At 58.6% G+C, this 42414-nt stretch carries 39 protein-coding genes (1 of these 39 cut by a window edge); 14 read left to right on the top strand and 25 right to left on the bottom strand.

All coding sequences use genetic code 11. The annotated features are described in order from the left end of the window. The 3 genes from ACQQ92_RS02555 to ACQQ92_RS02545 all read left to right on the top strand — a co-directional run. Window positions 1–2093: helicase-related protein (locus ACQQ92_RS02555; protein ID WP_427795697.1), on the top strand; the 2093-nt coding region annotated here is incomplete at its 5' end. Beyond that, window positions 2090–2674 carry a hypothetical protein gene (locus ACQQ92_RS02550; protein ID WP_154516409.1) on the top strand — a complete coding sequence of 195 codons (585 nt, stop codon included), beginning with the start codon at window positions 2090–2092 and terminating at the stop codon, window positions 2672–2674. The genes ACQQ92_RS02555 and ACQQ92_RS02550, both read left to right, overlap by 4 nt. Window positions 2675–2703: 29 nt before the next feature. After that, a complete protein-coding gene (locus tag ACQQ92_RS02545) occupies window positions 2704–4194 on the top strand; it encodes a MutH/Sau3AI family endonuclease (protein ID WP_427795696.1) in 1491 nt (496 codons plus the stop codon). A gap of 3 nt (window positions 4195–4197) precedes the next feature. Here the strand turns inward: ACQQ92_RS02545 and ACQQ92_RS02540 are convergent, their stop codons facing one another. Beyond that, a complete protein-coding gene (locus tag ACQQ92_RS02540; protein ID WP_154516403.1) occupies window positions 4198–4665 on the bottom strand; it encodes a DUF5067 domain-containing protein in 468 nt (155 codons plus the stop codon). Window positions 4666–4837: 172 nt separating this feature from the next. Between ACQQ92_RS02540 and dcm the strand changes: the two genes are divergently transcribed. Next, window positions 4838–6100 (top strand): DNA (cytosine-5-)-methyltransferase, encoded by a 1263-nt coding sequence (gene dcm, locus ACQQ92_RS02535; RefSeq protein ID WP_427795694.1) that lies wholly within the window; start codon window positions 4838–4840, stop codon window positions 6098–6100. 32 nt (window positions 6101–6132) lie between these two features. Here the strand turns inward: dcm and ACQQ92_RS02530 are convergent, their stop codons facing one another. After that, window positions 6133–6765: a zinc-ribbon domain-containing protein gene (locus ACQQ92_RS02530; RefSeq protein WP_154516400.1), complete on the bottom strand. Its 633-nt coding sequence runs from the start codon at window positions 6763–6765 to the stop codon at window positions 6133–6135. 84 nt (window positions 6766–6849) lie between these two features. On the opposite strand from ACQQ92_RS02530, the gene ACQQ92_RS02525 reads away from it, so the two are divergent. Beyond that, complete coding sequence (locus ACQQ92_RS02525) at window positions 6850–7539, top strand: hypothetical protein (protein ID WP_154516397.1); 690 nt, start codon at window positions 6850–6852, stop codon at window positions 7537–7539. Window positions 7540–7843: 304 nt separating this feature from the next. On the opposite strand, the gene ACQQ92_RS02520 is transcribed toward ACQQ92_RS02525, so the two are convergent. Continuing rightward, window positions 7844–8809, bottom strand: a complete 966-nt coding sequence (locus ACQQ92_RS02520; protein WP_427795693.1) for a hypothetical protein — start codon at window positions 8807–8809, stop codon at window positions 7844–7846. 686 nt (window positions 8810–9495) lie between these two features. Next, window positions 9496–10287 carry a 7beta-hydroxysteroid dehydrogenase gene (locus ACQQ92_RS02515; protein WP_154516391.1) on the bottom strand — a complete coding sequence of 264 codons (792 nt, stop codon included), beginning with the start codon at window positions 10285–10287 and terminating at the stop codon, window positions 9496–9498. A gap of 665 nt (window positions 10288–10952) precedes the next feature. Between ACQQ92_RS02515 and ACQQ92_RS02510 the strand changes: the two genes are divergently transcribed. The 6 genes from ACQQ92_RS02510 to ACQQ92_RS02485 all read left to right on the top strand — a co-directional run bounded on the left by ACQQ92_RS02510 (window position 10953) and on the right by ACQQ92_RS02485 (window position 15814). Further along, on the top strand, window positions 10953–11657 hold the full coding sequence (locus tag ACQQ92_RS02510) for a CDP-alcohol phosphatidyltransferase family protein (RefSeq protein WP_427748042.1): 705 nt from the start codon (window positions 10953–10955) through the stop codon (window positions 11655–11657). Between the two features lie 66 nt (window positions 11658–11723). Beyond that, window positions 11724–12158: an FHA domain-containing protein gene (locus ACQQ92_RS02505; protein WP_195838557.1), complete on the top strand. Its 435-nt coding sequence runs from the start codon at window positions 11724–11726 to the stop codon at window positions 12156–12158. A gap of 3 nt (window positions 12159–12161) precedes the next feature. Continuing rightward, on the top strand, window positions 12162–13046 hold the full coding sequence (locus tag ACQQ92_RS02500; protein WP_154516382.1) for a MerR family transcriptional regulator: 885 nt from the start codon (window positions 12162–12164) through the stop codon (window positions 13044–13046). A 23-nt stretch (window positions 13047–13069) separates the two neighbouring features. Next, a complete protein-coding gene (locus ACQQ92_RS02495) occupies window positions 13070–13615 on the top strand; it encodes an adenine phosphoribosyltransferase (protein ID WP_427795692.1) in 546 nt (181 codons plus the stop codon). Between the two features lie 32 nt (window positions 13616–13647). Further along, window positions 13648–14769 carry a coiled-coil domain-containing protein gene (locus ACQQ92_RS02490; RefSeq protein ID WP_154516376.1) on the top strand — a complete coding sequence of 374 codons (1122 nt, stop codon included), beginning with the start codon at window positions 13648–13650 and terminating at the stop codon, window positions 14767–14769. 178 nt (window positions 14770–14947) lie between these two features. Next, on the top strand, window positions 14948–15814 hold the full coding sequence (locus ACQQ92_RS02485; RefSeq protein ID WP_427795691.1) for a DegV family protein: 867 nt from the start codon (window positions 14948–14950) through the stop codon (window positions 15812–15814). A gap of 73 nt (window positions 15815–15887) precedes the next feature. Here the strand turns inward: ACQQ92_RS02485 and ACQQ92_RS02480 are convergent, their stop codons facing one another. Then, window positions 15888–16499, bottom strand: a complete 612-nt coding sequence (locus ACQQ92_RS02480; protein ID WP_427795690.1) for a DUF1836 domain-containing protein — start codon at window positions 16497–16499, stop codon at window positions 15888–15890. Between the two features lie 154 nt (window positions 16500–16653). Further along, a complete protein-coding gene (locus ACQQ92_RS02475) occupies window positions 16654–17592 on the bottom strand; it encodes an NAD(P)/FAD-dependent oxidoreductase (RefSeq protein ID WP_427795689.1) in 939 nt (312 codons plus the stop codon). 213 nt (window positions 17593–17805) lie between these two features. Here ACQQ92_RS02475 and ACQQ92_RS02470 point away from each other — a divergent pair, with 213 nt between their 5' ends. Further along, entirely contained in the window at window positions 17806–19011 is a 1206-nt protein-coding gene (locus ACQQ92_RS02470; RefSeq protein WP_427795688.1) for an MGDG synthase family glycosyltransferase, read from the top strand. A gap of 473 nt (window positions 19012–19484) precedes the next feature. Here the strand turns inward: ACQQ92_RS02470 and dut are convergent, their stop codons facing one another. From dut to ACQQ92_RS02455, 3 genes are read right to left on the bottom strand one after another with little or no spacing between them, the layout of a single operon-like run. Beyond that, window positions 19485–19928: a dUTP diphosphatase gene (gene dut / locus ACQQ92_RS02465; protein WP_427795687.1), complete on the bottom strand. Its 444-nt coding sequence runs from the start codon at window positions 19926–19928 to the stop codon at window positions 19485–19487. Window positions 19929–19932: 4 nt separating this feature from the next. Further along, the gene (gene nrdR, locus ACQQ92_RS02460; RefSeq protein ID WP_427717459.1) at window positions 19933–20376 is read right to left on the bottom strand and encodes a transcriptional regulator NrdR; all 444 of its coding nucleotides are present in this window, start codon (window positions 20374–20376) and stop codon (window positions 19933–19935) included. A 51-nt stretch (window positions 20377–20427) separates the two neighbouring features. Then, window positions 20428–20877 (bottom strand): LysM peptidoglycan-binding domain-containing protein, encoded by a 450-nt coding sequence (locus ACQQ92_RS02455; RefSeq protein ID WP_427795686.1) that lies wholly within the window; start codon window positions 20875–20877, stop codon window positions 20428–20430. A gap of 162 nt (window positions 20878–21039) precedes the next feature. On the opposite strand from ACQQ92_RS02455, the gene lexA reads away from it, so the two are divergent. Continuing rightward, on the top strand, window positions 21040–21684 hold the full coding sequence (gene lexA / locus ACQQ92_RS02450) for a transcriptional repressor LexA (protein WP_427717464.1): 645 nt from the start codon (window positions 21040–21042) through the stop codon (window positions 21682–21684). Continuing rightward, the gene (locus ACQQ92_RS02445) at window positions 21684–22388 is read left to right on the top strand and encodes a heparan-alpha-glucosaminide N-acetyltransferase (protein WP_427795685.1); all 705 of its coding nucleotides are present in this window, start codon (window positions 21684–21686) and stop codon (window positions 22386–22388) included. The genes lexA and ACQQ92_RS02445 overlap by 1 nt, the downstream gene beginning before the upstream one ends. On the opposite strand, the gene hflX is transcribed toward ACQQ92_RS02445, so the two are convergent. From hflX to ACQQ92_RS02365, 16 genes are all read right to left on the bottom strand, one after another. Further along, window positions 22373–23662 carry a GTPase HflX gene (hflX, locus tag ACQQ92_RS02440; RefSeq protein WP_427717469.1) on the bottom strand — a complete coding sequence of 430 codons (1290 nt, stop codon included), beginning with the start codon at window positions 23660–23662 and terminating at the stop codon, window positions 22373–22375. The two genes, ACQQ92_RS02445 and hflX, sit on opposite strands and share 16 nt — an antisense overlap. After that, window positions 23662–24600, bottom strand: coding sequence for a tRNA (adenosine(37)-N6)-dimethylallyltransferase MiaA (miaA, locus tag ACQQ92_RS02435; RefSeq protein ID WP_427794761.1), 939 nt, complete (start codon window positions 24598–24600; stop codon window positions 23662–23664). The genes hflX and miaA overlap by 1 nt, the downstream gene beginning before the upstream one ends. Then, complete coding sequence (gene miaB, locus ACQQ92_RS02430) at window positions 24600–25970, bottom strand: tRNA (N6-isopentenyl adenosine(37)-C2)-methylthiotransferase MiaB (protein WP_427795684.1); 1371 nt, start codon at window positions 25968–25970, stop codon at window positions 24600–24602. The genes miaA and miaB overlap by 1 nt, the downstream gene beginning before the upstream one ends. 64 nt (window positions 25971–26034) lie before the next feature. Beyond that, window positions 26035–26352, bottom strand: a complete 318-nt coding sequence (locus ACQQ92_RS02425; RefSeq protein ID WP_118079896.1) for a stage V sporulation protein S — start codon at window positions 26350–26352, stop codon at window positions 26035–26037. A 74-nt stretch (window positions 26353–26426) separates the two neighbouring features. Continuing rightward, a complete protein-coding gene (locus ACQQ92_RS02420; protein ID WP_427795683.1) occupies window positions 26427–27512 on the bottom strand; it encodes an ATP-binding protein in 1086 nt (361 codons plus the stop codon). Window position 27513: 1 nt separating this feature from the next. Next, window positions 27514–29067, bottom strand: coding sequence for a ribonuclease Y (rny, locus tag ACQQ92_RS02415; RefSeq protein ID WP_427795682.1), 1554 nt, complete (start codon window positions 29065–29067; stop codon window positions 27514–27516). A 257-nt stretch (window positions 29068–29324) separates the two neighbouring features. Continuing rightward, window positions 29325–30017, bottom strand: coding sequence for a regulatory protein RecX (locus ACQQ92_RS02410; protein ID WP_154516334.1), 693 nt, complete (start codon window positions 30015–30017; stop codon window positions 29325–29327). Window positions 30018–30028: 11 nt separating this feature from the next. Next, window positions 30029–31177, bottom strand: coding sequence for a recombinase RecA (gene recA / locus ACQQ92_RS02405; RefSeq protein ID WP_154516331.1), 1149 nt, complete (start codon window positions 31175–31177; stop codon window positions 30029–30031). Between the two features lie 257 nt (window positions 31178–31434). Continuing rightward, on the bottom strand, window positions 31435–31965 hold the full coding sequence (locus tag ACQQ92_RS02400) for a CinA family protein (protein WP_427795681.1): 531 nt from the start codon (window positions 31963–31965) through the stop codon (window positions 31435–31437). Window positions 31966–31977: 12 nt separating this feature from the next. Then, the gene (gene pgsA, locus ACQQ92_RS02395) at window positions 31978–32526 is read right to left on the bottom strand and encodes a CDP-diacylglycerol--glycerol-3-phosphate 3-phosphatidyltransferase (RefSeq protein WP_427795700.1); all 549 of its coding nucleotides are present in this window, start codon (window positions 32524–32526) and stop codon (window positions 31978–31980) included. Between the two features lie 99 nt (window positions 32527–32625). Continuing rightward, on the bottom strand, window positions 32626–33975 hold the full coding sequence (rimO, locus tag ACQQ92_RS02390) for a 30S ribosomal protein S12 methylthiotransferase RimO (RefSeq protein WP_154516325.1): 1350 nt from the start codon (window positions 33973–33975) through the stop codon (window positions 32626–32628). A 26-nt stretch (window positions 33976–34001) separates the two neighbouring features. Then, a complete protein-coding gene (locus tag ACQQ92_RS02385) occupies window positions 34002–34499 on the bottom strand; it encodes a YajQ family cyclic di-GMP-binding protein (protein ID WP_154516322.1) in 498 nt (165 codons plus the stop codon). Window positions 34500–34525: 26 nt separating this feature from the next. Then, complete coding sequence (locus tag ACQQ92_RS02380; protein WP_427795680.1) at window positions 34526–36016, bottom strand: RodZ domain-containing protein; 1491 nt, start codon at window positions 36014–36016, stop codon at window positions 34526–34528. After that, window positions 36016–38796 carry a DNA translocase FtsK 4TM domain-containing protein gene (locus ACQQ92_RS02375; RefSeq protein WP_427795678.1) on the bottom strand — a complete coding sequence of 927 codons (2781 nt, stop codon included), beginning with the start codon at window positions 38794–38796 and terminating at the stop codon, window positions 36016–36018. The genes ACQQ92_RS02380 and ACQQ92_RS02375 overlap by 1 nt, the downstream gene beginning before the upstream one ends. A 1-nt stretch (window position 38797) precedes the next feature. Next, the gene (locus tag ACQQ92_RS02370) at window positions 38798–40468 is read right to left on the bottom strand and encodes a ribonuclease J (protein WP_117654800.1); all 1671 of its coding nucleotides are present in this window, start codon (window positions 40466–40468) and stop codon (window positions 38798–38800) included. 653 nt (window positions 40469–41121) lie between these two features. Next, window positions 41122–42414, bottom strand: partial view of a polyribonucleotide nucleotidyltransferase gene (locus ACQQ92_RS02365; RefSeq protein WP_154516316.1) — the 3' portion only. The gene runs 954 nt beyond the window's last position; the window shows 1293 of its 2247 coding nt (coding positions 955–2247); its start codon lies off the right edge, out of view — the gene reads right to left on this strand; its stop codon occupies window positions 41122–41124.

Genomic DNA, 42414 nt, shown 5'->3' with positions numbered 1-42414 from the left:
TTCCTGACCTGCTCGTCGTGGACGAGGCCCACGCCGCCCGCGTCAGCACGCAGGCGGGCGGGCGCAAGAAGACGACGAGGCTCTACGCCATGCTCGAGTCCGTCTGCGCCCAGATACCGCACGTGATCCTCGCAACCGCCACGCCGATGCAGAAGGAAGCATCCGAGTACCACGCGCTCCTGCGGCTTCTCGGGCTGCCGAAAAGATGGGGGAAGGAGAGCCGCTTCCTCGGCTCCCTCGAAACGATAGCGTCGAGCGCGGCACCCGACCTCACATCCGCAGCAGAATCCGCGAAGCTGCTCCTGTCGACCCTCGACGAGATGCGCCCCGACCTCTCCGAGCTCGGTCCCGCGTCAAGGGCGTCGGTGGCGTCGCTCGCCGGCATCGACCGCGCCGACTCCATCGCGCTCGCCGACTACGTCCAGAGGAACTGGGGCGCGGTGCGCGAGGCACTCACCATGCTCCACCCCGCGCACCTGCTCACCGTCAGGAACACCAGGCGCTCCCTGGAGGGGGTCGGCTACCGCTTCCCGAGGCGCAACCTGCATGCCGTGTCGCTCGACGGCCAGCGCGAGGTCATGTCGTTCTACGGCAGGGTCGACGCTTACATCTCGAACGAGTACTTCTCGATTGAGGAGGCGATGCGCCCCGGCAGGAGGAACTCGACCGGGTTCACGAGGGTGGGTTACCAGCAGAGGATCTCGTCCTCGCTCTGGTCGTGCTACAGGAGCCTGCAGCGCCGGCTCGCCAAGCTGAATTCCATCAGGGCCGACCTTTCCGGAACGGCGGCCCCCGACTGGGGAATCCTCGCCGACCTCGGGCTCGACCTCGACCCGGATGACGACTCCGACCTGTTCGAGGACGGGGATGCCGCCTCGGCGGACATCCCCGGCGACCTCGACGGCCTGAGCGCGGCGAACGTCGCCGCCACCGCGTCCATCGAGGCTGCGGCCATCAGGCCGCTGATCGAGGAGGCCGAGGGCCTCATCGAGCGCGGGCTCGACATGAAGGTCAAGAAATCGGTGGACATCGCCCTCGAGAGCCTGGCGGCCGGGGACAGGGTGCTCCTCTTCTCGCGCTACACCGACACCGTGGACGCGCTGGCGGGGGAGTTCCGCGGCCGCGAGGACTCGGACGCCTACACGTACGGCATCTACAGCGGCTCGGTATCCGAGATCCACCGCGGGGACGACGTCCGCGCATGCGCGAAGACCGAGATAACCGACGCCCTCAGGCGCGGCGACCTCAGGCTGCTCATCTGCTCCGACGCGGCATCCGAAGGCCTCAACCTCCAGGCGGCACGCGTGCTCGTCAACGTCGACGTCCCGTGGACGCCCTCGGTCCTCGAGCAGAGGATCGGACGCGTCGCGCGACTCGGCCAGAGGGCGGCCGAGGTGGATATCTACAACGTGTGGTACCCCCGCAGCGTCGAGCAGCGGATGTACACGAGGATCCAGGAGAGGTTCCATACCGCCAACCTCGCGGTGGGCGAGTTCCCCGACGTCGTGGCCACGGAGATCCGCGACGCCATCCTCTCCGGCTCGCCCTCCATCGATGAGGGGATGGAGTCGCTGCTCGAGCTCAGGAACTCCGCGCAGACGAGGGCACTCGAGAGGCTCTTCGCCGGCGGCGGGAAACCGGGCGAGACGGCATCGGACTCCATCCGCTCCGCCCTCATGGACGCGGCGGAATCGTCCTTCGCCCACACCGACCTCGGCGCGGGCCGCATGAGCTTCTCGCTCGCGGGCGGCGGTGAGGTCGAGCTCACCGCGGAGGTGGGATGCGACCAGACGGTCTCGCTCTCGTCCGCGCCATGGCGGGAGAGGGACTTCGGAACCGACGGCCTAGCGGTCATCGAGGACCCCGACGGCCGCCCCGCCGCCTTCTCCTCGGCCGGCGACCCGTCGCGCCCGCTGGACAACGCGGTCCTTACCGATATCCTTGTGGGCAGGGATTTGGTGGCGCGGGCCGGTGACGGCAAAAGGCCCGAGACCCTGCCGAACCCCTCCGCGCTGTCGATGGCGTTCGCGTGCGGCGAATGCCCGACGAGGCCCGAATTCTGGAATCACGAAGCAAGGGAAGGGGAGAGATGAGACTTCGCTACACCGCCGCGCCCTGGGCCGCGCCCGAGTTGACCCCCGAGGCGGCAGAGCTCGCCGACATCCTCGCGGACGACGTCTGGTCCGAGTCGTCCGTCGAGTTCTACGCCGAGCGCGACGCCAAGATACGCCTCGGGAAGAGGGCCCCCAAGGGGATGCAGAAGACCCTCAACGCCGTCATCGACCGCAAGCTCACCGAGGCGGGCTGGCTTGGCGACTCGGGATACTACGTGAAGGGCTCCACATGGGCCCGGATAACCTTCAGGCACCAGATGAGCATCGGCTCCGATTTCCTCGATGCCCTGAAGGTCTGCAAGAAGCAGGGGATGGAGCTCGCCGTCATCATCGCGGCGAACCGTGAGACGCTTGACGTGATAACGCCCAACGACGCCGCAGCGCTCGTCTCGTTCGAGAAGCTGCGCTCGCTGGCGCTCGACCTGGACGGCGCCATGGACATCCCCCTGCTGATAGGCGAGCTGACCCCGATGACCTTCGCGCCCTCGGACATCGATGCCGAGATACGGAAATACCGCCCGCGCGACACGACGGTGTCCTCGGAGTCGCTTCCCTCGTAGACGCCCCGATAGGCGAAAGATCGCTATCCTTGGGCGAAAGGGATACGGAGGGGGAGAACATGGCCAAGGGCAACCACAGCTTCAGCGAGCGGGACATTCACAGCCGCTTCGGCGCTATCGTCGGCCGCACCGTGGCCGAGGTCGATACCGCCGGAGTCCTCGCCGCATCATCTGCATCCCGCAACAAGGGCAGGATCGGTGCCATCATCGAGCAGTCTGTGCTGGGCTACCCCGCAGATTCAGATCGCCGCCCCGATATCCTCATCGACGGGCAGCCGTGGGAGGTCAAGGCGACAGGTCTCGTCGAGGGCGCCCGCGGCGGGTGGCGTGCGAAGGAACCGATGTCCATCACCGCCGTGGCGCCCGAGGGCATCGTGGCGGAAAGCTTCTCCACCTCGGCCTTCTGGCACAAGGCCGAGCGCCTGCTGGTCGTCTACTACCTCTACGTGCGCCCCGGCAGGGGAGTGACGGTCGAGTACGCCGGCTTCGAGTTCAAGGGCTACGATCTCCACACGTGGCACGAGGTCGACCGATTCCGCCTGGAGGCGGACTGGACGGTCGTGAGGGAGTTCGTCCGCACCGCCCTCGAGGGCGATGTCGATACCGAGATGCCGAACCTCTCCACGCTCATCAATCCCCAGCTGCTCTACCTCGACACCTCGCCGAAGTGGCCCAACAGGCCGAGGTTCCGCCTGAAGGCATCCCTCGTCACCCAAATGGCGCGCGAGCGGCTGGATGACGATATGGGGATGATTCCCGACCAGGGCTGGCTGTCCTCGATGGGGTCGCTCAGGGCGCACCTGCACGGTATCTCCGATTCCTGCGCCGGCAAGACGCTCGAGGACCTTGCCGCACAGTTCGACCTGCCGATTAAGACGAAATCCGGACGCGAGAATAAGTCCCTCGCCGAGCAGGTCGTGGTCAGGCTCTTCACGGGGCATGCCGGCAAGATCTCGCAGGTGCCGCTCTTCGCCAAGGCCGGACTCGTCTTCAAGACGATGACGCTGACTCCCACTGGCGGCAGGACCGAGGACATGAAGCTGAACCCATCGATCGACTTCGACGAGCTGTGCGACCCCTCGGTCGAGTTCGAGGACTCCGCTTTCGCGGCGCCCTTCATCGACTCCACCATGGTCGTGGCGGTGCTCGAGGAACGATACCGCGACTGCCCGCTGCGCCAGTGCCGCTTCATGGGTTTCAAGACCCTTTGGCTCGGGACCTACCTCGATGCCGCCAGGGCGCTCTGGGACGGCATGCGCGACCTTATCTTCAGCGATTCACTTATAGATGCTCCCGTCCTGAAGAAGGACGGCACGCCGCGCGTGACGCCCAAGACGGGGATACCCATGACGGCGCCCAACTGGCCGAAGAGCCGTGACGGCGTCCTGTTCGTCCGCGGCACTGGTACCGATGCGAACGACAAGCCTGTAGAGGTCAACGGTGTGAGGATGTACCGCCAGAACGTATGGGTCAAGGGTAAGGAATTGGCCGAACGACTCGACGTGACGCCTTGTATCTGAGTTCTATCGCTCCAGATAGAAACTTTCATTTAACTCATTTGATTCGCCATGGGGGTCGCTGATTTTTACCGTGATCGGAGACATATCGTTAATCCTGTAGATTGAAGACCCAAAGGCCTGCCCGCCCGGCGCAAGCTCCGTTTTTTCGGATAAAAAGATCCTATTGCCCGCGGCACCTGGATGGAGTACCTGCTTGTTTTGGTAAACCTTGAGGTGAGGGACGGCGTAAATGTCTTCAACGCTGTTGTTGATGGCATGCCATCGAATGACGGCGACTTTGCCGAAACCAGGACCAGGAACAGCATCAAGTACCTCGATACCGGTGATTGAGTAGTTCATCTTGCCGGCGGTCGAATCTGAACCGCTGTCGGTCCCATTCATAGCATGATTGCGTCCTAAAGCTCCGACCACGGCCACCGCGAACAGGCTAGCAAGTCCGAGCGCCCGAGCGGCAGTACACATCTTTGGCATAAAGCATTCCTTTCAGAAGTGTTTACCAGCTCATTCAACTTATCGAACGTCGATTGCGCTCCAACTGTTTTGCCGCTGCGGCAATCGCCCTCTAGCCGCTCCCCTTGATCTTGTCCGCGAGATCGGTTATCATCGATCTCACAAGAACGGACACAGCAGCGATTGGAGAAACGTGTCTGAAATCAAGATCGCCGAGCTCTTCGCGGGCGTCGGCGGGTTCCGCCTTGGCCTAGAGGGCTATGCAGACCCCAACCATCCCGAGTTCTATATGAAGCCGTCAGGCCCCTTCACCACCGTCTGGGCGAACCAGTGGGAGCCGCCAGGAACCGAGTCTAGGCAGTTCGCCGCCCGATGCTACGCCGAGCGCTTCGGCGAGAGCTCCGTGGTGAATGAGGACATCAACAGGGTACTGGACAAGGCTGAGGCGGGGGAGACCCAGATCCCCGACGTCGACATGGTCGTCGGCGGCTTTCCATGCCAAGACTACTCCGTTGCGCGTCCCCTCAACCAGGCACACGGCATCGAGGGCAAGAAGGGCGTCCTTTGGTGGGACATCTACCGCTTCCTCGAGATGAAGAAACCCCGATTCGGCCTGTTCGAGAACGTCGACCGCTTGCTCAAGTCCCCCGCGTCCCAGCGCGGGCGCGACTTCGCCATCATCCTGAGCTGCCTCGCCGACCTCGGCTACACAGTCGAGTGGCGCGTGGTCAACTCCGCCGAATACGGCTTCCCGCAGCGCCGCAAGCGCGTCTACATCTTCTGCGAGAAGGACGCGGGCGATACCGACCTGGCCGACCGCATGCGCCGCGGCGTCATGGCCAAGGCGTTCCCCGCCGTCTACCCTGACGAGATGGCAGAACTCGATGTCCTGCCCGACCCCTACGAGAACTCGACCCGCTTCGGCGTCGGCCAGAAGGTCTCGCAGTTCAAGAACGCCGGCGTGATGCAGGGCTGCCATGTCCTCACCTGCGACTTCGCCGAGGACTACCGCGGCGAGCGCCGCGTGCTGCGAGACGTGCTGATAGACGAATCGGACGTCCCCGAGCAGTTCTACATCGCCGACGAGAAGCTGCCCGACTGGCGATACCTCAAGGGCGCCAAACGCGAGGAACGCACCAACAAGAAGACGGGCTTCACCTACACCTACTCCGAGGGCGCCATGAGCTTCCCCGATTCCATCGAGAAGCCGAGCCGCACGATCCTCACCGGCGAGGGCGGCACCGGCGCGAGCCGCTTCAAGCACGTCATAGAGTGCCCCGACGGACGCTTCCGCCGCCTGGTGCCCGACGAGCTCGACCAGTTGCAGGGATTCCCCAAGGGCTGGACCGACACGGGCATGACCGACGGTCACCGGGCCTTCTGCATGGGCAACGCCCTCGTCACGGGCGTCCCGCACCGCATCGGCGAGGCGATGGTCGAGGTCTACGACCTATAGCTAAAGATAGGGGAGGGCTTGGACCCTCCCCCTTACTTTCCACAGACGGGACAGCTGCCGCCGCCCGCCTTCCTCCTGTATACGATGGCCTGCCACTCATGACCCTCGGGGCATCGCCACCAGACCCTTTTGGAGGAGCCCGCCACGACGTCGGTGGGCCTCAGCTCCCCGTTGCGTTCGCAATCCCACTCCGCCGCGATTTTCGGATGCGTGGTCGCGAGGTCGTTGATTCCCTTCACTGCGACGCGGTTGGAGCAGCAGGGACAGGAACAAGAGCGCAGGATCGTGGCCGGAAATGCATCCCAAGAGTATCCGCAGGTACGGCAGCGGACGGTCAGTCTCGTGTTGGCGCCCATATATTTACCGACGATTTCGATATCCGGGCAGGCATCGGCCGCACGGCCGACGAACGCCTCATGCGTCAACGTCCTCGATTTCCCCGAGGATTTGCCAGCCGCCACCCGGGCGCATTTGGGGCATCGCGAGTTCCGGCGCAGCATCGAGTCGGGGTTGCCGACCCAGACGTTACCGCATACCAGGCAGCGACACCGAAGGGGAGCACTGATGCCGGCGTATTCGCCGAGCACGTCGAACTCGCCGTCGGCGTAGTGCGAGTTGTGATAGCGCAGCCGCGCAAGGAACTCATCATGGCTCAGTTTTCCCATCTTTCCCTCCCCGAGATCTAGACGACCGGTTCGGACAGCGATAGACTCTTAACCGACGAAACTATCGAGAAAAGGGTAATCTAAATGAAGCAAAACGAGAATACCGACGAATCCGCCATCGTCATCTGGGTGACAGCCGCCGAGGGCGCGTCTTTCGAGACCTACCGAAACGACCCGAGCGTCGGCGCCGAGATCCACCTGCCTCTGGAACCCGCCGCGCTGGCGGACGCGCTCGCAAGCGAGGCCGGGCGCGAGGGAGTCGAGACGGAGTCCCTCCGACTCCGCGCATGGGAGTACATCGGCCGATTCGTGCCGTTCGAGTGGCTCCCCCTCGGCGAGGCCTACACCATCGAGGAAGCCAATCTGCTCGCCGCGGCGGTCATGAACAATCCCGAAATCGACTGCGACGTCCTCTTCCAGTACTGCGACCTCCGCGAGGTCTATGACCCGATCGAGGTCTTAAACTTCATTCTCCAGTACGGGTCGATCCCGTACCGCAAGTGGTCGTCCCCGCTCGACCTCGGGGAGATCGGGATGGATGACCTCAGCCTGCACGAGAAGTGCGCCCTGCAGCTCGGCTGGGAGCTCGCGGGCAAGGATGCTAAGCGCGACCGTGCCGACATGTCCGTCGAAGAGCTGATTGAGCTCGGCGAGAGCAAAGCCGAGGACCGCGAGCTGGAAATCTGGCTCCACGGCTACATGGACCCCTATGAGGGCGAGATCGACACCGGGAAGTATTCCAAAGAGCAAATCATCAAGATGCTCTTCTCCTGATTCAGACATAATCTTATCTACAAAAAGAAAGGGGTCCTCTCGATAAGCGGGGACCCCTTTACCATGTGTCTGTTGTTGGGTCCAGAGGCAGAACTATAATTGCCTGACCTCGGATGTTAGTCGCATTAGGAGCAACGATACTCGTTTTTCTAAACGCAACTTTTCGTGTGCTCGTAAAAAATCGAAACGATAAAAACTAGTACAACCCTTCTGAATGGGTGGGCGGCTGTTTTGCTTGTAAGCAAACATGAAATCGGCCGCAGCAGCACCGCCTGGGAGGGCGGGCGAGGGGCTTGGCCGCAACTTAATTCCCGGATGCGGCCACCACGCTAAATACTTGAGAATCGTCGACCGCCCAGTATCTGCCATCCAAAAGTTTAAACACGATATAGCTGCCGTCTTTGCTTATTTCGGCGGCGTTTACGCATTTCTGAAGATCGGCGTGGTGCGCGAAGCAGCCGACGAGCACATCTCCATTTACAAGCCCGACTTTAAGATTGAGACCCATCTTCTCATACATAACGATACGATCCGAATCGTCCACGCCCTTGCTTGAGTCGAAGTCGGGCCTTAGCCCAGCGAGGCGAACCCCTCGCTTATCCAACGCTTTGTCGATTCCGCCCTTGGCGTAGTCGCTCAGCTGGTAATAGATTCTGCGCGCGAGATCATCTGCCACGACGCGCTCTGGGTCCCCGCCTGACCGTTCCGCTCGAAACTCGCCTAATGCCGACAGCATCAGGTACACCTCATGCAATCGCAGCGGCAGGAAGATCGGGTGAGCCGTCGACTTCAGGCCGCCGCGGCTTGTCGGCTCGGCCTTGATGTAGGAGTCGCCAAAACGCACGCCGCCTGCCAGGGCGCTCAGGCGTTTTTGCACCGCCGTGCGCGAGCAGCCCAGGTACGCGGCGATCGCTTGCTGGGTCATTCCCTTATGCGCCGCTTTGAGCAGCATGAGATTTGCCTCGTCCGTGCCTATGAACGATTTGTCCAAGTTGTAGTGGCGCTTTTTTGGGGCGCCGCCAATCTCGTTGCCCTTTTCGAACAGCTCGTGCACGCTCAGGAACAATTCATGGCGGCCGTTGCTTTGGGGGCCTTCCTCTGAGTTGGCATAATCTGCCAGTGCCTTGCAAAACGAGCGATAGTTTTCGTCGGTGACGAAAATGGGCCACTGCATGTTGTGAAAGCGTGTGCCTTCACGTGTGTCGGCGAATTTCGCATACGCAGACTCAGGATCGCAACCGACCCTTTCCGCAATTTCCGCAACTCTCATGCCAATCCCTTCCGCAACCCAATCACACGCACGAAAAACCTATCAAGCCAGAAGATTGATGTGGCAAAAAAGAAGAAGAGGCATTACACCCCTCCTTCTGGACAGTCTGCGCCCCGGTTCCCTGCCTGCCAGTTCGCCCCCCGAAACCCTCGGGGCGCTGTGGGGTCGAACCCCTCCGCATGGAAAATTCTATCGCGGCCATGCCCGCTATGCGTGTCACGCACACCACGCCAAACGTCAGGTTTACCAGCCGGGACTGAGCCCTCTTTCGAGAGCAGGGTTATATTAGCATCTACAAACTCGAAAAACCCTGCCGCATTTGAGGAGTACCAAGAAAACGGTCTACACCTTGAATATCAACCTCATCCGAACACCTCCCGCATTCACACGAACATGTACGGATGAATGCGGGAATCCGATACCCTGAGGGCCGGATCGGCCGGCCCACTAGGCACGAGCGGGACACGGTCCAGAGGATGCCGGAGCGCAGGGTCCCGTGCAGGGAGATCGCGGGGGAGCCGGGCAGGTCGCCCTAGACGGTGAGCGCCGAGGTGCCGTCGCGCCCACCCATGAAAAGAGGGTTTCTTTGCGGGCGCCGCATCCGCACGCCCCCGCAAAGAAACCCTCGCACTCGCATCTCTACCTGCGAACCCGCACGCGCCCTCGCGCACGCGCCGCGGCAGCTGCTAGTCGCGGTAGAACGAGCCCATGTAGCGGATGTACTCGTCCTCGGTGTGGTTGGCCTTCCAGTCGTGGACGGAGTCCTTGTTGCGCTGGCCGGCGATGACGGAGAGCTCCTTACCCAGCTTCTCAAAGGCCTCGTCGACGCACTCCTCGGGGGTGAGGGCGATCTTCATGACGGCCTCGCCCTGCGGGCCGCCGGGGAGGTTGGACAGCAGGCTGGGGGTTAGGGTGGTGCCGAGGGTGATGACCTCGACGTCGACACCGGTGCCCTCGCACTCGCAGGCCACGGCCTCGGTCATCTTGAGGATGAAGGCCTTGCCCGCGCCGTACTGGCCGTTCCAGGGGCTGGAGCTGATGCCGGTCATCGACGAGACGTTGATCACGGCGCCGCGGTCCTGGGCGGCAAAGATCCGCATGTAGTGGTGGAAGCACTTGAGGAAGGTCACGACGTTGACGTTGATCATGGCCTCGTGCTTCTCCCAGGGAGTGTCCTGGATCTTGCCGAAGCTGTGCAGGCAGGCCACGTAGCTCATGAAGCCCATGTCCAGGCCCTCGGTCGCGGCGAAGACGGTCTCGGCAGCGTCGGGCTGGCTAAAGTCGGCGCGCACGACCTTGGTCTCCACGCCGTAGGTCTCACGGATCTCGCCGGCGAGCACGTTCAGCTTCTCCTCGCGACGGCCGACCATGACGACATTCATGCCGCCGGCGGCGATCTTCTCGCAGAACGCCTTGCCGACGCCCTCGGTCGCGCCCAGGATCAGGCCCCACTCACCGTACTTTTCCCTCAGGTTCATACTGCATCCTCTCTCTCGATGCCCATGCGGGCACCTCTCCTTTAGCGTGCGGCCGCTCAGCCGCATACGGTGCGCCATTATGCGCTGAACAAGAGGGGAGTGCGTTCACGACTTTGCGAACGAACCCGAAACAACGATGAACGGTGTCGGTCTATCACCACAATGAAACCCTTGCAGTATCAAGAGGGGAGGTGCTGGCGGGTGGAACCAAAAGGTGAACGCCGCCATCTCTAGCTCCACCTTATCGGGTTTCCCGTCGCAAGCGATGCTTCAAAGAGCTTGCGCAGCGAAACGTTGGCGAAGGTCCAGGACCACGCTTTGCTGCTGCCCACTGTGACTCGGCCCTCGGCTCTGCGTAGAACCCGAAGCCGCTTTTGCAGTCGATGCGATTGACCCCGTCGAGGTCGGTGAGGGTGTAGCTTTCGCCCTCTCCATCCTGGCTCGAGCGTCCCTTGCGCTCGAAAGCAAAGTGACTTGACGCGAAGAGCACCTCACCAGCGCCGTTATTTTTTGGCATCTTTGGGGGCTGATGTACACAAATGCGACTCCACGTGCCGACCAGCAGCGTCCTCCACATGTCTGGACTCTCTATGCTCGCGCTGGATAGACATCGCCAGAACGGGTATAGTATCGAGAGTTTTGTCGTTTACCAGCGGGGGAGTCCTGTGGGCATCAAAAAGAAGATCAAAAAGGAGCTTATCGGCACCTCCGATTACCCGTCGAATAAGATTTTCACGATCTCCAATTTCATTACCTTCACGCGCCTGGTCCTCACGCTGGTCTTCCTGTACCTGTTTGTGACGGACAACAACCGTGTCGTCGCCATTGTCATCTATGCCATCGCGGCCTCCACCGACTGGATGGACGGTCAGATTGCCCGCATGACTAAAACGGTCTCGTGGCTCGGCAAGGTTATGGATCCCATCTGCGACCGTGCGCTGCTATTTACAGGAGTTTTAGGTCTCGTGGTTCGCGGCGAGCTTCCCATCTGGGTCTGCGTGCTCATCATTGGGCGCGATATCTACCTGGGCATCGGCACGCTCATCGTGCGCCACTACCACCGCCGCCCCATCGACGTAGTGTTTCCCGGCAAGATTGCCACGGCGCTGCTCATGACCGGCTTCTCGCTCATGCTGCTTGGCTTTCCCGTCGTGGACGGCTGGCATCTGCTGCCCGCCACGTTCACGGCCTTCCCGGGCCTCAACGGCAGCTCGGTACCGCTCGGCATCTTCTTTGTGTATGGCGGCGTCATCTTCTCCATGGTCACCGCTGTCATCTATTCCATTAAGGGTGGAGCGGCCATTAAACAGGCTGTTGCGCATCCAGAGGACGAAGACGTCGACTTTCTTAACCCCGAAATCGAAGACTAAGCCATTGGGGTATTATTACGTACAGTTCATTCTTTGCGGCATGTCCGCGTTAAGTTAGGGGTTGTCATGGACAACATGGTTAACAATATGCCTCAAAACGATAAGACTGCCGACGCAACCTGCGTCTTCCGTGTGCCTTCGAGCGACGTTACCGTTCCCGATCTTATGGCGAACGTTCGCATCACTGCCCCCGTTCTGTCTATTGTCAAGGGGCCGCAGACCGGTGCTGCCTTTGAACTCGAGGATGATGTGACCACCATTGGCCGCGATCCGGCAAACGGCATTTTCCTCAATGACATGACCGTATCGCGTAGCCACGCACGCATTATTCGCGAGGGTCTGGCTGCTCGCATCGAGGACTTAGGCTCGCTCAACGGCACGTGGGTTGATGGCGCCATCGTCAATGCCGCCCCGCTGCACGACGGATCTTCCGTCCAGATCGGTACGTTTACGCTCATCTACCACGAGAGCACGCCGGAGCGCATCGAAACCGGTGAGTAGGGCATGGCCGAACGCAACTATCTGAGTATCGGCCAGGTCGTCAATTTACTTCGAGGCGCATACCCCGATCTTTCGAACTCAAAAATTAGATTTCTAGAAGATGAGGGGCTCATCACCCCTCATCGTACGCCAAAGGGGTATCGCCAATACTCCAAGGAGGACGTTGACCGTCTAGAGGTCATTCTGCACCTGCAGAAGACTCGCTACATGCCGCTCAACGTGATCAAGCAACGTCTGGAAAACGCTACAGATCTCTCCACGCTTGCCTACGAGGTGGGCCTGCTGTCCGATGTTCCGCTCAAGACGGAGCCCAAGGAAACCAAGCAAAAGCTGCACCCCATCGAGACCATTCCGGATATGTTGGGCGTCGAGATCTCGTTTATTCGCTCCTTGGCCGAAAATGACCTTATTCGCATTATCAAGAGTCCGCAGAACCGTGAGCTCGTCGACGGGCGCGATTTTCCGATTATCCGCTACTGTTCTGAACTGTCACGCTTTCATATCGAGCCGCGAAACCTTCGTCAGTACGTATCATCCGCCAACCGCGAGTCTTCGATGTTCGAGCAAGTGCTCGTGAGTATGCTTGGCATGGACACCTCCGATGACGAACGCGATGCCAAGCTCGAACGCGCGTTTAAGAAGTTACATGACCTCACCGAGGGCGTGCATACTGCGCTGCTCAAAAACCGCGTGTTTGAGTCACTCAACGCCGTAGTCGAGGACGCCGATATCGATGCCCTCGATGAGGAGATCGCACGCTCCGAATCAACCAAAGCCAAAAGCGAAGAGGCATCTGCCTCCGCGGTCCCCGTGCGCGAGGAATCCCTCGTGCAGCCGCTTAAGGTTGTCGCCCCCTCGCACACCGGCACCGCCAGCGCGGACAAATAAACGCTTCTACAAACCAGCCTCCCATGAAAGGTCACACCATGTACGACTTCGAATCTCACATCGTCGACATCCCCGACTATCCCGAGCCCGGAGTCGTCTTTAAGGACATCACGCCGCTCTTTAGCAATCCCGAAGCACTTAAAGCCATGGTCGACGCGCTAGCGGAGCATTTCTCCGGCATGGGCATCACTAAGGTTGTAGGACCCGAGGCTCGCGGTTTTATGGTAGGCGTGCCTGTTGCCGTGGCACTCGGCGCCGGCTTTGTTCCCGCACGTAAACCGGGAAAACTGCCACGTAAGACCGTTAGCCAGGAATACGAGCTCGAATATGGAACCGATTCGATTGAGATTCACGTCGATGCCATCAGCTCTAAAGATACCGTGTTGATTCTGGACGACTTGGTCGCGACAGGCGGAACCGTTGAGGCAACAGGTAAACTAGTGCGAGATATGGGCGCAAAGCTCGTAGGTTATGGTTGTATCCTTGAGCTTGCGTTTCTTAATCCGCGCAAGAAGCTCACGCCTTCTAACGAGGACGTTAAGCTCTTTAGCCTGGTAACGGTGGACTAGCCGCTACCCTTAGATACCGGAAAGGAAGCTCCATGCGCACAGCAAACACGCACAAAAACATGGCACGCTGCGCTGCTACGGCAACCCTCGCTTGTGTTTTGGGCTTGGGCCTCGCGGCTCCTGCCTATGCCGATACCGCGTCCGATCTTGCCGCCGCTCGTACCAAACTCGAGCAGATCGGTACGCAAACCCAGCAAATTCATGAAGAACTCTCCGCACAGACGCAGGAGCTTGATCAGACTGCAGGCGAGATCACGCAAAAGCAGCAAGAGATTGCCGAGGGTCAGGCAAAGCTTTCGTCCTACGTTGCCGGTGAGTACAAGACCGGCGGTCTGAGTCTCCTTCAGGTTCTGACGGGCGTCGACGATCTGGGCGATATGCTCAACCGTTTGTTCTACTACGGCAAGGTTTCCGACAAGCAGGCCCAGACCATTCAGGAGGTCAAGGACCTTAAGCAGCAGCTCACCGATAAGCAGGCCGAGCAGGAGAAGAACGTCGCCGCGACGCAGAAGAAGGTCGACGAACTCAACGCCCAGCAGGCTGAGGCCCAGAGTGTCGTGAACTCCCTGGATTCACAGCTGCAGGCCGAGCTTGCTGCCGAGGCCGAGGCGAACGCCGCGCTGCAGGCTGGCATAAATGCCAGCACCGCCGAAAAGGCCACGGTGAGCAACGACACCGCCGGTACGACCGAGAACACCAACAATGGTGGCGGTACGACCAACAACGGCGGCGGCAACACGCCTGCGCCCGCGCCCGCTCCTGCTCCCACACCGCAGCCCTCGACGCCCGCCCCGGCACCGGCCCCTTCCGCGCCGAGCCAGTCCGTTGACGGCGGCAGCGTTGTCTCTCGCGCTTATAGCAAGCTTGGTTGCGCTTATTCCTGGGGCGGCATTGGCCCGAACAGCTTTGACTGCTCCGGCTTTGTAAGCTACTGCCTCACCGGCCGCTACTGCCGCCTGGGCACTACCGGCACCTTCATGGGTTGGCCCCGTGTTTCTGATCCTCAGCCGGGCGACGTCGTGGTTAACTCTTACCACACCGGCATCTACATTGGTAACGGCCAGATGATCCATGCTTCCGACTACAGCACGGGCGTTATCATCAGCTCCGTTGCCGCTGGCATGAACAACAATTATATTTTCGTTCGCTATTAAGTGTTTTTAACTCAGCTAACGAAAGTGGACCTCGTATCCTTTGGGAGCGAGGTCCATTGTTTTATCTCGACCGCCCATTTTGTGTGTAAACTACAATCTAGTTTTGAATACTAGATATGCGCAGCATCTATCCGAAAGATAGCTATAATTGTTGAGGAACAACTAGAAAGGACCCTCAATGAGCTGGGCACTCATCTCAGATTCGAGCTGCAATCTTCGCGATTGGCAACCAACCGCACCTCATACCACCTTTGCATTTGCACCCCTTAAGATCCGAGTGGGGGAGCGTGAATTTGTCGACGATCTCTCGCTCGATGTTCACGAGCTTAATGTTGCCATTCAATCGGAATCCAGCGCATCATCGAGCTCCTGCCCAAGCGTAGGGGAGTGGGCTGAGCTCTTTAAGCTCGCCGACAAGACGATCTGCATGCCCATCTCCGAGGGCGTCTCGGGAAGCTACAATGCCGCGGCCACCGCGCGTGACATGGTGCTTGCCGAAGAGCCCAATCGTAAGATTCACCTGGTTAATTCGCGCGCAGCAGGCGGCAAGATGGACCTGATCTTCTTACTGTTTGATCGCTATCTTGCAAGTAAACCGGATGCCTCCTTTGAGGAAGCCTGCGCCTACTTCGATAGCTTGGAGCAGAACAGCAAGATCCTCTTTAGTTTATGCAATTACGAAAACCTTGCGAAGGCCGGACGTATCCCCAAGGCGGCCGGTGTTATTGCCAACAAGCTCAACATCCGCATTTTGGGCACGGCGAGCGAAGCGGGCGAAATTGAACTCGTTGGGCATACGCGTGGCGAAAAGAAGATGCTCAACAAGATTGTCGACACCATGGAGGCCGAGGGTTTCATGGGCGGCGAGGTCATCATCGATCACGTTGAGAACGAAGCTGGAGCCCAGGCGCTTGCCGACCGCATTGTGGAGCACTGGCCAGGCTCCAAGACTATCATCATGCCCTGCAACGGCCTAGATTCCTATTACGCCGAGATGCATGGTCTCATCATCGGCTACGGCATGGGCATGGCTTCGGGCCAATAAAGCTCAACCAAGCAAAAACGCGGACGGGACAAAGTGACTGATGGCTCTTTATCCCGCCCGCGTTATACGTCGCCTAGCTATTAAACCCATTGAACTTGAGGTAGCTCATCAGGTACGCCTTCGATACAAAAGACGAAACCGCACTGCGTACGAGCAGCGATTCGCGCGTAACCTGATGTGCGGTATCGGGCACGGGAGTCTGCTCAAGGGAAAAAGCCGCACGAATCGATGCCTCAAGTTGATCGACTACATAATCGAAGGCCGTCGGAGCGTCGTAGCTCAAGCGCTGAATATTAAAGAGCGCCTGAACCGCAGCGATGGGCAGCACCTGCTTAAAGATACAAATGGCGATGAGACGCGCAATCTGCTCACGGCCATACTGCTTTTTAACCGGAGCAGGAACGAGGCCGACCTTTACGTAGTTATTGATCATCGAAGGCGTGATAACGGGCTGCTCTACGCAAATCGAAAGCGGCTCCATCCACAGCGCAACATATTCAATAACCTGATCACGATAGAGTGTTACGTTGGGCAGCTGGTCATAGCGTGGCAGGCAGAGCGTATTGAGTTTACCCACCATATCGGACTGAATAAATGCATCCGGCAGCACCGTCGGCTGAATATCCTCCGGCTTAATGCTGACCGATGTATCGGACATCGGGATAACATGTTTGACGTGGTTCATAAGAGACCTCCGTTCGTTTTCTATATTGTATTCTAGATTATCTAGTTTTGCATACCACATAGCCGCTAAGTAAAAGTGGTTGGACAGCACATTGACGCACCGTCCAACCACTTTGCAAAAAGATAGCAACCTTACATAAGATATATTATCGTACTTATCCTCGTAAGAAGGCGTATGCGCTGGTTGCCGCTATGGCTCCGTCCGAAACGGCGGTCACAACCTGGCGTAAACGCTTGGAACGGATATCGCCGGCAGCAAACAAGCCCGGCGTGCGCGTGGCCATCGAGTCGTCGGTAACGATACCGCCGTCAGGCGCCAGATCCACCAGATGCTGTACAAGCTCAGTATGGGGCTGTGTTCCGGCAAAGACAAAGATGCCAAACGAACCTGGATCGAAGGACTCGGAATAGGTATCACCAGTGGCGTTGTCCTTAAACGTGATAGTTGTAGGCATGGCCTCGCCCGATAGCTCCACAATACTAGTTTGGTACCTAACAGAAATATTATCTTTAGCGAGCACCTTTTGAACCACGCCATCGGGAGCACGGAACTGATCGCGGCGCAAGACGATGGTCACGCTGCTGGCAATTTCTGATAAGAACAGGGCTTCCTCGCAGGCAGCATTACCGCCGCCAATGACAAAGACCTGTTTGCCACGAAAGAACATGCCGTCGCACGTCGCACAATACGAAACGCCGCGACCGCGATACGTATCCTCGCCGATAAAACCAGCAGAGCGCGGCGTGGCACCCATGCAGGCAATAACGCTTGAGGCCACCGTGTCGCCCGTATCGTGATGCACCGTAAACAGCGCCGCATCCGCATCGTAATCGATACCCGTCACCATGCTCCATACGACCTGCGCACCCAGGCCCTCTGCATGCTGCTGAAAACGCTCGCCGAGCTCGGCACCGCTCAAGAGCGGAATGCCCGGATAGTTTTCGACCTCATTGGTTGTGGCGATCTGTCCTCCCGACATGCCTTGCTCAATCACGGTCGTCGTTAGGTTGGAGCGCGACGCATAAATGGCTGCAGCATAGCCCGCTGGGCCGCCGCCGATAATCGCAACATCGATCGGCTGATTGGTAGTCATGAAGAGACCTCCTGTCGAAACATTGGCGTTCTTTGCGCTCATACCCAAATTTAGGAGAACATGACAGTCATGCACTACAATGATTCTTTGCGAAACAACGATGAAGGGGAGTTATCGATGGATCAAACGCAGATGGGCAATGACGCTCCCCTGCCCACGCAAAGCGCCCCCCAATCGGAGCAATTGATGCCGTCACCTGGACAAAAGCCCTTAGTGACCATTGTCCACGCATCGGTTGGTTCGGGACACAAAGCAGCAGCAAACGCTATCGCGCAAGCATTCGAGCTTATACGCGGCACCAAGGGCATACCGCAGGATGTCGAGATTGAGGTCTTGGATATCCTCGATTTTGGACGCATAAAATTCGACGGCAACAAAACGGCCGCATCGTTTACCGGCGCCACACGCCCAATTTATGACTTGACCTGGCGATATACCCTTACCGGACACCTGCTTTGGGGCGGCGGCACGGCATGGTCGCGCATTATGTTCCCCGCATTTAACGAATACGTTCGCACTCGTAGGCCTATTGCCGTGGTCGCCACACATATCACGGCAGCCAACGTTGCGGTTGGTACGCGCGTCATTACGGGCATCGACTATCCCGTCATTTGCGTGCCGACCGATTACGAGGTCGAGGGCTGGTGGCCCCATAAGGATACTGACTTATTCTGCGTGGCAAACGAGTTTATGGCCGAGACGCTCCGCCCACGCAAGGTTCCCGAGGCAAAGATTCGCATTACGGGCATCCCTATTCGCGCTGGATTTGACACGGATTACAATCGTGAGGAAGAACTCGAGAAGTTCAATCTCCCTATCGACAAGACCATTGTGCTGGTAATGGCCGGCGCCAGTTTGCCTCAACCGTACGTTCGCTTTCGCGCGGCGATGGACCAAACCCTCCCCTTCCTCCGTAGCTTCGAGGACATGCACTTTGTCTTTTTGCCGGGCAAGGACACGGAATACGCCACGCGCCTGAAAAGGCTCTTCGGAGCCATGAAACTCGAAAACGTCACGGTCCTTGACTATGTCGATGACATGGCAGCGCTCATGCACGGCTGCGATCTGGCAATTCTTAAATCGGGCGGACTCACTGTTACCGAATGCCTGTGTGCACATCTGCCGATGATTCTGCTGGGCAAGTCCTATGGCCAGGAAAAGGCCAACACCACCATGCTCACCGACTTGGGCGCCAGCATGCATGTCACCACCGCACGCGAGCTCATTGTGACGCTGCGCCATCTCCACGATCATCCCGAGTCGCTCAAGGCACTGCTCATCAATGGTGAAGTGCTACGCCGTCCACACGCGGCCGAGGACATCGCCATCGCAACCATGGAACTTGTAGGCAAGCCCCAAAAGCGCAAACGAGCCTTCTGCCGCTTCTACTGGGGCGGAAAACCCGCGCATATCCGCTAGTGTTGGACTGTCCGCCGTGGCGCAGGCCGCCCACACATATCATTCCATGCTCAAACATTCTCGCTTCGCTTCGCTCGCTGCGAAACTGCGCGTGGAACGATATGTGTGGGCGGCCTGCGCCACGGCTATACGTACGCACTAGCAGCCATATCGGTTACCCTACTAAAAGCAGCGAAGGGGAACTCGAAAACAAGAAAACAAGTAATCAAAGTAATCCGATCTAACAAAGGAGCCGTCTCTTTGTCAGATCGGATTACTTATTAGACACAGCTTCTAGATGTAGCATTCGGCTTCAGATGGGAAGCCATAACCGATTGCGAGCATGTAAACGTAGCTCGCCCCTGGGAGGCCCCTATATATCGTCCCGCGCGCAGTTTCGCAGCGCAGCGAGAATGTTTGAGCACGGGATGATATATAGGGGCCTCCCAGGGGCGAGCGGTCATTACGATGCCCATTTTCAACGAAGAAATGGGCTAAGCCACACCAGAAGAACCGAAACCGCCGGCTCCTCGGTCGGTTTCGTCTAGTTCGTCTACCTCCACGAGATTGACCGTGGGAACTTCTTGGATGACGAGTTGAGCGATTCGGTCACCCTTGTTGATCTGGATTTCATCGGATGGATCCAGGTTGATAAGGATGACTTTAAGCTCACCTCGATAGTGGGCGTCTATAAGACCGGGCGTGTTGACTATAGACAGACCCTGCTTAATAGCCAGGCCACTGCGAGGCTGAACGAAGCCAGCGTATCCATCGGGCAGCGCGATCGCAAGGCCGGTAGAGACCAAGCGTCGCTCGAAGGGCTTAAGGGTACAGTCCTCATTGGCACGGAGGTCCAAACCGGCATCTGAGGGATGGGCGTATTTGGGAAGCTCGATCGTAGGGTCGAGACGCTTAATGTTGACTGTAATGTTGGACATAAAATCACCTTAGCTTGTCGAGCTCTTGCAAAAACTCATCGATGTCTTTGAAATCGCGATAGACCGAGGCAAAGCGAATGTAGGCCACCTTGTCGATCTTGGCCAGGCGCTTAAGCACCATGTCGCCCAGGTCGTGGGATGTAACGGCCGTCAGCGTACGTGAACGCAGCTCCACCTCGATGTCATCGATGAGCTCATTGAGCTTTTTCGTGTCGATGTCGCGCTTAATCGTAGCGCGCATTAAGCCGACCAGCAGCTTATTGCGATCGAACCGCTGCCTTGACCCGTCAGATTTGATGACCTCGATGGGGTCTTCGCATCGCTCGAATGTTGTGAAGCGATAGTTGCACGAACAACATTCACGACGGCGTTTAATGGTGTTATTAGATTCCTGCATACGGGAATCGACAACACGGGTATGTGCATTGCCGCATCTGGGACAGCGCATGGTACCTCCTCCAAAACGATAACAAGGGTACCATGTGCCGGAGTTTAAATCTTACGAACGCGCAGGAACTTTAAGAACGTCACCCGCATCGAGTGACCCATGCTCCAGATGATTGACACTGCGAATTATGTCAGAAGTCTCCTGTGTAGTAAGACCGTCAACGGAATGCTCCTGAGCAAGCGACCACAAGGAATCGCCAGACTGAACACGGACGGTCTCATAGGTAACGTTAGATGCCGACTCGGCATATGCGGCGTGACGAGCGCTGAAGATCGAGGTAGCAAGTACAAAGAAGAGCGTGAGCGCAACGGCCAGGGCGACAATCGTCGAGGCCTTCAGAGCAACGGGGGCCGAAGTCGTGGCGACGCACTGGCTTCGGACGGGCTTGCCAGGCAGTGTTTGAAAACCAGATCGGCCGCCTTTGACAACCGTGAAAGCCGGCGCCGCAGGCGTCTCGAGCTTAAGGGCGAGGTTTCCCTGGACCATATCCGTTGCATTCATCATGTTCTCCTCTCGCGTTTTTGACGAGAACTGTTTTATCAAGCCGCGAGGACAAAAAAGTCTAGCGCGGGAACGAGTGTTCGGTTATTATTATCTTCGAACAGTTGTTCCTGTCAAGCAAACATAGAACATTTGTTTGGGTTAGGTAGAGAGGAATCCCTGATGGCTCGCAAAATTACCAAGCGACAGCAGCAGATTTACGACTTCATCAAGGAGTATCAGCAGGAAAAGGGCTATCCGCCCAGCGTGCGTGAGATGGCTTCGGCTGTGGGTCTTTCCTCCCCTAGCACCGTACATGCACATCTCTCCGCACTGGAAGCACGCGGCCTGCTCAAACGTGACGCCACCAAGCCTCGTGCCCTAGAGCTCTTTGACGAGGACGGAGCCTCCGTCTCCATCTCAAAGTCCGATGAGCCCACGGCACCCCGCGGAACCGTATCGCTACCCCTCGTGGGCCGTGTCGCCGCAGGCATCCCCATCCTTGCCGAGCAAAATATCGAGGACACCTTTACCATCCCGACCGAGATCGCAACGGACCAGGGGTCTTTTATCCTCGAGGTCCACGGCAATTCGATGATTAACGTCGGTATCCTTAACGGCGACTATATCATCGTTCGCGAACAGAAGAGTGCCATGAATGGCGAGATCGTTGTGGCCATGATCGATGGCTCCGCAACGGTCAAAACGTTCTACAAGGAGCAGGGACGAGTTCGCTTGCAGCCCGAAAACGACACCATGGAGCCCATCTATGCGACAAATCCGACGATCCTTGGCAAGGTTGTTGGATTGATGCGCCGGTTCTCGTAATGCAAAACCGCATCACGGTCTTTGATACCATTCGCGGATTTACCATGCTGTCGATGGCAGGATTTCATGCTTGCTACGATCTTGCCTATCTTTATGGTTGGGATATGCCCTGGTTTACTCAGACCATCTTCCAAGACATCTGGCGTGCCAGCATCAGTTGGATTTTTTTGTTTATTGCCGGCTGGATGTGCACCCTCTCGCGCAACAACATCAAGCGTGCCGTCAAATATGCCACTGCCGCTTTTGTTGTATGGGTCGCGACGACGCTCGTCTCAGTCGATGACTCGGTGAACTTCGGCATCATGTTCTGCATGGCGGCCTGCACCGCCATTGTCGCGCTCGCGCGTCCGGTGATCGTTAAAGTGCCGTCGGTATGGGGTATAGCAATTTGCCTCACACTTTTTGCCCTTACCTGGAGCATTCCTAAAACGGTTTATCCTATCCCCTATTTAGCTTGGCTGGGTTTCCCAGGTCCAGACTTTGTCTCTGGTGATTACTATCCAGTCATACCATTCTTTTTTATGTACCTTACAGGCTTCTTTGCCGCCCACACGACTCAGGAAGCAAACTATGAGGCGCCGGGATGGGCCTATGCGAATCCCATCCCGGCGCTCGCAAGTCTCGGGCGCCATGCGCTGCCGTTCTACCTGCTTCATCAACCGGTTATCTTGGGTGTACTGGAGCTGATTTACTCTGTTCGATAACGCTCGAGACGCGGTGCGATACGGGCTGGAAGCTTTGCCACAATACGAACGCCGTCCTCGAGGTATTCCTCGTGCAGAAGGGTTCCCTGTTCGTGCACGAGCGTGATTAACGCGCCCTCTCGATACGGGATATCGGCCGAGAGCAACACGTCCGTAGCGGCCGCTTCACGAGCGATGCGGTCCACTAAGTCATCAAGGCCCTCACCCGTCTGAGCCGAGAACAATACCGCCTCGGGATAGCGCCGGCGAAAGCTCAAGCGGTCGACGCTATCGAGCAGATCGATTTTATTGAACACGGTAAGCGTCAGGCGCTCACCGGCACCAATCTCGTCAAGGACGCGATCAACCGCCTCAAGCTGACGCTCGTAATCCTCATCGGAAGCATCCACAACTTTAAGAACCAAATCGGCGCCGAGCACCTCGGAAAGCGTAGATTTAAACGCGTCGACCAGGCCATGGGGCAGCTTTTGAATAAAGCCAACGGTATCAGTGATCGTCATGCCACGGCCACCGGGTAAATGATACGAACGCGTCGTAGGATCGAGCGTGGCAAACAGCTTATCCTGCGAAAGTACCGTGGATCCCGTCAATCGATTAAGCAACGTCGACTTGCCGGCATTGGTGTAGCCAGCCAACGCTACGCGAAACGCCGGCGATTCAATACGGCTTTTCGATTGCACATCACGACGTTGTTCAACCTGTTTCAATTCGCGGCGAAGCGCAGCGATCTTGTCGCGAATCAGGCGACGGTCGACCTCGAGCTGGCTTTCGCCCTGGCCAAAACGCGATCCAATGCCGCCACGCGTCTGTTCCTTAGCAAGGTGGCTCCACATACCTCGCAGACGGGGCAGTAGATACTGCAACTGAGCCAGCTGGACCTGTAAGCGACCCTCACGCGTCTGGGCATGCAGGCCAAAGATATCCAAAATCAACGCCGTACGGTCAATAATCTTGACCGGTTCGCCCACGGCTTTCTCAAGATAGGACTGCTGTGAAGGAGTCAAGTCGTCGTCGAAGATTACAACATCCGCATCCATACGATGCACCAAACCGCATAGCTCCTCGACCTTACCGGAGCCGATAAACGATTTGGGATAAGGTTTAACCAGACGCTGAGACAAGCGTGCCACGCATTGGGCTCCAGCAGTGTGAGCCAAGCGCTCGAGCTCGTCGAGCGAACGGTCGAGCGGCCAGGCGTTATCGCGCCACTCAACACCAACCAAGACGGCACGCTCAGGTTCAGGCGCCGTGGGAACCAAGGGAAAACGTGCCATTAGGCAGCCTCGATACGACGGTAGATATCATCGACGACCTCATCGATCGTAAACTCATCCATATCGAACCACACGATGCGATCGTCACGCTTAAACCAGGAAAGTTGGCGCTTGGCATAGCGACGTGAGCGCATCTTGATAAGCTCGCGGGCCTCATCCATGGTAATAGCGCCTCGCAAGGCATCAATAATCTCTTTGTAACCTATTGCCTGCATCGACGTGAGTGCATCACCCAGGCCCTGGTCCATAAGGCCACGGACCTCATCAACCAGCCCCTGCTCAAACATAAGGTCGACACGCAGGTTAATGCGCTCATACAGCACTTCACGGCTACGCGTCAGACCAAACCACAAGGCATGATAACGCTCACGTGGAACGCTGAATTTCGACTTCTGCTGGGCATACGACACACCGTCATCGTGCATCTCGAGCGCACGGATCACGCGGCGCACGTTATGGGGATGAATCACGGCAGCCGATTCCGGATCACGCTCGGCAAGCAGGGCATGCAATGCTTCCTCGCCAATACGCTCGGCAAGCTCCTGATAACCCGAGCGACGTTCGTCCTCGAGCTCTCCTGAAGGAAAATCCATTTCATCGAGTGCAGCCTTTAGATACAAGCCCGTACCGCCGCAAAAGACCGGAAGCCGTTGCTCACCAAGCAAACGCTCGATATGCGCCCGGGCATCAGACTGATAGAGCGCAGCAGAATACGCGACGCCCGGGTCCACGATATCGACAAGGCGCAGGGGCACCGAGCACTCCTCGGGCATCATCTTGGCCGTACCGATATCCATACCGCGATAGATTTGCATCGCGTCACACGATAACACTTCAGACGACAGACGAGCAGCCAGGCGGTCGGCAACATCACTCTTGCCGACCGCCGTCGGACCGACGATCGCTACGGCAGAAAGGTTTGTGCCGGGGGAAACCATTAGCGAGGCTCACCCACAACGGAGCCAGACAGATACCACGTCTTGGCGACATCCACATCGACGTCGACGATTTTGCCGATAAGCTGATCGATGCTATAGCCAGCGGGAATCGGCGCATGCACTGTCTGGTTCTTAGGACTTTTACCAAGAAGGACAGCGTCGTTTTTCTTGCTCGTGCCCTCAATAAGCGCAGGCACCACGGTGTGAAGCTCGCCCTGGTTATACTCGTATGCCGTCGTCTCGATAACCTTGACCAGACGGTTAAAGCGCTCAAGGATAACCTCATGCGGGGTGGGATCATAAATCTCAGCTGCCGGGGTACCGGCGCGCTTGGAGTAAATAAACGTGTAGGCCTGGGCATAGCGCACCGTCTCGGCAAGCGAGAGCGTCTGCTCAAAGTCTTCCTCGGTCTCGCCCGGGAAGCCCACGATGATGTCGGTCGAAAGCGCAATTTCGGGCATACGGTTACGAATGCGATCGACCAGGCCCAGATAATCCTCGCGCGTGTACCGACGATTCATCTCTTTAAGGATGCGCGTGGAACCCGACTGAACAGCTAGGTGAAGCTGCGGCATAACGGCAGGTGTCTCGGCCATAGCATCGATGGTCTCGGGAAGCAAATCCTTGGGGTGCGAAGAAGTAAAGAAGATACGTTCGACGCCCGTATCACCCACGGAGCGCAGCAGGTCGGCAAAGCGCGGCTTGCCAAAGAGATCGCGACCGTAGGAGTTAACGTTTTGTCCCAGCAGCGTAATCTCGCGCACACCCTGTCGCACCAGACCCGTCACCTCGTCGACAATCTCCTCGAAGGGGCGGCTCTTCTCGCGACCACGGACGTACGGCACGATGCAGTACGTGCAGAAGTTGTTGCAGCCCGTCATGATGGGCACCCATGCATGATACTGCGTCTCGCGATGCCACGGCATACTCATGGCGTCCGTATCTTCATGCTCATTCGTGCGGATATGGCGCTTGCCATCCATAAACGCCTCGGCGATAAGCTCAGCCACGTGCGCAATCGAATGCGTACCAAAAATAACGTTGACGTTATCGACGTTGGTGAGCAAGCCCTCGCCATCGCGCTGAGCGATGCAGCCACCCACGGCGACCACACGCTTGCCCGAAGGAGAAGGGGGAAGACTCTTGCAGGAGTTGCACTGACCGTACAGGCGCGTATCGGCAGCCTCGCGCACACAGCACGTCATGAATACGACAATATCGGCATGCTCCGGATCGAGCGCCATAAGACAGCCATAGGAATCGAGCAAACCGCTCACGCGCTCGGAGTCGTGCTGATTCATCTGGCAGCCGAATGTGCGGATAAAATAGGTTTTACCGGCAAGAATATCGCGTACGAAGCGCTGGTCCATGAGCTTACATCCTAACGATGATATCGACGGGGCACAAAGGTGCTAAAAACGTGCGAAAACTCGCTTACGCAACAGGCTTAACGTCGTCCATGACGACATTGTCCATAGCAGCCCGATTAATCTGGTGAACGTAGATAGAGAGACGGATTGCCGTGCGAGACTCCCCGTTAATGAGGATGTCAGAGAACACCGGCGCACAAGAGACATCAAAGCCAGTAGGGATCAAAAAACCTCGCGCAATGGCAACGGCCTTTATGGCCTGGTTGACGGCGCCGGCACCGACGCACTGAATGTTGACGGGAACGCCATCTTTGACCATACCGGCAATGGCGCCGGCAACGGACGCGGGCGATGATTTGCTTGATACCTTCAGGCAATCCATGAAGAAACTCCTGCGTTTAAAAGTACGTTTTAACTGCAATAACTGTATCGTACCGAGCGGACTCGGTAAAGATGCTACTCCTCTTTGGCAAGATCGAACGTCACAGTGATGCGATCACGTGAAACGCGAATCTTAGGGTCGCCGCACAGATTGAGGTAATACCGAGCGGCGAGGTCATTGAAGTCGCGCTCAACAGCACGCGAAAACTGCGCCATGTCATCCTTGGCAATGCGAAGGCCTCGACGGTCCTTGGCAAGATCGACTGGAGCCGGCAATTGCGAGGTGGAATCGCGCTCGCGCAGCAGACGCGCGCACACACCGCGAACGGGCTTAATCTGTCCCGAAAGAATACGGTGGGCAGTACGCTCGGACATCTCGAGACCCAGCCCGGAGCAAATCCGGATAAAGTCCTCGGCATCCGAAGCGAGACCTAAACGATCGATAACCGGAAGCTCACACTCGTCATCGATAAAGAGCAGGCGTGACGTATCGAGACGACTGGAAGCCTGGGCGTACAGGGTCGCAGCGATCTCGGACGGAGAGCCCAGATACACGTCGCAGTCGCGCAGCTCCTCAAGGGCAAACTCGCAGGCTGCGCGAATGATGTTGTGAGGACCACGAGCGCATACATAGCGGCCGTCTTCGTCTTTAACCGCCTGAGGCCAGCTCGACTGGTCGGCGCGCTCAGCCAAGCGATCGGTGTCAACGCACACCTTAAACGCTGAGCCCAAATCGACGCCCGATGTAACAACGCGTGCCTCATCGGTGTTCTGCTTGATAGAGAACAGCGCCATACCACGACCGTGAACACCCCAACGGTCCATCTTCATGCTCTCGAGCTTGGAGGTGACACGGGCATCGAAGATACGCTCCTGCATATCCTGCGGCACACCCGAACCGTTATCCAGGAAGAGGAGGGTACGAACACCCTCCTCCTTGGTCGTGGCTAGATAGACCTTATCGGCTCCGGCATCGCGAGCATTACGCAGCATCTCGATGACAATGTCCTCTACATGCTGAATGTCATGCTTGGCCTGACGGCGCTCGGCCTCCGAAACGCGGAGGCGGACATACCCCTCGCCAAGGTTTTCCTCGACGCGAAGGTTGCCCTCCCCCGACATCGACGCGATAAATGAGATGAGCTCGTTCGCGTCGTTCATGTTATTTAGCGATATCGACGGCACGGCTCTCGCGAATCACGACAACGCGCACCTGACCGGGATACTCCATCTCTTCCTCGATCTGATGGGCGATATCGTGCGCAAGCACCGTGGACTGGGCATCGGAAATCTTGTCCGGCTGAACCATGACATGGACCTCGCGACCGGCCTGCATAGCATAGGTACGCTCGACGCCGTCATGAGAGTTGGCAATCTCCTCGAGCTTCTCAAGGCGCTTAATGTAGCTCTCGGCCGACTCGCGACGGGCGCCGGGACGAGAAGCGGAAACAGCATCGGCAGCCTGGACCAGAACGTCGAGCACCGTGTTGGGATCGACATCGGCATGATGGGCCTCGATTGCGTGGACGATAACGGGCTTCTCGCCATAACGGCGGGCAAGCTCGGCACCAATCACAGCATGCGGACCCTCAACGTCGTGGTCGATGGCCTTGCCCAGGTCATGCAAAAGACCCGCGCGCTTGGCGGTCACAACATCCAGACCAAGCTCGGAGGCCATGATGCCGCACAGGTCGGAGACCTCAAGCGAGTGCTGTAGCACGTTCTGACCAAACGAGGTGCGGTAGCGCAGAGCGCCCAGGGTTTTGACGATCTCGGGATGCAGGTCGTGGATTCCGGTATCGAAGGCGGCCTGCTCGCCGGCTTCGAGCACACGCTGCTGAACCAACTCAGCGGCCTTGTGGTACATCTCCTCGATGCGGGCGGGGTGAATACGACCGTCGGCAATGAGGTTCTCGAGCGCCACGCGGGCGGTCTCACGACGGACCGGATCAAAGCTCGAAAGCACGACAGTCTCGGGGGTGTCGTCGATCACAAGGTTGACGCCGGAAACCTGCTCGAAAGTACGGATGTTACGACCCTCGCGACCGATGATGCGGCCCTTAAGGTCATCGGAGGGAATATGAACGGACGTGACGGTGACCTCGGCGGTATGGTCGGCGGCACAACGCTGGATTGCCAGGGAGAGAATCTCCTGAGCAGTCTTGTGGCACTCGGCGCGGACCTGTTGCTCGGACTCACGGATGATGGTGGCCGCCTCATGGGTAACCTCGCCGCGGACCTTGTCGAGCAGCTCCTTGTGAGCATCCTCGCGCGTAAGGTCGGCAATACGCTCGAGCTCGGAGGTCTGCTTGGCGCAAAGCTCCTCAAGTTCGCGAGAGCGCTTCTCGACCTGACCGGCCTGGCTGGACAGCTGATGCTCGCGTTTATCGAGCGCATCGTTGCGTCGGTCGAGCGATTCCTCGCGCTGCATCACGCGATTTTCGAGCGCGCGAATCTCGCTCTTACGCTGCTTGTCCTCGGCCTCGGCGGCCTGTTTGTTCTTGATGATCTCTTCCTTAGCCTCGAGCAGAGCCTCTTTTTTGAGGGTCTCGGCCTGACGCTTAGCATCACCGATCAGGGACTCTGCCTGCGCGTGTGCCGACTGAATCTTTTCTTCGGCCTCGTGAAGACTACCCTGCTTGGCGGTGCGCATGTAGGCAATGGCGACGATGGCACCCAAAACAATGCCAACGAGCGCTGCAATGATAGGCGGCATGCTCACTCCTTTTTATGGATTCGTTACACAACAAAGCGAACCGTCCATACGAACGGCTCGCGACATTTGAGTAATATGGGCGCAGCTTATGCGGGTCGGATACAGATAAACATATAAACAAACTCATCGCAGATGAGCACATATCACAATGCAAATGACAGTAATTATCCTACGTTGAACCGCAACAACTGTCAAATTAACGCACCCAGCACGGCGCCTATCGAGCGGTGAACGGCAGGAGCGTAACGTGCGCATGCTTAAACGTCGCATTTCTCGCTTAAGGCATCAAGGCGCGCCTTAACGGCATCCGCGGCAATGTGATAGGAAAAGCCCTTGCCCATCAAAAATCTGACGAGCTTTTCGAATGCACGTGCCTCGGGAACGCGACGCTTAGCGAGCAAAGCCGATGCGCGAGCCAAGTCGTCATCCTCGGCAAAATAAGCCTCGGGATACCCTGGAATCTCATCAAGTGCAACATGGCGACGCTTGAGTTCAGTCTCGATTTTGCGCTGTCCCCAACCACGACGCTTACGCTCCTCGATAAAGTACGAGCAAAAGCGGTTCTCATCTAAAAAACGATACTCGATGGCACGATTGACGGCAAAGTCGATCGCGGGCTGACGAAAGCCATAGCGCGCCAACTTATCGCGCACCTCGCCCGTAGCATGATCACGACGCGAAAGCATCTCGGTCACCATGGTGAGCGCACATTTGCATTCGATAAGCTGTACCGCCTCGCGAAAGTCATCCCAGTCGCAGGGAAGATCGAGACGGTTCTGAACGTACACACGTGCCACACGCACGGGAATCCAAATGGACCGTTCAAAACCGCCCTCCAGATCGCAATCGATATGTGCACAGGGCTTTTTAGACGCATAACCGCTCGAGAACGAGGAGGCCGTCTTCTTATCCGGAAAAACGACCCTAGCCTCGGTCACCGTATACGACATGTCGGCATCCGTTACTCGTCGTCATCGTCGAGCATCGCGGAGCCATCGATGGCATACAGCTCGTCAAACTCCTCGGGGGCGGGCTGATCGGTCAACTCAACCTCGGAGGGGGCATCATCGTCATACTCAAGACCGCAGGCAAGGCGAACCTTGTGCTCGATCTCGTCGGCGCAATCGGGATGCTCGCGCAGGAACGTCTTAGCGGCCTCGCGACCGTTGCCGAGTTTGTCCTCACCATAGGCAAACCAAGACCCCATCTTTTTGCATATGCCGCACTCGACAGCCATATCCAGAATCGAGCCCTCTTTAGAAATGCCGGTGCCATACATGATGTCAAATTCGGCCGAGCGGAACGGAGCAGCCACCTTGTTCTTAACGACCTTGGCACGTACGCGATTGCCGATAACCTCGTCCTTGAGCTTGATGGTATCGATTTTGCGAATATCGATACGCACGGAAGAGAAAAACTTGAGTGCGCGGCCGCCTGTGGTGGTCTCGGGGTTGCCGAACATGACGCCGATCTTCTCGCGCAATTGGTTAATGAAGATGCAGGTTGTGTTGGACTTGGCAAGCGAGCCGGCGAGCTTGCGGAGCGCCTGACTCATCAAGCGAGCCTGCAGACCCACCGTCGTGTCACCGATCTCGCCCTCGATTTCGGCACGTGGAGTCAAAGCGGCAACAGAGTCGACGACGATGGCGTCGATGGCACCGGAACGCACAAGCATGTCAACGATCTCGAGCGCCTGTTCGCCCGTATCGGGCTGGGAAATCAGCACCTCGTCGATATCGACGCCGATGCGCGCGGCGTAGGTGGGATCAAGCGCATGCTCAGCGTCGATAAAAGCCACGACACCGCCCATGGCCTGCGCCTCTGCAAGAATCTCGAGCGAAAGCGTTGTCTTACCGGAGGACTCGGGGCCATAAATCTCAACGATACGGCCGCGCGGCACGCCGCCGATACCCAAGGCGGCATCGAGCGCCAGAGAGCCCGTCGGAATAGCCTCGACCTCGAGCTCGGGACCGCCGTCGCCATACCTCATAATAGAACCCTGGCCGAACTTCTTCTCGATCTCGGCCTTGGTAGTGGCGATCATCTCGTCGCGCTCTTTACCCGTCGTGCGCGTATGAACGGTACGTACGGGACCTGAATTCTTGGCCATGAATAGCCCTCCTCTTAACAACCTGAATCGATGATAAACGAACGGCTGTTCGTGGTCAACCGTTCAGGTTCATCATATGCACCCGTCCATTCCAAAACCCGACCAAACGCCGACCAATCACCGACCAAACGCTTGACCATGCCAATCGCAAATACGAGTGCTCGTACAAATTAAAGACATGTGCCAGCGCAAACGTATTCCTTGCCAAAGGTCCCTATCTCCACAATTAAGGGGCCCTAAGGCCCCTTAAAACACGTCTATTCCATGGAATTGAGCACGCGGACAATGCGTTCCAAAGCCTCAGCGACCGCATAGGCACGGACGCACGACCGATCACCCTCGTAGTGACAGCGCGCAGACTCAACGACCGTCGCTCCCCCATCGGCCGCGCGATACGCCCAGCCGATATAGAACGTGCCGGCGGGGTCTTGCTCGGTACCGCCGCCGGGCCCAGCGTAGCCCGTTGCGCTCACGGCGACATCGCTCTGATAGAGGTCCAGCGAGCCCACGGCCATCTCACGCGCCGTCTGATGCGACACAGCACTAAACCGATCGAGCGTTTCCCGCTCGACGCCGAGCACGCGATGTTTGATCTCATCGCAGTAGGTCACCGCACCGCCACGAAGCACCGCCGAGGCACCCGGGATATCGGCAATCGTCGAGGCGATCATGCCCGCCGTCAGCGACTCCGCCGTCGACACCGTCACGCCACGGGCACTCGCGCGCTCGACAATATCGCGCGCCAGCTCCTCGTTGTTTGCGGCGATCTGCAAATAAGACTCCGTCATACCCACCAGGACCTAGACCGAAAAGACGATCTTACGGCAGTTCCAGAAGTACTGGGCACCCGAGATAATGGTCAAAATGACAGCGATGACGTACAGGACGCGCGACACCGAATAGACACCGAGCAGCAGCGACGCCGGCCCCAGCTGAAGACCGGCCATCGCAAAGACGCACAGATAGCCACAGATGGAGACCATCGTGGTCGCCGTCTTGTACTTGCCGAGCTTATCGGCGGCAACGACCACACCGGCAGCACTCGCGACCATGCGAAGTGCGCTCACCAACAGCTCGCGGAACAGGATAATGAACACGGACCACACGGTCACCGCGCCAAAATCCAAGAACAGCAGCAAGGCCGAGAACACCAGCAACTTGTCGGCGATGGGGTCCAAGAACTTGCCGAAATCGGTGATCTCGTTGCGTGAGCGCGCCAGATAGCCGTCGACCTTATCGGTGCACGACAGGATCACATACAGAATGAAGGCTGCGGCGGCAAGCGGGCCGTCGAAGGTGCTCCAGTCCGTACCGGCAACGCCCCCATGAGACAGGGCCGAGACGATCATGAACACCGGAATAAAGACGATGCGAACGCACGTCACGATGTTGGCGGGCGTCCAAACGCTCGTCAGTTCCTTATTGCTCTCGTTTGCCACGACGCTCTCCTACTCCACAACATGGCCGATAAGCTCATAGCAGAAGCTATCGGTAAACTCGACGGTCAAAATATCGCCCACGGACGCCTCGCTGGCGTCCAGATGCACCGCGCCATCGGAATCGGGCGCCTGGAACCAGGCATGACCGATCAGCTCGGCGCCGTCCTCGGTCTCCTCGATACCGTCGACGATTACCTGGGCGCGCTCGCCCACATGGGCTGCCGTGGCGGCAAAACCCAGCGACTCGGCCAGATCCATGGCCTCCTGGGCGCGCTCGAGCTTGACCTCCTCATCGACCTGGCCCTCCATATTGGCGGCCAGGCTGCCCTCCTCCCTCGAGTAGGCAAAGACGCTCGTATAGTCAAAGCCGACGGTGTCCATAAAGTCGATAAGATCACGGAACTCGTCGTCGGTCTCGGTCGGAAAGCCGACCATGGCCGTGGATCGAATCACGATGCCGGGGATACGATCACGAAGATCGCGGAACAGTTCCTCGAGCTCCTGACGCGAACCGGAGCGACGCATGGCCTTGAGGATGCGCGCGTCGCAGTGCTGCACGGGGATATCGATATAGGGCAATACCTCGGGCGTATCGCGAATCGTCTCGATAAGCTCGTCGGTCATACCCTCGGGCTGCAGATAGAGCACGCGAACCCAGACGTTGTGCGGGCGTACAGCCTCGGCGACGGCACGCAGCAGCTGAGCCAGATTGCGCGGTGAGGCCTCAGCGGCGTCCTCATCGGCAAAGTCGGTGCCCCAAATGCCCGTGTCCTGGCCGATCAGCACGATCTCGCGCACACCGCCGGCAACCAGGTCGCGCACCTCGGAGATAATGCTTTCGGCATTGCGCGAATGATAGCGACCGCGAATGTAGGGAATCATGCAGAAGCTGCAAAAACGATTGCAGCCATCGGAGATCTTGACGTAGGCGACAGCACCCTCGACGGTACGCTTGACCTGCGGGATATAGGCAGCGATTTCACGCTCCACACCAAGAACGCCATCGATGACAGAGACGATACCGTCTTCCTCATCGGCCTTCACAAATGCCGCGACCTCGGGCAGCTCGTCGGGCAGGTCGTCGCCGTAACGAGACGGCACGCAACCGCACATGACAATGGGGCAGGAGCGAACGCCATCCTGCACCTCGTTAGCGAGCTCGAGCGTGGTCTCGATGCTCTCAGACGTCGCCGAAGTAAGAAACGAGCACGTATTGACAATGGCGATATCGGCATCCTGAGGATCGAATGCCTCCTCGTAGCCCGCAGCGGTCAGCAGCGAACGCATGCGGTCGGTATCGACCTCGTTCTTGGCGCAGCCAAGCGTGATATAGAGTACGGAACCCAACGGAGTATCCATGTTGGAGAGCGGTCCTTTCGAGTAAATTAGCGGTAGTTGGTAAACTGCAGCGGCTGGCCGTAGTCCTGGTCGCGCAGGAACTGAATCACCGTCTGTAAAGCGTCCTTAGAAGCCGAGGAAACGCGCAGCTTATCGGCCTCGATGGTCACCTTGACCTTAAGCTTTTGATCCTTGATGTCTTTATTGATCTTCTTTGCGGTCGCCTGGTCGATGCCCTCGACGATATGACCGAGCACGCGCACGGTACCGCCCGAAGCCGCCTGCGGGGTGTCCCAAGAGACAGCCTTGAGGTCGATACCGCGCTTGATGAGCTTGGAGCTCAAAACATCGATGATCTGCTTGGAGACAAAATCGGCCGGAGCGTTAATCGTAAAGAGCTTGTCGCCCTTCGAAAGCTCGATGGTGGCGCCGGAGTCTTTAAGGTCATAGCGCTGGGAAATCTCGCGGGCGGTCTGCTGGAAGGCGTTATCGACCTCCTGCATGTTAACCTCGGACACAACGTCAAAGCTGGAATCTTTAGCCATGGTTCTTCCTTTCGGTACGGGGAGCCTTAGTAGCTGTCGTACGAATAGTCATCTGAATCGTTCACTGTCTGGCCGTCGGATGCCGTGTCGGTGCCGACGGTAGACTGGACATCGGTGCCGTCGGCATTATCGGTACCGCCGGCATTATCGCCGTTCGCGGAGTCAGCGGTCTCCTTCTTGGGAACGGTAATGGTCACGCGCGCCACACCCGATGTCTTGGTGTCATAGCGAACCTTTTCACCATTCTTGGTGACCGTGACATCGGAGGGCTTGGACGTGGTGATCTCTATCGAGGACTCGGGCGTGTACTCCTGCTCAAAAGGACCGGTCGCTTGAGCGCCATAGACCGATTTACCGTCGACCTTGACCTCGATCCAGGCGGTCTTGCCCTTGGCAACAGAGACCTTGACCTTGGTGACCTCGTCCTCTTCCGTTTCCACCGTCGCCTTGGCGGCATCGGAACCGGCCGCATCCGTCGCCTCGTCGGCGTCTTCATCCTCGTCAGTGGATTCGGTCTTCTTGGAAGATTTCTTAGTCGTCGTCTTGGTAGCCACGGGTGTCTCGGGCGTCGACTCGGGTGCAGCAGAGCCGCAACCACGCAGGAGTACCACGATGAGCAAAATCAACAGCAGCATCACGGCACCGATGCCGACGTAAATAATGCGCGGATCGATCGTGTTGTATTGAGAGGCGCGCCCAACGCCGCGTCCGTGATTGGAGCTACCACGACCATTACCCTGCGGTATGCGGCCGCGACCGCTATCGGGACGACCACGATAGCTACTCTGGCGCTGCGAACCCCGCTGGCCCGGACGCGGCGCAAGCTCGCCACGGCCCTGATAGCCGCGCTGACCAGAGCGAGGCGCCGAAGAGCGCTGCCCATAGGGCTGGGATTGCGAACGGAGGCGCGGCGTCACCTGCGTGGTATCGGCGTCAGAATAGCCATCGCGGGAACGCCCGGCGGATACTCCGCGATAGCTACGACCGGAGTATCCGCCGTCGCCGTAACCGGCGCGAGGATCGCGACTCAACCCACGAGCGGCGGGAAGCGCACGGTCATCTGGCAGGGGCGTACTGCGAAAACGATCTCGCTGAGAACGAATTTCCTCGCTGGAGCCCGTCTCGGTGATATAGCCCGCCTGCGGAGGGCGCTGGCCGTACCGTGTCGTACGACCACCCTGAACCATCAAAAAACGACCGTTATCGACCGAAGAACGCGAGTTAACGTAGCCGGCAGCATCCTGAAAACGACCGCCCTGCTGCGAGGTATCGCGTTCATATGCCATGAGGTCGTCAAAATAAGCGTTGACGACCTCGCGCGGGTTAAGCCCCAAAAAGCGAGCGTAGCTCGATATCATGCCCTGCGCATAGCCACGCGGGGGCATCGATGCAAAGTTACCAGTCTCGAAAAACTCGATGATCTGCGGCCTGATTTTGATGGTGTTGGCGACCTGCTGGATGGAAAGGCCCATCCGGCGACGCTGCTCGAGCAGCATGTCACCAAAGCGTGCAGCCATCAGAATCCTCCAAACTCACGATCTTCACGTACCATCTCGGCGTCGACAGACTCCAGCGCGGCAAGCCCTTCGTCATCCAGCAGGACCTCGCGCGGCTTGGAACCGTCGGGCGGGCCGACGACGCCCTTTTCTTCCAGCATGTCCATAATACGCCCGGCGCGCGCATAGCCAACCTTGAGGCGGCGTTGCAGGCCAGATGTGGAGCCAAGCTGCGATTCCACCACAATATGGGCGGCCTCCCAGATAAGCGGGTCGTCATCCTGCGGCTCGGCAACGCCCGTGCGAACAATGCCGCCACCAGCCATGGACATGGAAGCAGGCGCCACGGCAGACAGAATCTCCTCGTGGTAGTCGGGCTCGCTTTGCGACTTAACGAACTCGACGATCTCGTTGATCTCGTCATCCGAGACAAAACAGCCCTGGATACGGCGGGGCTTGCCCCAGTCGACCTTGGAGAACAGCATGTCGCCCAAACCGGTGAGCTTTTCGGCGCCCATCTGGTCGATAATGACGCGGGAATCGATGCCCGTGGCTACGTTAAAGGCGATACGGTTGGTGATGTTGGCCTTAATGAGGCCCGTCACCACGTTGGAGCTGGGGCGCTGCGTAGCCACGATAAGGTGAATACCGGCGGCACGGCCCAGCTGGGCGATACGAACGATCGAGGCCTCGACATCCTTGCCGGCAACCATCATCAGGTCCGATAGCTCGTCGATGATAATGACCAGATAGGGCATCTTTTGCGGCGGGTTATCGTAGTGTTCGAACTCGCCGGCGGCCTGCTTTTCGTTATACGTCGAGATCTTGCGAACGTTGAGGCGCTCGAACACCTTCAGGCGACGCTCCATCTCGGAAACAGCCCATTGCAAGGCACTCGCAGCCTGCTTGGGTTCTGTCACCACGGGCACATAGAGATGGGGCAGGCCGTTATAGCCGGCAAGCTCAACGCGCTTGGGGTCGACCATGATCAAGCGAACGTCCTCGGGAAGCGCGCGCATGAGCAGGGTCGTGATGATGGAGTTGATCATGACCGACTTACCGGAACCGGTGGTACCGGCAATAAGCAGGTGGGGCATCTTGGCGAGGTCGGCGACAACGGGCGTACCCTCGGCATCGCGGCCGATGGCAAGCTCGAGCGGACCGCCCTTCACATAGGGAAGCACGTCGCCCAGGTTAACGTTCTGGCGCTTGCGATTGGGAATCTCGATACCCACAAGCGAGGTGCCGGGAATCGGCGCAAAGATACGCACCGACTGGGCGGCAAGCGAAAGCGCGATATCGTCCTCGAGGCTCGAAATCTTGCTCACGCGCTCGCCCTCGCCGGGCTGCAGCTTAAAGGTCGTCACCGTGGGACCGGCAATCCAGCCGACGACGCGAGCGCTACGGCCAAACTCCAGCAACGTGGACTGCAGCGACTCGGCAGTCTGCTCCAACTCCTTGTCAGAAGACGCGGCGGACGCCGACTGCGGATTGGCGTGCAGGATTTCGAGCGGCGGGAGTTTGAGGCCATCCTCTTGCTCGCCCTCGGCATCGGCAGCAGTGCCGTCAGCTCCCCCATCGCCGGCTGCAACAGGAGCAGCGGAAGCCGTAGGGGTGGAGGCATCGGCAACCTTAGGGTGCTTCAGGAAATCGGGGATCTGCGGGGCAGCAGACACGGGGTTCACGGCAAACGGCGGCTCGGACTCGTCGACCTTGTCCGGGTCGTCTTCCATCGAAAGCTGTCCGGTGACCTGTCCGCGCCTGTCTTGGCGACGCGGCAGCAAAGTTGTCTTGGCGGTCTCGAGCGGACACTCGTCATCCTCGTCATCGCCCTCGGTGAGTTCGATTTCGCTATCGGACCAAGACGGGTCGGGCTCACTCGTGTTGAGCTTGGGCGCGGACTTGCCATGCTTGACATGGCGACGCGGCAGCAGCGTAGTCTTGGCGCGCTCGGCCTCCACAGCCTCGGACACGTCGACAAACGGATCATCGTCCTCGTCGTCATCGTCCAGAACAGGGGCCGCATCATTGCCCATGACCGTGGTCACGGCCATATCGGAGCCCTTCTGACGAAGAATGCTCAGGTGCGGACGGGCGACGCCGGGAACCGACAGGGCCTCTTCGTCGCCCCACGGGCTCGCATTGACATCGGCACGACGACGCTCGGCGAAATTGGCAGCGCGATCGCGCGCAGAGCGCAAAACGCCACCCACCGAAAAGCCGATGATGACAAAGCCAACGACGGCCAAACCCACCAGGACCACCATCGCGATAGGCTTACCCAGGGCATTCTGCAGCGCACTCGCAATAAACGCACCGATGTAGCCACCCGAGGCGGACAGGTTTTGCGGCACAAACATGAGGTCGCACGAATCGCTCGTGCCCGGCACCATCAACGAAAGAATGGAGACGACGGCGATAAAGACAACGGCGCCACCCGCGACCGAGCGAATGTTGAGCGGCGAGTCCTCACCCAAAAAGAGCGTAGCGGCAAAAAGAAGGATGACGATTGGCAACACGTAGGCGCCCAGGCCAAAGCCAAGATGGTAGAAACCGGCAACCGCTGCCGTCACGGGTGCCGTTGCCGGAGAAATCACGGCAATGAAAGACGCAATCGCCAAAACGGCAATAACCACGCCGGCGATATCGCGGTTGGCCGAAGGCTCGACCAGGGGCCCAAAATCGTCGAACTCGGCCTCGTGGCCCTTATTGGCACGAAGATGGGAACCGGCACCCTTAGCAGATGCCGGTTGGTTGTTGGCTTTATTGCCTTTGGCGTTTTGTGCAGATCCGCGCGCCAAACTAAACCTCCATGACGACCGGGATGATCATCGGACGGGTGCGCGTACGGCTCCAGATAAAGTTGGAGAGCGAATCGCGCACGGCCTTGCGAATGGCATCGGAGCCGCTGCTCGTAAAGCTAAACTTGCCCTTCTCAATCGTCTTCATGATGGATGCGGAGGCATCCTCGGAGAACTGATCGTCGATGGCAAAAGAAACACCACGGCCCGAGAACTCGATGGCCTCGATCTTCTTATGCTTGAGCGAAACGATGGCGACGGCTGTGACCATACCGTCATTGGCGAGCTTCTGACGATCGCGCAGGACGATGGGGTCGGTATCACCGATGCGCAGGCCGTCGACGTAGACGACGCCGGACTCGACGGGCGTGCCGCGCTTGACAATACCACCGCGCATCTCGAGCGTGTCACCGTTATCGAGGATAAAGATGTGATCATCCTTAATACCCATCTTACGGGCAAGCTGGGCATGGGCACGCAGGTGCACGGCCTCGCCGTGAACCGGCATAAAGTAGGTGGGCTTGGCCATGGCCATCAGAAGCTTGAGCTCCTCCTGGCTGCCGTGACCCGAGACATGGACGAGGGCACGGTTCTTGTCCCACACGTCGCAGCCAAGCTTGGCCAGGCTGTTGACGACCTGCTGGACGGCCTTCTCGTTGCCGGGAACAGGGGTCGCCGAGAGGATGACGGTATCGCCCTCGTGGATGGAGAGCGTCTTGTGCTCGCCGTTGGCCATACGGGACAGCGCCGACAGCGGCTCGCCCTGAGAGCCGGTGCACATGACGACGATCTTGTCGTCAGGCAGGTTATCGATATCGAAGGCATCGATGATATCGGCATCGTCGATGTTGAGGTAGCCCAGCTCGCGCGCCACGCGGGTGTTGGTGAGCATGGAACGTCCGGTCACGACGACCTTGCGGCCGCACTTGCGGGCGGCGTCGCAGATCTGCTGCAGGCGATGGATATGGCTCGAGAACGACGCGACGAAAACACGGCCCGGGGCATTCTTGATGGCGTGCAGCAGGTTGGGACCGACCTCGGCCTCGGACTTGGTAAAGCCCGGAACCGTGGCGTTGGTGGAGTCGGAAAGCAACAGGTCGATGCCCTGCTTGGCAAAGCGACTGATGGCGGCATAATCGGGCGTGACGCCATCGATGGGCGTCTGGTCGAGTTTAAAGTCGCCCGTGTGCATAACGGTGCCCTGGTTGGTGCGAATGAATACGCCCAAAGCGCCCGGAATTGAGTGCGTCATAGAGAAGAAGTCGAGCGAAATGCCACCAAGATTGACATGGCTACCGCCCTTGACCTCGCGGAACTTGGGCGCGCGGATGCGGAACTCGGAAAGCTTGCCCTCGATGAAACCAAGCGTCAGCTTGCTCGAGAAGATGGGCACCTTGTTGTTGAGGTCCTGCAGCAGGTACGGAAGCGAACCGGTATGGTCCTCGTGGCCGTGGGTGACGATGATGCCGCGGAGCTTCTCCTCGTTCTCCAGAACATAGGTGTAGTCGGGAAGCACCAGGTCAATACCAGGCTGGGAGTCGTCGGGGAACATAAGGCCGGCGTCGACGAGCACCATGTCGTCGCCGCACTCGAAGACCGTCATATTCTTGCCGATGCCGTCAAGGCCTCCGAGCGGAATGATCTTCAAAGGAGATGATTTTTTAGCTGCCATAGGTTCGTGCGGTTTCCTTTCTTCGAAACGGGTCTGGAACAACCGACGGGGCGCTTCTGGCAAACCGACCGCCGGGAACGTACAAACATGCATCACGGAGTCGATGCAGTAACCGCATCATGATACCCATTTGCCCACCAACAGACCACCCATGCATCAAAGCCCCATCTGAACTGGTCCATCCCGCCGGTCTGGGGCCGTCGGGGGCCGGGGCGGGTTAAGTTTGCTGCTCTACAGTCCTGCGCAAGACGGAAAGCACATTAAGTGCTTTCCTTTGCGTGCGGAACTCGCGACAAACTTAACCCGCCCCGGCCCCCGATGGCCCCAGACCTGCCAAAAAGGGACAGGTTTATTTTGGTCGGTTTTATCTGGGAATATGCTGAAAGTTCAGCTACCAACAGCTCGGAAATCTGATGACTATGTAGAAATGTCTAACCAAATCGCAAGCAGCACCAACCAGCCCTTTTGCTATTCCCGGCGGGGGCCGCGGGTAAAGTTTATCGCGAGTTCCGCACGAGCCGGAGAGCACTTAATGTGCTCTCCGTGCGAGCAGGACTGTAGAGCAGGAAACTTTACCCGCGGACCCCGCCGGGAATAGCAAAAGGGCGACCCCTGTCCGGAGTCGCCCTTGTTGAGCTGCTTATGTGTAGCTGTTACTCGGCGTCGTGGTGACGGCGGGGCTTGCGGCCTCCGTTGTCACCGGGACGGCGCGGACGGTCGCTGCGCTCGGAGCGCTCGCGACGCGGACGCTCACGGCGCTGGAAGTGCTCACCGTCGCCCTCGGGGGCACCCTCGGCACGAGCCGGGGCCTCGGGCTTATCCAAACGATCGAGCGAGATCTTGCCGCGATCATCGACCTCGATGACGACGACCTTAACCTCGTCGCCCACGTTGAGGACGTCCTCGACCTTCTCCACGCGGCCCTTGGCGACGCGGGAGATGTGCAGCAGGCCGTCCTTACCGGGCAGCAGGTTGACAAAGGCGCCAAAGGGCTGGATGGAGACCACGCGACCGGTGTACTCCTCGCCCGGCTCGGGAACCTTGATGATGAGCTTAATGCGCTCGACAGCCTGGTCGACGGACTCGCCGGTGCCGCCGACAAAGACGGTGCCGTCCTCCTGGATGTCGACCAAAGCACCGGTCTCGTCTTGGATGCCGCGGATGACCTTGCCGCCGGAACCGATGACGTCGCGGATCTTGTCGGTCGGAACCTGGATGGAGACGATGCGCGGAGCGGTGCTGCGCGTGGTGTGGCGCGGCTCGGGGATCACATCGAGCATCTTCTGCAGGATGAAGGCGCGACCCTCCTTGGCCTGCTGCAGGGCGCGGGCCAGGATGTCAAAGGTAAGGCCCGTGGCCTTGTTGTCCATCTGCAGAGCGGTAATGCCCTCGGTGGTGCCGGTGACCTTAAAGTCCATATCGCCCAAGAAGTCCTCAAGACCCTGGATGTCAGACAGGACCACGGTCTTGCCCTCCTCCTGGATCAGGCCCATGGCGATACCGGAGACCGGGCGCTTAATGGGAACGCCGCCGTCCATAAGGGCGAGCGTGGAGCCGCAGGTCGAAGCCATCGAAGAGGAGCCGTTGGACTCCATGACCTCGGAGACCACGCGGATGGCGTAGGGGAACTCGTTCTCGTCGGGGAGCACCGGAAGCAGGGCGCGCTCGGCCAGGTTGCCGTGGCCGATTTCGCGGCGCTTGGGGCTACCCATGCGGCCGGTCTCGCCGGTGCAGAACGGCGGGAAGTTGTAGTGGTGCATGTAGCGCTTGCCCTCGGTGGGCTCGATGGTATCCAGACGCTGGCCCTCGTTGAGCATGCCGAGCGACAGGACGGAGAGCACCTGGGTCTGGCCGCGCTGGAACAGGCCGGAGCCATGAACGAGCGGCAGGTAGTTGTCCTTCACCATAATGGGGCGAATCTCATCGGCGGCACGGCCGTCGACGCG

The sequence above is a fragment of the Collinsella sp. SGI.241 genome (assembly GCF_050312955.1).
Lineage (GTDB): Bacteria > Actinomycetota > Coriobacteriia > Coriobacteriales > Coriobacteriaceae > Collinsella.
Note: the sequence above shows the minus strand (reverse complement) of the source record. Positions and strands in the feature narration are given on the sequence as shown.

What these genes read in the sequence shown, in the direction of transcription:
- dut (WP_427795687.1), bottom strand. Translation starts at nt 19,928, where the DNA reads ATGTCCAACATTACAGTCAACATTAAGCGTCTCGACCCTACGATCGAG.
- ACQQ92_RS02525 (WP_154516397.1), top strand. Translation starts at nt 6,850, where the DNA reads ATGAAGCAAAACGAGAATACCGACGAATCCGCCATCGTCATCTGGGTG.
- ACQQ92_RS02420 (WP_427795683.1), bottom strand. Translation starts at nt 27,512, where the DNA reads ATGAACGACGCGAACGAGCTCATCTCATTTATCGCGTCGATGTCGGGG.
- nrdR (WP_427717459.1), bottom strand. Translation starts at nt 20,376, where the DNA reads ATGCGCTGTCCCAGATGCGGCAATGCACATACCCGTGTTGTCGATTCC.
- hflX (WP_427717469.1), bottom strand. Translation starts at nt 23,662, where the DNA reads ATGGCACGTTTTCCCTTGGTTCCCACGGCGCCTGAACCTGAGCGTGCC.
- ACQQ92_RS02370 (WP_117654800.1), bottom strand. Translation starts at nt 40,468, where the DNA reads ATGGCAGCTAAAAAATCATCTCCTTTGAAGATCATTCCGCTCGGAGGC.
- ACQQ92_RS02550 (WP_154516409.1), top strand. Translation starts at nt 2,090, where the DNA reads ATGAGACTTCGCTACACCGCCGCGCCCTGGGCCGCGCCCGAGTTGACC.
- ACQQ92_RS02400 (WP_427795681.1), bottom strand. Translation starts at nt 31,965, where the DNA reads ATGACGGAGTCTTATTTGCAGATCGCCGCAAACAACGAGGAGCTGGCG.
- ACQQ92_RS02500 (WP_154516382.1), top strand. Translation starts at nt 12,162, where the DNA reads ATGGCCGAACGCAACTATCTGAGTATCGGCCAGGTCGTCAATTTACTT.
- ACQQ92_RS02410 (WP_154516334.1), bottom strand. Translation starts at nt 30,017, where the DNA reads ATGTCGTATACGGTGACCGAGGCTAGGGTCGTTTTTCCGGATAAGAAG.
- ACQQ92_RS02380 (WP_427795680.1), bottom strand. Translation starts at nt 36,016, where the DNA reads ATGGCTGCACGCTTTGGTGACATGCTGCTCGAGCAGCGTCGCCGGATG.
- ACQQ92_RS02485 (WP_427795691.1), top strand. Translation starts at nt 14,948, where the DNA reads ATGAGCTGGGCACTCATCTCAGATTCGAGCTGCAATCTTCGCGATTGG.
- ACQQ92_RS02385 (WP_154516322.1), bottom strand. Translation starts at nt 34,499, where the DNA reads ATGGCTAAAGATTCCAGCTTTGACGTTGTGTCCGAGGTTAACATGCAG.
- lexA (WP_427717464.1), top strand. Translation starts at nt 21,040, where the DNA reads ATGGCTCGCAAAATTACCAAGCGACAGCAGCAGATTTACGACTTCATC.
- ACQQ92_RS02480 (WP_427795690.1), bottom strand. Translation starts at nt 16,499, where the DNA reads ATGAACCACGTCAAACATGTTATCCCGATGTCCGATACATCGGTCAGC.
- ACQQ92_RS02515 (WP_154516391.1), bottom strand. Translation starts at nt 10,287, where the DNA reads ATGAACCTGAGGGAAAAGTACGGTGAGTGGGGCCTGATCCTGGGCGCG.
- ACQQ92_RS02425 (WP_118079896.1), bottom strand. Translation starts at nt 26,352, where the DNA reads ATGGATTGCCTGAAGGTATCAAGCAAATCATCGCCCGCGTCCGTTGCC.
- ACQQ92_RS02530 (WP_154516400.1), bottom strand. Translation starts at nt 6,765, where the DNA reads ATGGGAAAACTGAGCCATGATGAGTTCCTTGCGCGGCTGCGCTATCAC.
- ACQQ92_RS02540 (WP_154516403.1), bottom strand. Translation starts at nt 4,665, where the DNA reads ATGCCAAAGATGTGTACTGCCGCTCGGGCGCTCGGACTTGCTAGCCTG.
- ACQQ92_RS02445 (WP_427795685.1), top strand. Translation starts at nt 21,684, where the DNA reads ATGCAAAACCGCATCACGGTCTTTGATACCATTCGCGGATTTACCATG.
- rny (WP_427795682.1), bottom strand. Translation starts at nt 29,067, where the DNA reads ATGCCGCCTATCATTGCAGCGCTCGTTGGCATTGTTTTGGGTGCCATC.
- ACQQ92_RS02495 (WP_427795692.1), top strand. Translation starts at nt 13,070, where the DNA reads ATGAAAGGTCACACCATGTACGACTTCGAATCTCACATCGTCGACATC.
- ACQQ92_RS02520 (WP_427795693.1), bottom strand. Translation starts at nt 8,809, where the DNA reads ATGAGAGTTGCGGAAATTGCGGAAAGGGTCGGTTGCGATCCTGAGTCT.
- recA (WP_154516331.1), bottom strand. Translation starts at nt 31,177, where the DNA reads ATGGCCAAGAATTCAGGTCCCGTACGTACCGTTCATACGCGCACGACG.
- ACQQ92_RS02505 (WP_195838557.1), top strand. Translation starts at nt 11,724, where the DNA reads ATGGACAACATGGTTAACAATATGCCTCAAAACGATAAGACTGCCGAC.
- ACQQ92_RS02455 (WP_427795686.1), bottom strand. Translation starts at nt 20,877, where the DNA reads ATGAATGCAACGGATATGGTCCAGGGAAACCTCGCCCTTAAGCTCGAG.
- rimO (WP_154516325.1), bottom strand. Translation starts at nt 33,975, where the DNA reads ATGGATACTCCGTTGGGTTCCGTACTCTATATCACGCTTGGCTGCGCC.
- pgsA (WP_427795700.1), bottom strand. Translation starts at nt 32,526, where the DNA reads ATGATCGTCTCGGCCCTGTCTCATGGGGGCGTTGCCGGTACGGACTGG.
- ACQQ92_RS02475 (WP_427795689.1), bottom strand. Translation starts at nt 17,592, where the DNA reads ATGACTACCAATCAGCCGATCGATGTTGCGATTATCGGCGGCGGCCCA.
- miaA (WP_427794761.1), bottom strand. Translation starts at nt 24,600, where the DNA reads ATGGTTTCCCCCGGCACAAACCTTTCTGCCGTAGCGATCGTCGGTCCG.
- ACQQ92_RS02490 (WP_154516376.1), top strand. Translation starts at nt 13,648, where the DNA reads ATGCGCACAGCAAACACGCACAAAAACATGGCACGCTGCGCTGCTACG.
- miaB (WP_427795684.1), bottom strand. Translation starts at nt 25,970, where the DNA reads ATGGACCAGCGCTTCGTACGCGATATTCTTGCCGGTAAAACCTATTTT.